At 39.5% G+C, this 55,512-nt stretch carries 69 protein-coding genes and 1 pseudogene (1 of these 70 only partly in view); 9 read left to right on the forward strand and 61 right to left on the reverse strand.

What is annotated here, in order from left to right; translation table 11 throughout:
* The 39 genes and pseudogenes from ADH90_RS02325 to ADH90_RS10740 all read right to left on the reverse strand — a co-directional run.
* The coding region (locus tag ADH90_RS02325; protein ID WP_049529785.1) for a phage tail spike protein at positions 1 to 4,716 on the reverse strand (4,716 nt) is incomplete at its 3' end.
* Positions 4,713 to 5,408: an adenylosuccinate synthetase gene (locus ADH90_RS02330; protein ID WP_049529786.1), complete on the reverse strand. Its 696-nt coding sequence runs from the start codon at positions 5,406 to 5,408 to the stop codon at positions 4,713 to 4,715. The genes ADH90_RS02330 and ADH90_RS02325, both read right to left, overlap by 4 nt.
* Positions 5,408 to 8,431, reverse strand: a complete 3,024-nt coding sequence (locus ADH90_RS02335) for a phage tail protein (RefSeq protein ID WP_049529787.1) — start codon at positions 8,429 to 8,431, stop codon at positions 5,408 to 5,410. The genes ADH90_RS02330 and ADH90_RS02335 overlap by 1 nt, the downstream gene beginning before the upstream one ends.
* On the reverse strand, positions 8,431 to 8,811 hold the full coding sequence (locus tag ADH90_RS02340) for a DUF5361 domain-containing protein (protein WP_049529788.1): 381 nt from the start codon (positions 8,809 to 8,811) through the stop codon (positions 8,431 to 8,433). Before ADH90_RS02340 ends, ADH90_RS02335 begins: the two co-directional genes overlap by 1 nt.
* Positions 8,812 to 8,825: 14 nt before the next feature.
* Entirely contained in the window at positions 8,826 to 9,137 is a 312-nt protein-coding gene (locus ADH90_RS02345) for a hypothetical protein (RefSeq protein WP_065427194.1), read from the reverse strand.
* A 2-nt stretch (positions 9,138 to 9,139) separates the two neighbouring features.
* Positions 9,140 to 9,691, reverse strand: a complete 552-nt coding sequence (locus ADH90_RS02350) for a hypothetical protein (protein WP_049529789.1) — start codon at positions 9,689 to 9,691, stop codon at positions 9,140 to 9,142.
* Positions 9,692 to 9,706: 15 nt separating this feature from the next.
* On the reverse strand, positions 9,707 to 10,042 hold the full coding sequence (locus ADH90_RS02355) for a hypothetical protein (RefSeq protein ID WP_049529790.1): 336 nt from the start codon (positions 10,040 to 10,042) through the stop codon (positions 9,707 to 9,709).
* A complete protein-coding gene (locus tag ADH90_RS02360) occupies positions 10,043 to 10,279 on the reverse strand; it encodes a hypothetical protein (protein WP_049529791.1) in 237 nt (78 codons plus the stop codon). It lies immediately after the preceding gene.
* Positions 10,272 to 10,610: a hypothetical protein gene (locus ADH90_RS02365; RefSeq protein WP_049529792.1), complete on the reverse strand. Its 339-nt coding sequence runs from the start codon at positions 10,608 to 10,610 to the stop codon at positions 10,272 to 10,274. The genes ADH90_RS02360 and ADH90_RS02365 overlap by 8 nt, the downstream gene beginning before the upstream one ends.
* Positions 10,597 to 10,992 carry a phage Gp19/Gp15/Gp42 family protein gene (locus ADH90_RS02370; RefSeq protein ID WP_049529793.1) on the reverse strand — a complete coding sequence of 132 codons (396 nt, stop codon included), beginning with the start codon at positions 10,990 to 10,992 and terminating at the stop codon, positions 10,597 to 10,599. The genes ADH90_RS02365 and ADH90_RS02370 overlap by 14 nt, the downstream gene beginning before the upstream one ends.
* Positions 10,993 to 11,012: 20 nt before the next feature.
* Positions 11,013 to 11,231, reverse strand: a complete 219-nt coding sequence (locus tag ADH90_RS02375) for a HeH/LEM domain-containing protein (RefSeq protein ID WP_049529794.1) — start codon at positions 11,229 to 11,231, stop codon at positions 11,013 to 11,015.
* 3 nt (positions 11,232 to 11,234) lie between these two features.
* Positions 11,235 to 12,131, reverse strand: a complete 897-nt coding sequence (locus ADH90_RS02380; protein WP_049529795.1) for a phage major capsid protein — start codon at positions 12,129 to 12,131, stop codon at positions 11,235 to 11,237.
* 14 nt (positions 12,132 to 12,145) lie between these two features.
* A complete protein-coding gene (locus ADH90_RS02385) occupies positions 12,146 to 12,607 on the reverse strand; it encodes a capsid assembly scaffolding protein Gp46 family protein (protein WP_049529796.1) in 462 nt (153 codons plus the stop codon).
* Between the two features lie 80 nt (positions 12,608 to 12,687).
* A complete protein-coding gene (locus tag ADH90_RS02390) occupies positions 12,688 to 14,100 on the reverse strand; it encodes a terminase (RefSeq protein WP_049529797.1) in 1,413 nt (470 codons plus the stop codon).
* A gap of 51 nt (positions 14,101 to 14,151) precedes the next feature.
* Positions 14,152 to 14,382: a hypothetical protein gene (locus ADH90_RS02395; RefSeq protein WP_049529798.1), complete on the reverse strand. Its 231-nt coding sequence runs from the start codon at positions 14,380 to 14,382 to the stop codon at positions 14,152 to 14,154.
* Between the two features lie 51 nt (positions 14,383 to 14,433).
* On the reverse strand, positions 14,434 to 14,625 hold the full coding sequence (locus tag ADH90_RS02400; protein WP_049529799.1) for a hypothetical protein: 192 nt from the start codon (positions 14,623 to 14,625) through the stop codon (positions 14,434 to 14,436).
* Positions 14,625 to 15,851 (reverse strand): polymorphic toxin type 50 domain-containing protein, encoded by a 1,227-nt coding sequence (locus ADH90_RS11425; protein ID WP_049529800.1) that lies wholly within the window; start codon positions 15,849 to 15,851, stop codon positions 14,625 to 14,627. Before ADH90_RS11425 ends, ADH90_RS02400 begins: the two co-directional genes overlap by 1 nt.
* Positions 15,841 to 17,109, reverse strand: a complete 1,269-nt coding sequence (locus tag ADH90_RS02410; protein ID WP_049529801.1) for a phage portal protein — start codon at positions 17,107 to 17,109, stop codon at positions 15,841 to 15,843. The genes ADH90_RS11425 and ADH90_RS02410 overlap by 11 nt, the downstream gene beginning before the upstream one ends.
* 208 nt (positions 17,110 to 17,317) lie before the next feature.
* Positions 17,318 to 17,662: an HNH endonuclease gene (locus ADH90_RS02415; protein WP_049529802.1), complete on the reverse strand. Its 345-nt coding sequence runs from the start codon at positions 17,660 to 17,662 to the stop codon at positions 17,318 to 17,320.
* A gap of 234 nt (positions 17,663 to 17,896) precedes the next feature.
* Entirely contained in the window at positions 17,897 to 18,463 is a 567-nt protein-coding gene (locus ADH90_RS02420; protein WP_049529803.1) for a site-specific integrase, read from the reverse strand.
* Positions 18,464 to 18,597: 134 nt separating this feature from the next.
* A complete protein-coding gene (locus ADH90_RS02425) occupies positions 18,598 to 19,023 on the reverse strand; it encodes an ArpU family phage packaging/lysis transcriptional regulator (protein WP_049529804.1) in 426 nt (141 codons plus the stop codon).
* A gap of 35 nt (positions 19,024 to 19,058) precedes the next feature.
* A complete protein-coding gene (locus ADH90_RS02430) occupies positions 19,059 to 19,382 on the reverse strand; it encodes a helix-turn-helix domain-containing protein (RefSeq protein WP_049529805.1) in 324 nt (107 codons plus the stop codon).
* Positions 19,373 to 19,624 carry a hypothetical protein gene (locus ADH90_RS02435; RefSeq protein WP_049529806.1) on the reverse strand — a complete coding sequence of 84 codons (252 nt, stop codon included), beginning with the start codon at positions 19,622 to 19,624 and terminating at the stop codon, positions 19,373 to 19,375. The genes ADH90_RS02430 and ADH90_RS02435 overlap by 10 nt, the downstream gene beginning before the upstream one ends.
* Positions 19,624 to 19,884, reverse strand: a complete 261-nt coding sequence (locus ADH90_RS02440; RefSeq protein WP_049529807.1) for a DUF1372 family protein — start codon at positions 19,882 to 19,884, stop codon at positions 19,624 to 19,626. Before ADH90_RS02440 ends, ADH90_RS02435 begins: the two co-directional genes overlap by 1 nt.
* Positions 19,881 to 20,108 (reverse strand): hypothetical protein, encoded by a 228-nt coding sequence (locus ADH90_RS02445; protein ID WP_049529808.1) that lies wholly within the window; start codon positions 20,106 to 20,108, stop codon positions 19,881 to 19,883. Before ADH90_RS02445 ends, ADH90_RS02440 begins: the two co-directional genes overlap by 4 nt.
* Positions 20,108 to 20,815, reverse strand: coding sequence for a DUF1642 domain-containing protein (locus ADH90_RS02450; RefSeq protein WP_049529809.1), 708 nt, complete (start codon positions 20,813 to 20,815; stop codon positions 20,108 to 20,110). Before ADH90_RS02450 ends, ADH90_RS02445 begins: the two co-directional genes overlap by 1 nt.
* Complete coding sequence (locus ADH90_RS11785) at positions 20,793 to 21,224, reverse strand: helix-turn-helix domain-containing protein (protein WP_053092367.1); 432 nt, start codon at positions 21,222 to 21,224, stop codon at positions 20,793 to 20,795. The genes ADH90_RS02450 and ADH90_RS11785 overlap by 23 nt, the downstream gene beginning before the upstream one ends.
* A gap of 13 nt (positions 21,225 to 21,237) precedes the next feature.
* Positions 21,238 to 21,654 carry a single-stranded DNA-binding protein gene (gene ssb, locus ADH90_RS02460; protein ID WP_049529810.1) on the reverse strand — a complete coding sequence of 139 codons (417 nt, stop codon included), beginning with the start codon at positions 21,652 to 21,654 and terminating at the stop codon, positions 21,238 to 21,240.
* Positions 21,644 to 21,844 (reverse strand): hypothetical protein, encoded by a 201-nt coding sequence (locus ADH90_RS11725; protein ID WP_342666702.1) that lies wholly within the window; start codon positions 21,842 to 21,844, stop codon positions 21,644 to 21,646. The genes ssb and ADH90_RS11725 overlap by 11 nt, the downstream gene beginning before the upstream one ends.
* Before the next feature lie 134 nt (positions 21,845 to 21,978).
* Complete coding sequence (locus ADH90_RS02470) at positions 21,979 to 22,257, reverse strand: hypothetical protein (protein ID WP_049529812.1); 279 nt, start codon at positions 22,255 to 22,257, stop codon at positions 21,979 to 21,981.
* Position 22,258: 1 nt separating this feature from the next.
* Positions 22,259 to 22,750, reverse strand: coding sequence for a MazG-like family protein (locus tag ADH90_RS02475; RefSeq protein WP_049529813.1), 492 nt, complete (start codon positions 22,748 to 22,750; stop codon positions 22,259 to 22,261).
* Position 22,751: 1 nt separating this feature from the next.
* Positions 22,752 to 22,973 (reverse strand): hypothetical protein, encoded by a 222-nt coding sequence (locus tag ADH90_RS02480; RefSeq protein WP_049529814.1) that lies wholly within the window; start codon positions 22,971 to 22,973, stop codon positions 22,752 to 22,754.
* Between the two features lie 9 nt (positions 22,974 to 22,982).
* Entirely contained in the window at positions 22,983 to 23,657 is a 675-nt protein-coding gene (locus ADH90_RS02485; protein WP_049529815.1) for a DNA-methyltransferase, read from the reverse strand.
* Complete coding sequence (locus tag ADH90_RS11730; protein WP_024056628.1) at positions 23,654 to 23,851, reverse strand: hypothetical protein; 198 nt, start codon at positions 23,849 to 23,851, stop codon at positions 23,654 to 23,656. The genes ADH90_RS02485 and ADH90_RS11730 overlap by 4 nt, the downstream gene beginning before the upstream one ends.
* A complete protein-coding gene (locus ADH90_RS02495) occupies positions 23,851 to 24,723 on the reverse strand; it encodes a phage replisome organizer N-terminal domain-containing protein (RefSeq protein WP_049529816.1) in 873 nt (290 codons plus the stop codon). The genes ADH90_RS11730 and ADH90_RS02495 overlap by 1 nt, the downstream gene beginning before the upstream one ends.
* Before the next feature lie 20 nt (positions 24,724 to 24,743).
* Positions 24,744 to 24,983: a glutamate--tRNA ligase gene (locus ADH90_RS02500; protein WP_049529817.1), complete on the reverse strand. Its 240-nt coding sequence runs from the start codon at positions 24,981 to 24,983 to the stop codon at positions 24,744 to 24,746.
* A 10-nt stretch (positions 24,984 to 24,993) separates the two neighbouring features.
* Entirely contained in the window at positions 24,994 to 25,284 is a 291-nt protein-coding gene (locus tag ADH90_RS02505) for a hypothetical protein (RefSeq protein ID WP_049529818.1), read from the reverse strand.
* Between the two features lie 96 nt (positions 25,285 to 25,380).
* Positions 25,381 to 25,566, reverse strand: a complete 186-nt coding sequence (locus ADH90_RS02510) for a helix-turn-helix domain-containing protein (RefSeq protein WP_049529819.1) — start codon at positions 25,564 to 25,566, stop codon at positions 25,381 to 25,383.
* Between the two features lie 289 nt (positions 25,567 to 25,855).
* Positions 25,856 to 26,023, reverse strand: a pseudogene (locus tag ADH90_RS10740) (Bro-N domain-containing protein); the annotation flags it as partial.
* A 52-nt stretch (positions 26,024 to 26,075) separates the two neighbouring features.
* Here ADH90_RS10740 and ADH90_RS02520 point away from each other — a divergent pair.
* Positions 26,076 to 26,759, forward strand: coding sequence for a DUF4145 domain-containing protein (locus tag ADH90_RS02520; RefSeq protein ID WP_049529821.1), 684 nt, complete (start codon positions 26,076 to 26,078; stop codon positions 26,757 to 26,759).
* Here ADH90_RS02520 and ADH90_RS11695 read toward each other — a convergent pair.
* The 3 genes from ADH90_RS11695 to ADH90_RS02535 form a co-directional block, all read right to left on the reverse strand.
* Positions 26,717 to 26,851 carry a hypothetical protein gene (locus ADH90_RS11695; protein WP_275043270.1) on the reverse strand — a complete coding sequence of 45 codons (135 nt, stop codon included), beginning with the start codon at positions 26,849 to 26,851 and terminating at the stop codon, positions 26,717 to 26,719. The two genes, ADH90_RS02520 and ADH90_RS11695, sit on opposite strands and share 43 nt — an antisense overlap.
* Positions 26,852 to 27,177: 326 nt before the next feature.
* Positions 27,178 to 27,888, reverse strand: a complete 711-nt coding sequence (locus tag ADH90_RS02530; RefSeq protein ID WP_049529823.1) for a phage antirepressor KilAC domain-containing protein — start codon at positions 27,886 to 27,888, stop codon at positions 27,178 to 27,180.
* Between the two features lie 28 nt (positions 27,889 to 27,916).
* The gene (locus ADH90_RS02535) at positions 27,917 to 28,108 is read right to left on the reverse strand and encodes a DNA-binding protein (RefSeq protein WP_001112860.1); all 192 of its coding nucleotides are present in this window, start codon (positions 28,106 to 28,108) and stop codon (positions 27,917 to 27,919) included.
* Positions 28,109 to 28,404: 296 nt separating this feature from the next.
* On the opposite strand from ADH90_RS02535, the gene ADH90_RS02540 reads away from it, so the two are divergent.
* The 5 genes from ADH90_RS02540 to ADH90_RS02560 all read left to right on the forward strand — a co-directional run bounded on the left by ADH90_RS02540 (position 28,405) and on the right by ADH90_RS02560 (position 32,567).
* Positions 28,405 to 28,755: a helix-turn-helix domain-containing protein gene (locus ADH90_RS02540; RefSeq protein ID WP_049529824.1), complete on the forward strand. Its 351-nt coding sequence runs from the start codon at positions 28,405 to 28,407 to the stop codon at positions 28,753 to 28,755.
* Positions 28,756 to 28,764: 9 nt separating this feature from the next.
* Positions 28,765 to 29,148 carry an ImmA/IrrE family metallo-endopeptidase gene (locus tag ADH90_RS02545; RefSeq protein ID WP_049529825.1) on the forward strand — a complete coding sequence of 128 codons (384 nt, stop codon included), beginning with the start codon at positions 28,765 to 28,767 and terminating at the stop codon, positions 29,146 to 29,148.
* A gap of 12 nt (positions 29,149 to 29,160) precedes the next feature.
* The gene (locus tag ADH90_RS02550) at positions 29,161 to 30,084 is read left to right on the forward strand and encodes an exonuclease domain-containing protein (RefSeq protein WP_049529826.1); all 924 of its coding nucleotides are present in this window, start codon (positions 29,161 to 29,163) and stop codon (positions 30,082 to 30,084) included.
* Between the two features lie 373 nt (positions 30,085 to 30,457).
* Entirely contained in the window at positions 30,458 to 31,603 is a 1,146-nt protein-coding gene (locus ADH90_RS02555; protein ID WP_049529827.1) for a site-specific integrase, read from the forward strand.
* A 106-nt stretch (positions 31,604 to 31,709) separates the two neighbouring features.
* Positions 31,710 to 32,567: a DUF975 family protein gene (locus tag ADH90_RS02560; protein WP_049529828.1), complete on the forward strand. Its 858-nt coding sequence runs from the start codon at positions 31,710 to 31,712 to the stop codon at positions 32,565 to 32,567.
* Positions 32,568 to 32,615: 48 nt separating this feature from the next.
* Here the strand turns inward: ADH90_RS02560 and ADH90_RS02565 are convergent, their stop codons facing one another.
* The 8 genes from ADH90_RS02565 to ADH90_RS02600 all read right to left on the reverse strand — a co-directional run bounded on the left by ADH90_RS02565 (position 32,616) and on the right by ADH90_RS02600 (position 40,643).
* On the reverse strand, positions 32,616 to 32,978 hold the full coding sequence (locus ADH90_RS02565; protein ID WP_049529829.1) for a DUF1304 domain-containing protein: 363 nt from the start codon (positions 32,976 to 32,978) through the stop codon (positions 32,616 to 32,618).
* Between the two features lie 10 nt (positions 32,979 to 32,988).
* Positions 32,989 to 33,414, reverse strand: a complete 426-nt coding sequence (locus tag ADH90_RS02570) for a MarR family winged helix-turn-helix transcriptional regulator (RefSeq protein ID WP_049529830.1) — start codon at positions 33,412 to 33,414, stop codon at positions 32,989 to 32,991.
* A gap of 158 nt (positions 33,415 to 33,572) precedes the next feature.
* Positions 33,573 to 34,436 carry a DUF2262 domain-containing protein gene (locus ADH90_RS02575; protein ID WP_049529831.1) on the reverse strand — a complete coding sequence of 288 codons (864 nt, stop codon included), beginning with the start codon at positions 34,434 to 34,436 and terminating at the stop codon, positions 33,573 to 33,575.
* Positions 34,437 to 34,585: 149 nt separating this feature from the next.
* Positions 34,586 to 35,671 carry a LysM peptidoglycan-binding domain-containing protein gene (locus ADH90_RS02580; protein ID WP_049529832.1) on the reverse strand — a complete coding sequence of 362 codons (1,086 nt, stop codon included), beginning with the start codon at positions 35,669 to 35,671 and terminating at the stop codon, positions 34,586 to 34,588.
* A 176-nt stretch (positions 35,672 to 35,847) separates the two neighbouring features.
* Positions 35,848 to 36,462, reverse strand: a complete 615-nt coding sequence (locus ADH90_RS02585) for an HAD-IA family hydrolase (RefSeq protein WP_049529833.1) — start codon at positions 36,460 to 36,462, stop codon at positions 35,848 to 35,850.
* 3 nt (positions 36,463 to 36,465) lie between these two features.
* On the reverse strand, positions 36,466 to 37,746 hold the full coding sequence (locus tag ADH90_RS02590; RefSeq protein WP_049529834.1) for an MATE family efflux transporter: 1,281 nt from the start codon (positions 37,744 to 37,746) through the stop codon (positions 36,466 to 36,468).
* 60 nt (positions 37,747 to 37,806) lie between these two features.
* A complete protein-coding gene (gene thrC / locus ADH90_RS02595) occupies positions 37,807 to 39,291 on the reverse strand; it encodes a threonine synthase (protein ID WP_049529835.1) in 1,485 nt (494 codons plus the stop codon).
* A gap of 74 nt (positions 39,292 to 39,365) precedes the next feature.
* On the reverse strand, positions 39,366 to 40,643 hold the full coding sequence (locus ADH90_RS02600; protein WP_049529836.1) for a glutamyl-tRNA synthetase: 1,278 nt from the start codon (positions 40,641 to 40,643) through the stop codon (positions 39,366 to 39,368).
* Positions 40,644 to 40,963: 320 nt separating this feature from the next.
* Here ADH90_RS02600 and ADH90_RS02605 point away from each other — a divergent pair, with 320 nt between their 5' ends.
* From ADH90_RS02605 to ADH90_RS02615, 3 genes are read left to right on the forward strand one after another with little or no spacing between them, the layout of a single operon-like run.
* Positions 40,964 to 41,953: a PTS sugar transporter subunit IIB gene (locus ADH90_RS02605; RefSeq protein WP_049502677.1), complete on the forward strand. Its 990-nt coding sequence runs from the start codon at positions 40,964 to 40,966 to the stop codon at positions 41,951 to 41,953.
* A 29-nt stretch (positions 41,954 to 41,982) separates the two neighbouring features.
* Positions 41,983 to 42,795, forward strand: coding sequence for a PTS mannose/fructose/sorbose transporter subunit IIC (locus ADH90_RS02610; RefSeq protein WP_001280315.1), 813 nt, complete (start codon positions 41,983 to 41,985; stop codon positions 42,793 to 42,795).
* A gap of 14 nt (positions 42,796 to 42,809) precedes the next feature.
* Positions 42,810 to 43,721 carry a PTS system mannose/fructose/sorbose family transporter subunit IID gene (locus ADH90_RS02615; protein ID WP_000818325.1) on the forward strand — a complete coding sequence of 304 codons (912 nt, stop codon included), beginning with the start codon at positions 42,810 to 42,812 and terminating at the stop codon, positions 43,719 to 43,721.
* A 234-nt stretch (positions 43,722 to 43,955) separates the two neighbouring features.
* Here the strand turns inward: ADH90_RS02615 and ADH90_RS02620 are convergent, their stop codons facing one another.
* The 11 genes from ADH90_RS02620 to secA2 all read right to left on the reverse strand — a co-directional run.
* The gene (locus ADH90_RS02620; protein WP_275043271.1) at positions 43,956 to 44,375 is read right to left on the reverse strand and encodes a leucine-rich repeat domain-containing protein; all 420 of its coding nucleotides are present in this window, start codon (positions 44,373 to 44,375) and stop codon (positions 43,956 to 43,958) included.
* Positions 44,376 to 44,693: 318 nt separating this feature from the next.
* Positions 44,694 to 44,954: a hypothetical protein gene (locus ADH90_RS02625; RefSeq protein WP_049529838.1), complete on the reverse strand. Its 261-nt coding sequence runs from the start codon at positions 44,952 to 44,954 to the stop codon at positions 44,694 to 44,696.
* A gap of 166 nt (positions 44,955 to 45,120) precedes the next feature.
* Entirely contained in the window at positions 45,121 to 45,729 is a 609-nt protein-coding gene (locus ADH90_RS02630; protein ID WP_049529839.1) for a DUF4230 domain-containing protein, read from the reverse strand.
* Between the two features lie 231 nt (positions 45,730 to 45,960).
* Entirely contained in the window at positions 45,961 to 47,277 is a 1,317-nt protein-coding gene (locus ADH90_RS02635) for an ISL3 family transposase (protein WP_049529840.1), read from the reverse strand.
* Between the two features lie 138 nt (positions 47,278 to 47,415).
* Positions 47,416 to 48,750: an aminopeptidase C gene (pepC, locus tag ADH90_RS02640; protein ID WP_049529841.1), complete on the reverse strand. Its 1,335-nt coding sequence runs from the start codon at positions 48,748 to 48,750 to the stop codon at positions 47,416 to 47,418.
* Between the two features lie 110 nt (positions 48,751 to 48,860).
* The gene (locus ADH90_RS02650) at positions 48,861 to 49,583 is read right to left on the reverse strand and encodes a pseudouridine synthase (RefSeq protein ID WP_049529842.1); all 723 of its coding nucleotides are present in this window, start codon (positions 49,581 to 49,583) and stop codon (positions 48,861 to 48,863) included.
* 347 nt (positions 49,584 to 49,930) lie between these two features.
* Entirely contained in the window at positions 49,931 to 50,155 is a 225-nt protein-coding gene (gene asp5 / locus ADH90_RS02655) for an accessory Sec system protein Asp5 (RefSeq protein WP_049529843.1), read from the reverse strand.
* 4 nt (positions 50,156 to 50,159) lie between these two features.
* Positions 50,160 to 50,339: an accessory Sec system protein Asp4 gene (gene asp4 / locus ADH90_RS02660; RefSeq protein ID WP_049529844.1), complete on the reverse strand. Its 180-nt coding sequence runs from the start codon at positions 50,337 to 50,339 to the stop codon at positions 50,160 to 50,162.
* Positions 50,332 to 51,678, reverse strand: a complete 1,347-nt coding sequence (gene gtfB, locus ADH90_RS02665) for an accessory Sec system glycosylation chaperone GtfB (protein ID WP_049529845.1) — start codon at positions 51,676 to 51,678, stop codon at positions 50,332 to 50,334. Before gtfB ends, asp4 begins: the two co-directional genes overlap by 8 nt.
* Positions 51,662 to 53,182 (reverse strand): accessory Sec system glycosyltransferase GtfA, encoded by a 1,521-nt coding sequence (gtfA, locus tag ADH90_RS02670; RefSeq protein WP_049529846.1) that lies wholly within the window; start codon positions 53,180 to 53,182, stop codon positions 51,662 to 51,664. The genes gtfB and gtfA overlap by 17 nt, the downstream gene beginning before the upstream one ends.
* A 12-nt stretch (positions 53,183 to 53,194) precedes the next feature.
* Positions 53,195 to 55,512: the 3' portion of an accessory Sec system translocase SecA2 gene (gene secA2, locus ADH90_RS02675; protein WP_049529847.1), read on the reverse strand. It continues 61 nt past the right edge of the window; only the last 2,318 of its 2,379 coding nucleotides appear in the window; the start codon falls outside the window, past its right edge — the gene reads right to left on this strand; its stop codon occupies positions 53,195 to 53,197.

Below are 55,512 nucleotides of genomic sequence, written 5' to 3' on the forward strand. Positions count from 1 at the left end.
CTCCAATCTGTGTGTAAGTTTTTGATTTTCAAGAGCAAGCTCCTGAATTGCTTTAAGTGCGATATTGGTCAATCTGAGATTATCCAAGTTCAGCGTGTCGCCGTTTTCGTAAACAAGTGTAGGATCCACTGCTTGAACCTCTTGAGCGATCAATCCAATCTTCGTGTGTGCTTGTTGTGGTCTATCCTCTTGCTTTCTCCAATCGTATTCCTTGAATCGGAATTGCTGGATATAATCAAGAGCCTTGTGCTCGCAAGCAACAATATTGTCCTTCAGACGTCTGTCTGAGAAATGCTGATTGACTACTGACCATAGGCTGTATGCTGTGCCATTGTAACTATAGTAGATATCATTCCCTGATCCACCAAAGCTCAAAGATACATTGTCTGAGTTCCAGAGTCCAATAGTACCTGTTGTTTTACCATTGACACTGCCTTTCCCTGTCTTTAACCAGCCAATCCCCTTCGCATTGATGTAGCCTTCAACCGTTAAAAGAAAATCATCACTTGTTTCTGCAGTCCCACCTACTGTAAAATCTGCATCTTTGTAGATAAAAAGACCGTAAGGGACATTTTCTCCACGACCGTAAGAGCCGATAAATTGAACTCCCAAGCCATCTTTGGCATTAACAGTACGAGGCACATTAATTTGAATACCTCCGTTCACCGTATCAAAAGAACCGTATGTCCCTAACTGAATTTGAGTGTGACCAATTAGGGTTCCTCCATAGATGTTGGCCCCTCGAATCGTTCCACCATAGATTCGGTCACCGCTTAAAATACCTGACCGAACCTGACTTGCATCGATTGCAACACTCTGAACTCGGTTGATAAATGCTTGCTTGGCAAATAGTTGACTCAAGTAAGCTTCGTTTGCGACAAGTTTGTTAAAGAAGGCCTGGTCAACTTTCAGCTTCTCAGCTGTGACCGCTTCAGCATCTAAGATAACAGTGGTCACTGATCCTGCTTCAAAATTGGCTGTTTTCAGCTTGTCAACCATAGCCGACTTGATAACAGCATTATCAATCAGGGTCTCGCCAGTGATATGAGTCAGTTTACCGTCAAATCGGTTATACCCATTAGCGCCAAGATTGATTCCAGAAATCAAATCACCTTCGCTGTTGATGTTCTGAACGGCCCACGAGCCAGCGATCTGTCTTTGAACTGTTTTTAGACCTTCATTCTTAGATACCTCAATCTGAAACAGCTGATTGGTCATAGCCATGCGAGCAACATTATCGGCAATTCCATTATCTGTATTTCCCAGAATACGCTCGTAGAGTTGGCTTGTCTCTTTGACTTTCTGGAAGTCAGTAATCTCTACTTTTTGTGCTAGTTGATTGGTTACATTCACAAATTGGCTATCAGCATTTGCTTTGTTGTCAGAGATTTGAGTAGTTAAATTTGAAATCTGAGTAGTAGTTTCTTGCTCATTGCTTGTAATTCTATTTGATAGACCGCTGATTTGATCGCCCAAATCTTGCTTATAAGTAGTTATCTGACTTGAAATATCCGTGAATTTACCATCAACAGATTGACGATAGCTAGCGATTTGGCTAGATATTTCTTTGTTCGCACTAGTTTTAACAGCTTCAATCCTCTGATTGATGCCCTTCACATCTTCCTGATAAGTCGCTTTGCCTACATAGTCCCTTGTTACCAGCTCACGTACAGCCGTCGCTTGTTTCGCACTCTCCTCGCGAGTATAACGCTGCAATGCTTCTTGTCGCTGACCGTCTTTGTTGACATATTCTTGAATAGCTGACAAGTCAGTTCGCAATCCCTGAGCCGTTCGCTCAAAGATAGCTTTAGCTTCAGTGATAAGTCCATCAGTATCTTCAGGCGCAGGACTCCAGTCTGTCGCTACATTGCCTTTCTCAATCTTCACATCCCAGACGCTCTTGGTTGCTTCTTTGTGATAAGTGTTAACTCGTAGATGATAAATCCCTGTCGGCTTATTCCAAGTGATTTTCGTTCCTGTGGTACCTGTCTTGAGGTCCGATACAATTTGATAATTTCTGACATCCTTGTCCATAATCCAAAGAACTACGTTATCGGATTCCTTATTCCCGTCGTGATGAGCTGTAAAGGTCCCGTCTGTTTTAGCAGAAATAATGTATTCCTGTCCTTGCTCCATGTAAATAGACGTATTTCCTGCATACAGAATAGCGTTATCAAAATTAGCTGGCTTCCGATCTGGAAGAAAAGGTCCTTTTGAGCCTTTCAACAAGTTAGTTCCACCAACCCGTAAGTTTGAAAATTCTTCTCGCAATTTCCCCGCTTCAGTCATGACCAGAGTCTTATCTGCCTTATCCTTAGTTGCGTTCAGGATTTCCTGATGAATCGAGCCAGCCCGCACCTCAAATTCAGTCATGCTCAATTTCTGATCCAGCTTGTTCTGCGTGCTTGTTTCCAAACTCTTCACAGATTGCCGGATATTCTCAGCAGTCACATTTAGTGAGCTGATATCCGCTTTAGTTCTGAGACCTTCAGTCAGACTTCTCACCCCAGCATCGAGTGCATCAGCGCGCTGTCTGAAGTTGGATTCAACTGTCGAAATCTGACCTTCTATATCTTCAGGAGCTTCTGAATAAGAAGTATCTACATCGCTTATTTCAAATTTCGGCATCCAAATCCAAACGGTTCCTTCTTGGTTGAAATTGAACAACCATTCATTTGTTGTGAATTTAGACTCGTTCGTCCAACCTTTTGGAATATGGACAACATATCGTTTAATTTCTGTCGACAATGCCACATTTCCAGTTTTATAATTGATATTCCCTAATCGAGATTTTAGCATTATTCCATTTTTACTTGCCTTGGCATAAAAACTAATTGTCACATCTTGATTAGTCATGCTCCCAGGAACATTCTTCCCATACTGTCCCAATGCTGGATAAGTAATCTTAGGATTACCGCCATCTCGGCCAGATGGATTCTGACCAACAATTTTTAAGGCATTATGACCTAAATACTTATCAGTGCTATCAATAGTAGCCTCGTAAGTACTCGTCGTCCAAATGCCTGTTTTTGAAATGTCCTGCTTGAAAAGCGAATTCAAGAATAGATTTCGGCCAGATGCCTGCACACTAGCCAGCTTACTAGCTAGCTCCTCGGCTGTCTGTGTGAGTTCTGACTTGCTTGCCTTACCATTGGCCAAGTTGGTCAGCTCTGATAATCTGCGAGTCGTTGTCTCTTCATAGGTCACTTGTGCTGATTTCACACCAGACAATTCTTTTTTTGTCTGGAATAGTGCTTCAATTTGCTTGGCAATCTCAGCTTCAGCCTGCGCCTGTTTCGGTCGAATATCGTTCGCGATAGTCTGTTTCAAGGCATCTATAGCGCCTGACAAATTCGTCTGAGCGCTCGTAGCCTGTGTCTTAAACGCTTCAAGTTTAGCGATCGAATCCAGACCAATGCGCTTGGCTTCCTGAGCGAGTAAGCTACTTGCCCCAGCGTTTCGCAAGGCTTCTTCAGCCCTGCGCTTGATTTCTTGTAGAGGGCCATTGTTGAAACTACTGAATCGCTGGTCAATAGTGTCAGACAGTTCTTGCTTGACTTCTTCAGCTCTTGCTCTGGTAGCGTTGAGACCATCTGTGAATTGGTTGACCAACTCTTCTTTCTGTCTGTCAAAAGCAAGGTCAGCATTCTTGATTTCTCTTGCTAACTGTCGTTCAAAATTGCCTTGAAGTTGTTGAGCTTCGCCCTTGACAGCATCACTCACTGCGTTACCAATTGCATTCGCAAGGCCAGACTGAAACTGACCGAAACCGATAGATTTTAACTTTTTGGCCATCGGTGAGTAAGTGTATTTAGTAATCTTCTTGCGAACATCAAGATTGTAACGCTCATGGAAGATGCTCACTACATCGAACATCTGAACAGGAACGTCACTCTGTCCGACAACCTCAATCTCAAGGCTATCTTCCATCATGTCACAAAGCGATGTTCGATAATACTGCTCACCATACTTGCGAAGACTCGCTTCATCCTTCACATCCTGGTCATTAACCTCAATCACATCTTCGTAGATTTGACTGTACTTGTTAATGAGTGGACTATCAATAGTAACCGTGAAGGTTCGATCAGGCGCTTTCTCTCCTTCACCTTTGACTGTCGCGATGAAAGTAATTCGAGTCTTCAAAGACTTAGTAGACGTCTTGTGCTGATAGCTAGACAGATTTTTCTTGTACATAAAAAGCGATTCATTCTCTGAACCGCCTTTTTTCAAAAGTCTAACCTGGTAACCATGACGAACAAGGTCGCCACCCCATTGGCCGATGATCGAGTGCTTATCTTTCGCGAATGCCTCCATAGCATTCTTGGAGCCAATATTAAAGGTGTGTCTATCTTCAATATCAGAGAAGAACGAGAACGGATTGTCACGAGTGATACTTCCAGCGAAGCGACTCAAGGCAGTCGAACCAGTCTGCCTGTCCAATGAGATAGGATTGACCACATAGTTATTCAAGAGGGTGAATACTTGGTTGGCATAGACTTGAATATAGCCATGCTTCTTCTCGACCTCAAAGATGACGAAATCCTGCTCACCGTGTAGGTCATCAGCAGTTAGAAAAGTCTCCTCTTTCAGCTTCTCCCATAAGGAATCAGATGTCGGAAATCGGAAGCTCAATTGATAGGTGCTGTTGTCCTCTTGAACGATTTCATCAGCATAAGCAGCATTCAGAGGCATATTCCCATTTGTTAAATAAATCAAATCTTATACCTCCAATTCGGTCGAATAGTAATCTTACGGACGGTTCCAGTGAATGAAATACCAACCTTACCAGTCGGAATTTCTAAGAAACCTCCACGTTTCCGAAGCGTGTTCTGAACTGCACCAGTTGCATTGTAGATGTTTTGTTTGCCCTGCCTGCAATCAATCGTAGCCTTGGTCTTAATTGCAAGATACATGGTCTTCCGACCAATTGTAAGGGAGATGTCGCCATCCCCCTCAACCTCGATAATTGGTTCCGAATAAATCGTCCCAAGATTATTGATTGTACCAGATGCAGTAAGAACAACAGGATCTACAGTTTTTTGATAACGGAAGGGTTGCATGTCAAGTTTAATCTCTAACTTCCAAGCGTGATTCCCAAAAGGTTCAAAACTAGCAGTCACAAAGTTAGCATAGAACAAAGAGCCAAGCTGATAGCTAAACTCCAAAACATTATCATTCGATTGAAATTTATCAAGAATACTTGAAATCTCAACCATTTTTTTAACGTGAAGAATGAAGGTCCTTTCGTAACTGTCGAAAGAACCGTCTAACACACGATAACTGCCATTGACTCCATAAAGGTCAGTCTTCTCTCCCTTCGGCTTAGCAGCCTCCACCTTCCCAAAATCTGTCACAACACATCCAGGAAGGCTTGATGTATTAAAACCGTTGATGATCATATAATCCATTAAATTCCTCCCCTCGCATAAATAGCACCGTGTTGTTCGTAGGTTTTGAGTGAGATAATGTCATTGTCTAGATAGACATCTGACGATTTCTCAAGGATAGCAGTAAGGATCTTCTCCATACTTGCTCTCAGAATCGCTATCTCAGACACGGTTTTATTTTCATGTGCTTCAAATTGAGCTGACGGCATAGCCAACTGTGCCTCAAGACTTTTAGTCACGGACGCAGAGGAATTCAGATCAAGACCGTCTCCTGAAAATACATCTGAAATTTCATCAGCCATACCTCCAACAGTTTGCTTCACACCCTTAAAACGTTCTTTTAATCCTTGGTCTAAACTTTGCATGATTGCAGTACCTGCAGGGATCAACAATTTCCGGTCATATTCGATAGGACCTTTGTGGTCACGAATCCAACTAGCAATACCACCAACAAAATTTGTAACAGAGGACCACATAGACTGCAAACCATTCAAGAAACCTTGCAAGATTGCTTGGCCTGCACCATACAAATCAATATTCCACAATTGATTGAAAAATCCAGTTACATTACTTATTAGATTAGATACCGCATTAGACATGCTGTTCCAGGCATTTTGCGCCCCGGATACAAGACCATTGATAATACTTAGAACGCTAGATGCCAGAGAACTCCAAGCATTACTTGCCGTTGACTTGATGCCTTCCCACAAGCTAGAGAGAAAGTTCATGAAGCCGTCCCAGATACTTTGAGCTCCCTGCACCAAACCTGTGATTAGACTTGTTACAGTAGATTTTATCCATTCCCAAGTCGCTGAAGCAGCCGACTTGATAAACTCCCAAATCGAACTAAGAACAGCAGAAAAGTTTTCAAAAACAGCAATACCATAACCAACAATAGCATCTACAACTCCAGAGAAATATGTTTTAATCCCCTCCCAAATCATGGAGACGCCATTTTGAATTCCTTCCCAAATTAGAGAAAGATCAGCTCCCAGCTGGTTGAAATTCCCTGTCACAAGGTCGATGATGATGAGAATAGCACCCAAGAAAATAGACTTGATGAATTCCCAAGCGCCTTGGAAAATCATCTTAATCCCTTCCCAAATTTGAGTAAGACCATCTGAAATATTGTTCCAAATATTCATGAATCCATCAATGAACGGTTGAACAATAGCCATCACTGCTGTTGTGATAGCTGTCCATGCCACAGATGCAGCTTCTTGAATACTTACCCATAAATCAGAAAAGAATGTTACAACAGCACTCCACAGCGCCTTTAAAGACTCAACATAAGCATTCCATGTTGTAACAACTCCATCCCACAATGTGCTAGCACCCTCAGAGATACCAGACCAAAGAGAGACAAAGAAATCAGCAATCCCCTGCCAAGCCTGCTTGATCCAATCCACAAAAGATGACCAAATTTGCTGACCAGTTTCTGTTTGCGTAAAGAACCATACAAGACCAGCTGTCAATGCTGCCACTGCCGCTACAATTAACCCAATTGGATTGGCAGACAACACAGCATTAAAAATACCGAACGCTCCACTCGCTCCCATAGTAGCAGCCGCATTCGCCGCTTCTGCGGTAGTGAGTGCACCGGTTCTTACGAACTGAGCCAGCATAAGACCATTCGTAATAGCCAGAGTTGCATTCCTGATTGTTTCAATTCCTTTTGTTAGCGTTAAAACAGCTTTATAGCCCGCCCATGCACTCGTAATGCTAACAACAGCCAATTTTAAAGCATCTAACGCAAGAGGCGAATCTTTCAACCAAGATGTAAATTTGCTAAGACTTTCAGAGGCTTCTCTGATAAAGCCTGAGATCCCTTCAAATGCAAAACCTAACAGGTTCACTCCCTGCTCTCCGTCTTTGATCCCTAACAGATCTCCGACAAAATCAACAACAATGCTTGCAACATTGCCAGCAACGACCCCAATATTCTCAAAAGTAACTCGGATATTGTCTGCAATATTGACAATTTGAGTTGCAGCTTCCTCACTAAAACCAATTGTATTCAGAATATCAATGTTATCTTGCTTGCTTAATGATCCAAAGATCATATCAAAAAAGGTCTCAAAGATTCCTGTTACACGAGATAGTTGATCAAAGACTGCACTTCCAAAAGCATCCCCAAAAAGCTGAGAAGCAATCTGGCTAATCCCTTCAGTCAAAACTAAGCCAAGGCCAGAAAAAATATTTCCAACCATTGGTAAAAAATTATCAAAGAGAAAGGTAGATGTTGTTTTAAGCAAAGCATGTAGAGAAGGTAGGATATTCTCTCCTAGCGCTAACTTTCCAAGTACATTCTGAGCAGCTGCTTTCATGGATTCAAAAGACCCACTGAAAGTGGATGCCGCCTCTTTGGCAGTTGTACCAGTGATGTCGAGATTCTCTTGAATAGCATGGATAGCATTATAAACATCTGAAAGGTTGTTAATGTCATACTTGACACCAGTCAACTTCTGGGCGTCATTCAAAAGACGCTCCATTTCTTGCTTTGTACCACCATAACCAAGCTTCAGGTTGTCCAACATGGTGTAGTTCTGCTTAGCGAACCCTTGATATGCCATCTGAATGCTCTCCATAGATGTCCCCATCTTATTCGCATTGTCTGACATATCAATCATGGCCATGTTGGCTGTTTCAGCAGCCTTGTTCGTGTCACCGCCCAAAGACTGTAAGAGACTAGCTGAGAAGCCTGTCACGTTTTCCATATAGGCATTAGCTGACAAGCCTGTTGTCTTATAGGCTTCATTAGCATATCCCTTGACCTTGTCAGCAGAACCTTTGAAAAGAGTTTCAATACCTCCAAGCGATTGCTGAAGCGCTGCACCTTCACTGATAGCAGCTGAAAAGGCCTTGCCAATCCCTGCTGCTGCAATAACCTTTGTCATAACGCTAACAAGACTAGAACCTAATGACTGCCCAGCACTTTGTCCTGCTGCGCTAGCTTCAGGATTGAGAAGTGATTGGATTTTACCAGTAATACCTCTGGCTGATGGTATCAATTGTACATAAGCTTGTGCTATTTCTGTCGCCACTAATCCTCACCTCCTATCTTTTCTAGAATTTGCTGACGATATTCTTCAAAGTCCTCACCAGAATCGAAGATCATCTCCTTACTTTCTTTAGCTTTAGTTTTACCTGTCAGCTCCTCTGCAACCATTAATGGTTTGTTGATTCCTTTCTGACCGTCTGTTGTTTTAAACCAAACAAGAGCAGAAAGTCTATCTAGCACGCCCGCAAGCAAAAAAGTTTCAAAAGGAACCTTGCTATTTGTCATTGCTAGTTTGATCCGTGAATCATCTCTCAGACCAAAAGCAAAGACAGCTACCTGGTCAGCAGGTAACTGTCTGTAGTCAAAAATTCCATAGGTTTCAGCTAAATCACAGATAAGAGCATCTTCGTCTGTTTGAATCATTCTAGCAAGGAGTGCTATTTTTTTAACTGGTTCTTACTTGTAAAGATTTCCCGAATTTCATTCCCAATCTTGTCCAAAGGAACAATTCCATCCGCAGTTCGTACATGATTTTTCAAATCTTCCGATTTGTTACCAAGCATGAGTTTGACCACTTTTGGTAAAACTGCCGGATTTGTATCTACTTCAACGATGGCTTCAAGTAACTCATAGTTTTCCAAGCGCTCTTTTGTAATTTCAAAAGCAAATCCAGTCGAAGTAACACCACGAATTGTTTTAATCTGTGGGGTTGCTCCGTTATTTTTTTTCTTATGATTTCGTCTTGACATGATTAAGCTCCTTTGATGTATTCATAGTGTGTGTCGTCAGCAGCGTTAGGGAAGGCAGTGACTGTCGTACCATATCCGAGAACACTTCCATCGTTATAAGTGATTTCATCGATGGCAGTTACTTTTCCTGAAGGGATAACAATACGTTTAAGTACACCACCTTTTAGAACCGTTTCAATTACAAGGCAATGATGTGGCAATTCTTTTGAATTTGCCTTAATCTTAATCCCTGTTGACAAATCCCCAGATACATTATCTGAACCATAAACTTCCTTCAAAACATCCACATTCAACGCCTCAATCAGCATATATTTGAACGTATCCACCTTCTCCTTTTGAACTGAACTTACAACGACACCACCCCAAGCTTTGATATTTTCAGATTCTGGAGAGTTGCTATTAGTCATACCATCTTCTGAAATATATCCCAGTGATTTAAACGCAACATCTAGTTTTGTTGTTGCATCTGTAGGCAATGGAGTCCCGATCGGAGCGGAAAAAACCGCACCGCCGATTTTAGGTTTTGCAGTCGTTACATTTGCTTCTGTTGCCATTTATTTTCTCCTTTTTTAAAAATAATTAATATCAAATACAGCTTGATATCGATATTGTTTTGTCTCAGTGTCCGTAAAGTTGTAATCGCTGTTTAGGTGGACACCACAGATTGAATCTAATTCAACCAACCCTTTCACAGCACTTTTCACTTTCACATTAAGCTCCGCAGCTTTCTGCATAGTTGGGCCATAACTTTGAAAAGCAAAGGTTGCACTACCAGAATGATTCCGCTCCTTACCACCAGTTTTTTGAATAATGACAAAGCTATCGGGAGCTTCAGCTTCATGCTCAAAAAATGACGGTACATCTAAATGACCGTCAAGATATTTCTTGATAATAATTTCAATCATCTAATGCACCGCCTTCAACAATGTGTTATTTTTCAAATTATCCCTTTTCGCTTTTTGCGTAGCTGGATAAATCATAGCATTGGCTCTTGTCTTACCAACGTGGCTATCTTGTTCATAGCCAGGACCACATCTTTTTTTAATGACCGTTGCTTCTTTGTTCAGAATATCCTGAACCTCTTTTGATTTCAAAAGAGCTCCTACACCCGCACCGATAAGCTTGACTTTGAAATTACTCATACACTTCAACCATCACTTTCTTATTCCATTCCAAAGGCATCATGGCTTCAATGCCTTCTAACGGAATGCCAATCGTGCGCCATTTGCGCCCAAAGAAATGAACCTCACGGTCTTTCCACTCGTTTTGGTCACTTTTTGGGATACCTAGCGTATAAATAGCCTTCTTTCCAGTCAAATTAAGCTGATTAGTTACATCTTCTGTTGAAGCTGGAACAACCAGAACATTATCTACTTGAATTTCAGTATTCTCATAGATGGGATGCCCAAAGTCATCCTTTCCCGTCTTGGTTTTTCCAATCAATGTTACAGTAATTCCTTTAATCCGTCCCATAGATATCAATCACCCCATATCTTTGTTTTTTGAGACCGAGACGTTTCAATTCTGAATCCTTGATAAAGAGACCACCGCCAGGAACTAGATAAGAACCACTGAAGGAATAACCTAAAGCGGACTCAGCCACCTGAGTCATTGGCTCTTGGTCAGTTGAGGTCATCAATGTGCGAGCTACCACATCAACTGTGACGGACTTAACGACCATGGAAAAAGATGGATCAGTAGCCACCAACCCATCTAAATCCTTGCCAACTTTTTTAGCTTCAACACGAAGAGAATGAGAAACAACTTCCAACAGCGCCTCGGCTCGTTTTTCCTCATCGAATTTTAACGCCCGCCACAATTTTTTCAGATCATCTACTGTTGCAAAGTTTTCCATTTCTACCTCCAGTCAAGCGGCTACTGAGCTTCAGTGTCAGCTTGTTCAATCAGTGAAATCAATTCAGGTTTTGTGGCGCGATTATCATAAGTAATCCCTTTTTCATCAAGGATTTCTTTCAACGCTGCGTTAGTCAATGAGTCCAAGGGCTTATATTCTTCAATTGGAACCCAATCACCTCCACTAATTGCATTTTCAGTAACGATAGTAGTCCCTGTTTTTACATTAATGTACTCCATATACTACCCCGCTTTCACAACACGAGCAAAGCTGTTTTTGTCCAAAATTCCCCATCCGAGATAGATTTCTGCACGAAGATAGACTTGGTTATAACCTTTCAAGTCTTTTCCAGAATTATCTGGATCACCATATCGAATAACTTCGAGTGGAATCTGCTTAGCATATCCCCATTTAACCATGTTAGCAAAGTCACCAACAATAGCAACATCCTTATTGGTTCCAACATTAAGACCAACTGTAGTATTCACATCTACAGGTAGACCATTAATAGCCCCCGGATTTGCTCCCCATGCTAATTCAGGGTATAGGCGCTCATTAGCTGAGTTCTTCATGCTAGCTAGTGCACTTGCAAATGTAGTATCAATAGCCATACCGCTAACGATATTATCAGCTCCTTGAATCATTTTAACTGCATCTTCGACATTAGTATCTGGATCGCTTGTTGTAAAGTTCACTGTCTGAGTGACCGCCTTGTCAAAACAGTTATCCCCAATAACAGCGGATTCTTGTTTAGTACGTGGATTTACGCCATGGAAGGACATGATATCAATACCACGAGCTACTTTATTAGCAAACCCTTCATTGAATGACTTCAAAATATCGATTTTAGCCTCTTCTGATGCAAAAATGAACTCATCAGATACACGAGCACCATACTCAATTTTGATAGGTACAATAGTTACAGGTTCTAGACTTGCACCACCATGCGTTTTCTTCCCGTTTTCTGCAACGATGTCTACATCAGCATCTAACGAGAAGGTGAATTCTTTCAACCCATTGAAAGGAATCGCTTGTTGATTAGACAATTTAGCCAGTGAGCTGTGACCCTTAACTTTGTTGATAAGGTCTGTCACAAGCATTGGGTCAAATAATGTTCCTCTTGATAGTTGATCTGTCATATATTTTTACTCCTTTAATCTTCAAAAACTAAACCTTGTACTAGGTTTTTATAAGATGTATTTTCAGTTTTTTCTAGAGTAGGCTCTAGATTTCGCATTGGTGCGAAATGTTCAGTAGGTTTTACGAAAGATGCCAAGCGCTCTGCATCTGCTTTGAAGCTTTCTTCATCAGTTCCCTGCAAACGGTCTGCAAGGTCGTAAGGCAATCCGTACTGCAAAGCCACACGAGTTCGCAGACTAGCCGTCTCATAACCAGCGATTTGACTCTGCAACTCTTCAAGTTGCTTGTCAGTATCTGCCTTGCTTTGATTAGTAGCTTCGATTGTTGACTTCAAGCCAACATTTTCTTCTTCCAATTCTGCAACACGAGACTTGAGCTGGTCATAGTCGCCATACTTCTCTTTCTCTCGAGATAAGCGCCCCTTAATAGCAGCATCAAATTCTTCTTGTGTAGTGATTGGTTTAAATTCTGACATTCTCATGTCTCCTTTCTCCTGCTTCCCCGGCAGTTCGGTAATTTTGGGCATCAAAAAAAGCAGTCGCAAGACCGCTTATTTTAATAACTGATTTTTTGCTTTTTCTTAGGCTTGGTCGTAGCACAAGCCCAGTGCGCAAGCAAAGCACTATCCATCAAAGAAATATCCATATCGTCAAAGTGCGATCGATAACCAAAGCCACCATTTGAGCCAATATTCCGCTTGTCGCAGTTAGTAGCTACTTTTGATAGCGATGGTTGGCCAGCGTGACAGATGGTCTTCTGGTAAATCCCCTGCTCCCAAAGAGCATTGGCCACGATGATTTCTTTCACCGTTGGTAGAATCACGTTCTTGATTCTGTAGTCCTTCAACTCTTCGTCCAGGATCTTTTGACCACTTGCGCCATCAATGACAATTTGAGCCACGTCGGCTTGACGCAAGAAAGCAACCATCCACTCATTCCCATTACGAACAGACTGACAATCGACTGTCTCGATAAAGAAACGGCCATCCTTGGTCCGTGCAGCAATACTCAATGCCACGTTCGTTCCGTCTTGGCCATACTTGATACCAACAGACAACTTGCCAGATAATTCTGGGACATCATCCACCTTGAGCTCGTTCCACTCAGTTTCAGAAATAGCAGATTTCTGGTTGTAGGTTGGCCAGAATCCCAAACGTTGGATATTATGGTCCAACTTATCCTCACCAAGCTCTGCTTCAATTTTCCGCTCATTTAAGTGGTATCCCATGGATGGATTAGAATTATACCAGGCTTCCACATCGTCAATTTCCTTTTCATCAGAAACCGACCACTCAGCCCAGCCAGAATACTTCCCTTTCCCAAAGAGACAAGTCTCACGATACTTAGTAAAAACCGTTCCACTTGATACAGGTGTCGGAGGTGTCCCACACATGATTGTGATAGGATTTTCACTATCAGTAACCGTGTATTTCAAAGCAGATTCCTGTTCAGTAGTATATTCCTGAGCCTCGTCAATGATCAGCATGTCAAACCCTTCACCAAGACCACCATTTGATGTTCTGGTACGGAATTGGACAACACCACCCGTTGAATAAAGTTCGATTCTCTCTTGCCCTTTGGCTCGAATAGAATTAAAATCCTCACCATCCACATACCCCATTTTCTCAAGATATCGTTTCACCTTCTCGAAAGAGGCATGAGATGTGGAAATTCTGTGGGCAGTATGTAGGATATTTAATCCTTCATGTAGCCCCCAAATTTCACCAATATATAGGATTTCAGATTTACCATTACGACGAGGGATAGAGTAGCCAAACTTCTGATGCACCCAAAGACCGTTCTTGTCAACAGCCATCATAGGCAGTAAGAGATTTTTCTGCCAGGCATAGCAAGAAAGACCAGTCCGTTCGTAAAGCTCAATCGCTTCTCTAGCTCTTGAATTTTTCTTGACATATTTTAAAATCACCGATTGAGTAGGATTCTGATTGCCAAGTTTCTTCCTCGCCATTCTAATTTCCTTTCAATCGTCATCGCATGATAACCCTATCGCTGGGATAATTTAATTGATCACGTTCAAAATATAATTTTTAGCAACATCCAGCATTCCCAATGCCTGCAAACTACTTTCCCAGCTATAGCCAAGATTTATCTCACCATCTTTATCTAAAGAAACCACCAGCACCGAAGTGTAGCCATGGCTAGCCTCAAGATTTTCTTCCAAAATTTCTTTCACGGAAGCACCGCGCTCAAGACTAGACTTTTTCTCTGAAAAATCAATTGTGTTTCCCATCGTTACTCCTTCCAAAGCATAATAAAAGCACCCTGACCACTGTCAACGTGCTTATGCTATAATTTTAACTTCCTTGATTTCGTCCTCAAAGAGTTTTGTCCACCGGGTTCCTGACTTAACGGACAACCCATCATATTCTTCATCATAGACATCCTTGTCCTCATAAAGACAGAGGCCTTCGAAGGTCTGGTTGTCAATATCGGTGATTCTGACAACCTTGTTATTAAATTTTCTAAGTTCCATCAGTCTCCCCTTTCGTAGTATGTCGGTATTAAGTGTGCGCCAGTTTTGCTATATTTGATTGTCATAGCATTTACTGGCTTACCAGTATAAACATCAATTCCTAACGGACTATCTTCAAATAAATCAACCTTTTCATTGCTGGTTTTAGCGCCTTTTCTACTAGTTTCTAAAAAACCAGTCATCTTGTACTTATCGTACAAAGCATTTACATCTACATGATCATAAAAATAGCTCTTTCCAGAAAGTGATGTTGACTGAATATGCTTAGCTTGTTTCTCTGGATTGATTTTATCCAACCAAGTGCCATTTTTGAAGTTTTCCTGGATATAAACTACATCTTTTAAGTGTTCATATCCCTCACCACCATTATACTTCAAATCCTGAAACTTTGCTAGTGAAATAGGAGCATTTTGAACTCCTAAAACATCAACCATTTTCTTGTATTCCTGAATATCTGCTTTGCGATTATTATCACGCACATCAATATTCATTCTCTTGCGATTTTCTAATTCATCAGAACTCTCATTTCTGATTTTTTTAGTCCAAGAATTTTGAACCTTACCATTTTTAGGATGATAGTCAATTACACAAGTGCAATGCTGATGCCTTCTGTAGAAATTATTTGGCTCTTCACCGTATATATAATTTCCTACCAAGCTATCACACCATTTGCAACAACGTCTAGTAGAGTGTCTACTGATCGTCGGTACCAATCCAGTTTTAGCATGAAACTCCGCATTCTTCCTGATTGTATCATCGATAATGGACTGAGTGAAATTCACAATAGGTTCACCGAGCAACCAACTGACATCCTCAAAATTCTCCTCAGACGAAAAGCGATTGACAATACCAGCGATTCGATCCTGATTCAACTCAGGAACTTGCACTTTGAGACCGATTTTTGCTTCATCATTCAAATTTTTCTGAACATCGCTAGCATAGCCACTAACAAGCTCGTGATTTCGTCCTAGCACGTCCGTCAGCAAACGCTGAGCGATATTGTAATACATTTTACCATCTGGTAATTTATCGGCGCTCAGAGACGCTCCTAGAGCCTTAGAAAGAATCTCTCCAATTTCAATCGCAAACTCATTTGCAGTTTTGTAAGTGGCTTTTTTTGCTTTTAATGTAGCAAAAGCATTTCTGACAATCTCACTCTTACCGAAATCTCTCTCAAACCTCTCCTGAACCTCTTGCAAGATACCAGGTAAAACATCATTCTCCATTTGAACCACCCTCGCTTACCACTGGTTTAGCTGACATATCTCCAGCGATACCAGTAAGATCACGAATTGTCTCCGCATTGATGTAGCCAGGTAAGGCCTGATTCAATTTCACAACACCATCACCAATCATGGTCATCGTATTCGCATCCGCTTCAAACAATGGCTCCCATTTGACTGTAGTTCTTACGAATTGACTTCTCGCATAATGAAAATCATCTCTCAAGCAAGCAGCAACATAAGCCACATTGAGCAAACCTGCTCCCAGAGACCTCTGAGCCTTCCGACCAGCCAAGCGCAAATTCTCATGGCTAGCCTTGATAGCTTCCACAGATGATGGATTGTCAGACACAAAGCCCAAATCATCCAAAGTCAATCCCATTTCACCAGCAAATCCAGCAGCAGCAGTTCTCAGCTGTTCAGTAAACGGTGACATGCTAGCGGTAGTAAACTGTCCAACGCTCGGCTTCTCGCCTTTATCACTAGAAGAAATCGTCAACAAGCTTGATACAGTAGCTTTCCATTTCTCCATAGGCTCTGCATCAGGATCAAGCCCAAGAATATATTTCTGTGGCCATGAGTAGAACTCAGCAGTGATATCAGCCCGTTCCAAGGTACGCTTAGCGTATTTCTGATAATACATACCAGCTCTGGTTATACGACTCCGACCAAAAGGACGAACCGCATCAGGACGATGAATGACAGGAACCAGCAGAGGAATACCAGTTTCATTCGTAACCGAGTAAGGCTCCCCATCTTTCGGAACGAAGTGAGTAGCATTAGGCTCAAAGTAGGCTTCAAGTGTTGGATGATTGTAATCATCACGAGCCAACACCGCATAACCTTCCACAAGCAAGCCAGTTATAGGATCAATGACACCAGTTGCATTACTTGATTCAATGACTTGCAACCTCACCTCATCATCTTCACCCTTCGAAATGTAGACGAAACTACACGAACCAATCAGCGCAGCTAAAATAGCACTATCAAAGAAGATATCAGGATTATTACGATCAAAAATTTCTGTAACATTAAAATCATCATTAGCAAATGCCCTGAAAATCAAACGATCTGCAAGACTATCAACTCCCTTTGCAGCCCAACCAAGAACAGCTTGATACTTTACCCTGATATGTGCAGGAATTGTGATTCCTGTCGGCGCTTCATAGTGTTGCATCGCATAATGCTTGTACCTCAGATTGACTCTGCTCTGATAGAGAGTCAACTTTCTCCTAAGATACTCAATTCCTCTTAATTCCAAACCGTTCTCCTTCCATTGTAGTGATTTGGCGCGAGAAAAAATGTACAGTGACGGCGTGAAGCCCTCGAGCGCCTAGTGGGAGGGGGATACCCCCCTATCCTCTGCTAGGACTTACTTCACACATATCTGTTATTTTTTCAAATTCTAAGCATTCATTATTATTTTTGATATTTTTAAAAAATAATATAATTTTTCTTTTTTGGCTTCTTCAAGCTCTGTACTTTGTCCAATCTCTTGACTGTGGCAGGTTGCGATTGCCTACAACAGTAGCATTGGCTGACCTATCGTCAGCATATAACTTATCAGACTTCTGTCTGTTGCATTGCCAGTGCGCTAGCTGTAGGTTGTTGATGTCTGATGGATGACCGTTTCGATTGATTGGAATAATGTGATCGATAACTGGTGACAAAGGATGTGGATACTTCAATGACTTATCCACTGGTAGTCCACAAATCCCACAAGTATTTCTGGTCTTTAGAATAATCTTTTTATTCTTTTCAAAAGCGACTCTGTGAGGACCACTCCGGTCCGGTCTATCCTGGGGGGTATTCATCTAGGGAGGGGGTCCTTTCTTCTTAGGGGAGGGGGATTGGTATTCTCAAATATACCCCCTCGGTATTTTTCAAAACAGGGGTGTTTTTAGTGCACCCACCCCCTCTTGTATTTAACATATCTTATATTCTGTTAAATAAAACTAACATTCTTAAAAGTCAACTGTAGCAAGTGCTTACATCTGTTTCATTAAAAACTGATTTACTTTTTCTCAATATGTAAAATAAATAGTCATTTAATAGCTAAAATTCATCATTGAATCATCCAATTCATCCTGCTTAATACCTATATAATCAAGTGTGATATCTGGAGATGAATGATTAAATAATTCCATCAAGATCGCTACATTTTGATTTTTTCTGTAATGATGATAACCAAATGATTTTCTCATTGAGTGAGTCCCAATGTTTTTAAGGCCAACATGTTCAGCTGCTTGCTTTAATATTTGATAAGCTGCAACTCTTCCAATATGAACGATTCTTACTCCGTCTGTCCTAACTTTTTTCTTACTTGGAAATAGGTAATCATAACCTTTAAGGTCATTTGTTTTAATGTAGTGACTTAAAGCTTTTCTTAATTCAGGGTTGATAGCAAATCGCTTGACCTTACCAGTTTTCTTTTCAGTAACCTCGATTCTATCACCTGTCACTTGTTTCACTTGGAGAGGTATGATATCGCTGATGCGCATTCCAGAATACAGACCGCACATGATTAGGACATAGTTTCGCTCACTCTTTGATTTTAAAAAGTCTTTCATCCGTTCAATGTCATCAAGTTCACGAATAGGTTCTACTTTTTTCACGATATCACCTCCAAACTCAAATAAAAAGACAGTGTGTGCCTGCCTTTACAATTATTTCATAATATAATTTTAGCACATAAAATCATATATCCACTCCGAACTTACTCCGAATTTACTCCAAAAAAACTCCGAATTTACTCCAAAATCTCAACCTGTTCACCATTGCGGTATAACTCTGCAAATGCCATCAAAGCTTTCTCCAAAATATCATAGTATGAACTTTCTGAAATTGATAAATCCCGAGAAATTACTTCATCTTTCTTGCAATCCCACTGAAGATACTTTTCAAAAAGTATCCTACGATATAGAGGATCGTGTAAGTTACTAACTGCTTGTTCAATTGCATCCAGCTCAAGTTCTGCATCAACTTTCCGTATAGCTAACTTCTCAACTTGACTATTTCTTCCACTTGACTGGTTTCTAGGCATGAATGAGTAGGTTGTCGTTACTCTCTGACCTTCAGTGTCATTGGCCACACGACGCCATCGAGGATATCCCTTTAAAATTTTCTTGGCATTTTCTTTTGTTTTAGCTTTATTTATATCAGGAAAGAAGGGCATTGCTCACCTCGTTTCTATCTCAAGTAATTCTTCCGTCAAAATCTTCGTGATTTCTTCCACTTGATAATCTTACCATCGTTATTATTATTGAAATAATCTGGCAATCTTGCTGTTGGACTTTCTTTGTAGACCACTTTTTCAAAAACCTGGATTCCAGGCATCATTTCATCATCTATCCATCCAACTAGCCAAGCAGGATTTACATCATAGGTTTTAGCAATCATTTCAATTTGCTTAATGGACGGATATCCACCTCGCTCGTACAAATGGATTGTATTTTGTGAAACACCTGTCTCTTTCGCCATCTGTCCTACAGATAAACACAGGTCCTCTCTAAGTTCTTTCAATCTTAGCTGCATCTTGCTCTCCACTTTCTAGTATTAGCTTTTATGAACTCAGCCTGCTCCTGCATCTGCTTCCATTCATAATCCATGATGATATCAAGCTGGTTGTTACAAAGACCTTTTAAGAAATCATTTTGAGCTTCTAGCTTCTCAATATCCTTATAGGCCCTTTCATACAGTTCATCTTCCAGAAATCTAATGCGCTCTGCCATTGCTTCCTGAATGATGATGTAAGTTGGTTTCTTGTACTTTATCATTACAATATTACCTCATCTCCTATTTTTAGAGATTCATAGTTTGTTTGAGTAACTACGAATACTCCGTAATTTTGTACTGTGATAGTGTACATGTCGCCAATCTTCTCCTTTTGTGAGACTCTACCTTTGATTTCTGCACCTTGATTATCAGCTTTATAGACGACAATCGGACGCTTTGCTTCTAGTTTTTTTATGTGGATACTCTGCCAAATATTTAATACAGCAGACAATAAAATCCAGATTGCGATAAATCGTTTCACTTCGCCCCTCCTAAAAAATTGTTTGCAAAACTAGTTTGTTCTGTATTAATTATTTTGTGTTTATAATTCAATATCGGAGCCATAACATCATTTGTCAATGCAGGCTTCAAAATGATTTCATTTGTTTCCAAAAATCTTTTACCGTTGATTTTGATTTTGATATCATAACCGTTAGCGATATGTTCAAGGTCATCTTTAGACAGGGAGATTTCAAATTTACTCATTATTCCACCTCCTCAACTTCCACACCTTCGCAATCAAACACCCAGCCAAATCCAGCTTTTTCTAGCTCTTTTCGGGTGTGTTTTGTTTCATAAAGTGAGTTTTCTTCACGGTCTGAGAATAGCCATTTGTTTGAATGTTTCTCACGGTTCAAAGTTTCGTGCTTTCCACAAATCCCTTTTATCTTCACAAAATACCTCTTCTCTTTCTCGACCTCGTAGCCGAATAGCCAAGCACGAGCGACTTTGTTGTAAGCATCCTGTTCATTCATCAACCACTCATTGTATTGTTTGTTGAAGTTTTTTTCTCTAAGCGCATCATATAATGTAGCGTTCTGTCCCTTGTAATACTCGATAATTTCCGCCACAAACTGCGGAATCACTGGTTTATTCAATTCTTGTCGAATCTTATCAGCATCCTTCAATTGTTGGCCAACCCATGCTCCCTCAAGTTTGCCTTGCTCGTAACCACTGCGATATTTCATTGAACCGCAGTCGTCCCCTAATTCTTTAAGGATATCATTAAGCCATCTAGTCTGTGTCGTCGGATCAAACCCTCTGATTCGACGAACGATATCTTTTAACTTGAACGGCAACGGTTCTGGTTCATCTAAAGACCGTAAGTCTTTCAAAACCAAATCAACCGAGGCCAATTTTTTCTTGCTAGCTTTAAATTTTTCATATCGTTCAATTAGTTCCTGAATGTTCATTATTAACCTCCTCATTTTCTTCAAAGTCTTCAACAAAAAAATAATTGACACTCTTAGGGTTGACAGACAAATTTCTAATCCTCATCAAATTTCCATTGTTGAACTGACTAGTAATCTTCGTAAGTTCTTTTTCTGTAAAATTTCTTACTAGAAAACTAAGTTCTTCACCATCAGAGAAGCAAATTTTTATTTTTTGATAATTGCTAACTTGCTCACTTTCAGGTTCATAACCAAGCAAGTATCCTACGCTTACTCCAAAATAATCTGCTAACTCATCTGCTCTATTCGTTTTGATTTGGCTTTCTCCATTTTCCCAACGTTGAATACTCCGAGCTGGTGCAGCTATTGCTTCAGATAATTCCTGCTGAGTCAACCCCTTTTCTTTTCTCAATTGTTTCAGTCTGTTCATCCTTCACGCCTCCTTAAAATGGCAATCCATCATCTGGAATATCCATCGGATCACTGGCTCCGAAGCTTGGTGGCATCTGATTTTCCACGCTCGAATGGTCCGCAGTCTTATCTCGCTTTTCCAAAAGCTGAAAGCCTTCAGCTACAACTTCCGTCACATAGACACGTTGTCCTTGCTGATTATCATAGTTACGAGTTTGGATGCGACCAACTACAGCAACCAAGGCGCCCTTTTTTGCCCAATTTGCAAAATTCTCAGCCTGTTGACGCCACATGATGCAACTGATAAAATCAGCTTCACGATCACCTGCCTGATTCTTAAAATTGCGATTCACTGCCAAACTGAAAGTCGCAACAGCCACATTTGACGGTGTGTATCGTAACTCAGGATCACGAGTCAAGCGACCTACCAAAACAACATTATTGATCATTTTCTTCTCCTTCTTCATTTTCTAAAACGGCATCTTTTATAAAAGTATTGCCAATTTTATAGTATTTGTATTCCTCGGCTGTCACTTCAAATGTTTCTTCAACGTGCTTATTTCCTACTTGTCCTGAAACGACTAGGATATATCTTCTTTTGGTTCTGGTTGGTACCAGTACCGAGCTTTTACCATTCATAACAGGTATGAACGTTGTGTGAGGTTCATCAATGTACTTATCTACCACTGTCCCACTCGAAATCTGGTGACATGCCACGAGGAATGATGCGAGTAAAACAACACATAGGATTTTTAAATTTTTCATGAATACCCTCACAAGAACAAACTAGCTAACCATATCAAGAATGCACATGTAATGATTTTCGAAATACTGCTTTTTACAGCATATGAATAATCCTCTTCAGATTCTTTTTTGCTAGATAGCACAGGCCAGATGAAAGATAGTAGTGCATCCATCCCTAATGCTTGCCAAACTGTAATTTTACCAACTGGAACAATTGTTGTGATAATCTCATTCCAACCATACTGAACCACAAATGGCGATACAACGATTACAAATACAGCACCTAAAACAATCCCTAGTCTTTTCATTTTATAAATCCTCCTCTTTGACAAACACCCCGTCGATCATCTTTCCTTTGCGGTCCTTGATAACTTCATAAGCTTCTTCTAAACAACTTTCAGCTGTAGTGCCATTGCAAAATGAAACCGTACTGATCACGCTGTCAAGAAACATCAAATCTGTTTTGATTAAAGGAATTTGTGTTTCATTGTGACAGACATGAGCGTATAGCTTCTGAGCTATATTGCCCAAGCTGGAAACCATCAGCAGCAATTCAAGTTCCTGTTGATTGGCTGAAATCTGAGCACCATTCTTAATCTGTTGATCAAGTCCAATCAAAACTACCTGGATGTCTCCGAGCGCATCGTAAATCAGTTCAGATTTATCCTTTGCAATGCCCTCAAACAATTCACCAGACTCTTCCATCAGCTTCAAGAACTGCTTGACCGGATTTGCTTCATGTAAATTTCGGTCAACAAACCACTGTTGAACCTTTTCTTCCAAATTCATTTTTGTATTCATCTTACTTTTCCTCTCTTTTCTTCGTAATCAAGTAGTAGCAGTCAGTTGCTCCGTAATCAATCCTGATGTTTTCTTCACTCATGCTTTTCCGAAAACGTGGATGACTTATAGCTGAGTAACTAGCTTGATGTTTCTTTAATTCATTGATTGCGCTATGTATGTGGCCAAAACTCCCAATGAGTATCTTGCGGTGTCCGTTGTAAATGAAATAGAGTTCAATCATCAATGCCTCCTAAAATAACTTCAACTGCTTCTCGTAAGCATCAAGTCTCTGTTTAGCAAGATTAAAGATGTCTCTATCTAACTCGCAACCTACATACTCAAAACCTAACTCCTGACAAGCAATTAAACTACTTGCTGAACCAACATGAGTATCAAGAATCTTGTCTCCGTCTTTTGCGTAGTTTCGCAATAACCAAAGGTAAAGGTTGACTGGTTTTTGAGTCGGATGAATTCTAACCTCATTCAATGCCTTATTTCCTTGCTGAATATGACCTTCAGATATTGACTTGCCTTGCATCATACCATTCCACATATAGCGAAACAGACGTGTACTATCATGTAAGCTGCAGTATGCTATCTCACAATCTGAAAAACTTGAATGACCATTAACTTTGTCCCAAACGATACGACCAGAACCAAAAGAATAATCGAAGTAGTTCACACCAAAAATAATTTGATTTTTAGATACTCTGAAAAGTTCATCAAAATAATCTTTGTTTGGAATTTGCCACTCTGAGGTTTCGCCATAGAGTCTGCTGACACCTATTGGACTGATTTTCCGTCCGTAAAATTTCCTTTTTTCCGGTCCAGAAAAATATGGCGGATCGACAATAGCTAGGTCAAAGTAATCATCAGGATATTGTTTCATGATATCCATACAGTCACCGTTTAAGAATTTTATCATCCCTCCACCTCCACTGGATAGAAATTTCCAAAGGATACTCTCAATGCCTTGCCTACCTGCAACGCAACTGCACGAGAAATGAACCTCATAGCTTTCCGTTCGTCAGAATACGAAACATCAATTCCAGTCACACTAATAGCTACAGACATCAAGAACGGTTTGTCTTCTCTTGACCCATGTTTCAAGATAAACATCAGCCACCTCCATTTTCAAGCCTTTCAAGTAGTTCACGTTTACGCTCTTCGAGTTCCTTCTTAGTCTCATCACTGGTATTGTTGACATAGTTAGGCTGTGACCATTCAGGAACATTTGATTTTTGATTCCCTGACTGACCCTTGATTTTACTTTCCTTGTAAGCTCGCTCACGTTCCTCGACTGCTGCAATCGTCAAAACTCCATCGTTCTTCCAATTGGTCAAAATCGCTCTGATATAACTAAAATTCCTTTTACCATTATCAGCAGCAAGACCAATTGCTTTCAGGACAACCTTCGCTTCCATGCCATCTAATGTGATGAACTCTTTCAAGAGTTCAAATTGAGTTCCATCCAACGGAGCGATACGAGATTGATATTCTTCAACGATGAGTGCGACTGGATTTTCATCTACATCTTTCTCTATATCTGTATCTATATCTTTCTCTATATCTATATCTCCGTTACGCTTTGTTACATCGTTGTTACATTGTAACGCCAATTGATTTTCTCGAAACTTGCGAACCCTTCTGGCGCTTGCGGTTTCACTACCTACCATCTCAGGAACTTGCTCTAAGAAATAATCTCTGTCATTTTTTCTAGTCAGCAAACCTTTGCTTTCTAAAAAAAGCAAAGTAATTTTGATGTCTTCAACATTCTCATCAATCATAAGAGCGATTTCTTCAGCAAGATTATCAGCAAGTCCATCGTAGTAGATGCACCCTCCATCTTCCAAACTAATCAACATCATTTTGAGATAGATGATAGTGTGCGTATCCCCACCAGCGATCTTCCGAAGCAATTTCATTTCTTTTGATTTGAAAAAATCCTGAGTGAGTTGAATCCAGTAGTATCGCTTATTTTTAACTACCATTGATACCCTCCGTTTCACTACTAATCGACATCAGCTTCTACCACGATATCTAGACGCTTCATCGCTTCATCTACTGACTTTCCGTCTAAAATATCCTTGATCATGTGGCTTATGTCATGCATCGTTTGAGCTTTTGCCTTACCTTTTTCGGTTTCTGGAACCAAGCCTAGCTCTTGCATAGTTAGAAAAGTAAGGCTGAATGCCTGCATTTCTTTCTGAAGTTGTTTGATTTTTTTGATTGTGCGAATTGCTTTAAACATTTTGTTCTCCTTATGCTCTCAATTTTCGTACTTCTTTTTCTAATTCCAAAATCTCATAAACATCATTGACATCATACATAGTATCTTTCCCTTGCTTACGAAATCTTAATCCTTTGCGCTCTAGCATCTTAACATAACTATGAGTAAAGCCGAACTTCTTCATCAAAGCTTGTTGATTGATTGGCATGCGATCATTCTCTAACTGTTCCTTGACTTGCTTTTTAGCAAAAGCCAATAATTGATTCGTGAACAATTCAGCACTTTCGCCGTCCAATCGTAATTGTAACGTGATACCTTCCATTTTCTACATCCTCTCAACTATGCGGGCAAGCATTTTTGTGATATAATGGTTTAAATTATTTAAGTATGCGCCTGATTACCGTCAGGTGCTTTTTTGTTATCTAAATTCATCCAAGCTGACTTCCAGTGCGTCAGCAATTTTGCACATATTCGTCCACGACATTTCTTTTAATCTCCCAGCCTTTAGGTTTGAAAAATTAGATGGATGGACATTTGATTCTTTGGCTAATCTGTACATTGACCAACCTTTTGACTTTAATTGTTGCTCAATCTTACTCCACATTCAAACTACCATATGTTGTGTTTCTCGAACACATAACATCCTTTCTTACACTATATATTGACAAATAAAAATATTTGAATTATAATATATTTTGACTGAGACCTCTCACCGTTTTAGTCAAAATTTCAATAGAAAGGAGGAGAATCTATGGACACTAATCAAATTTTGATAACTTTTTTAACTTCATGCGTCCCTGCGTTTCTTGTTTATCTCGCAAATAAACATCAAACTGATTCCAAAATAAAAGAATTAAAGGCACAATCTGAAAGTGAATTGCAGAGGCTTGAATAGGGATGCCCTGTTTTAGGGCGTCCTCTTCATCAACGTGAAGAGCAATCGCATTCCTAGCCTTACTATATCCTAGGATGTCTGCAACATCTTTCCCGACGAACCACGGCTCGTCATCAATTGTCAAAGTACGGACTTCCTGTCCGTGAAAATTAAAAATTTCGTTCATAGTATTCCTTTCTAAATTTGGTATAATAAAATAAAAACGATTGGAGAGTTTTATGAAAATAGATGTGCCTATTGAATATAGAGATTGTCGAAGAACTACCACAATTAATACTCCTTCGAAATGCCCTCACTGCGGTAGAACCATGTCTCCTCTACACGTTGGACAAAGTACAAGCTCTGAAACAACCAGTATTTCAGAAGAAGGGAGATTTTCCGTTATTTTTCGATGTTCCTTTGAAGATTGTTTAAAATATTTTGTGATAGAATATATCAATGATAATTATGAAAATGCATCAACGGTAAATTATACCTACCGCCCTCCAATCAAGGTTAAACTCCCTGAAAACATAGAAAAAGTTTCTCCTGTTTTTGTCGAAATCTATTCTCAAGCAACCGTTGCCGAATCTGAGGCATTAAATCAAATTGCAGGCGTCGGCTATCGTAAAGCGGCAGAATTTCTCATAAAAGATTACGCAATATCTAAAAATAAAGACGACGAAGGAAAAATCAAATCAATTATGCTTGGTCAAGTAATCGCTGACTACTTAAATGATTTTCCCAAAATTCAAGCTTTAGCAAAATCTGTTGCTTGGATTGGCAATGATGAAACTCATTATGTTCGCAAGCATGACGACAAAGATATCCAAGATTTGAAGAAATTCATTCTCTCAACAGCTCAATTTATCGCAGCAGATTATGACGCTGATGAAGCATTGTCTTTCACTTCTTCCAATTGAGAAACCTTAATATCCAACTCATCCAACTTCTCAGCAATATATGTCACGGTCCTCAATACTTCATTGAGGGCTGTTCTTTCTAGTTCGTTCATATTTTTTCTACTCCTCTAGGGAAGAATTTTTTGGAAGTCTGCTTATGATATCTTCGGCAAATTTCTTAACACTTGATGTTTCGAAATCAATATATTTTTTGTACAGTTCATTTACTTTATAAATGTGGTAATGCATCATAGTATATGTCACAATTAAAGATGTCAGAACTGATATAATGAATGTTTCCATTTCCACTCCTTACAATTTGGTTGCTAGTAAACTCTCAAGATAACTAGTTTTTCTTAAAATTTTTTCAACTAACTCATTGTCTGCCTTTACAAAGGTAGACTTTTTTTCCCACTATACGGATACCGTTTTGGTCTCATCATCCTGCCTCCTCATTCAAAAACTTATTGATAAAATACTGCTGCCCCTTGCCAGTGACCTTGACGGTCTTGCTGACAGAGATATGACCGTCAGGATGTGTGATGGTTGACTCCTTGATTTCAAAGAGTTTCATTTCCATGCTTCGTTGTGTTGGCATGTTCCAGTCAGAGCCTTTTCGCTTGATCAAGTAGCCATTTTCACGCAACCAGACAAAAAGACGATTGCCTCCGATTTTGTAGCCGTTTTGACTGATGAGCTTAGCAAGGTCTCCGACCAAGATAGACGTGTGACTTGCGCTGACTGCGTCCGCAAAGAGTACCTTCGGTTTGTCCGCCTCTATCTGAGCTTCCAGCTTGTTGACTTTCTGATCAGCCATGAGCAAGGCTCTTGCCATAATCTTCTCAGGGCTGTTAAAGTCCTTTTCTACCTGAATAAAGTACTGTCGGACTTGCTTACCTCTCTCTGTCCGCTGGATCATGGCAATTTCTTTGGCCATGTCTAACTTGATGATGTGGTCAGTCGCTCTGCGTCCTCCTGTACTTTCCGACAAAAATGTCGAAAAGTCTTCGTTTTCTGTAAATCCATATTCAGTCATGCGTGGGAACCATTTATCATATGGTGTTTTAACTCCCAATGCCTCATGCAACTGACGACCAGATACAATCGGCTCGTGATTATCATTCACAGTCACTTTAATAACTTCGTTCATGTTTTCCCTCCAACTCCTCAAATCTTTCCTACTCAATCCCATAATCTTCAATCACTTGGAGAATGAAGCTGTTCGCTCGTGGTCCTTTAGTCGTACCACTTAGAATGTTTGTTACTTCTTGTCGTTTAAAGCCATAAGCAACCGCTAGAGTTGCTTTTTTAATGCCTTTCTCCTTTAAGAAAGCATTAACTCTTTCGCGACCGTTTGCGATATCTGGCATATATACCCCTCCTCTTTACTAATTTGTAAATAAGAAACAACTAAAATTTTAACTATTTTTCTGCATTACGCTTGACAACTAACACCAAATCGGCTAAAATGAAAGCATAATAAAAACACTAATAAATCTATAAATACCGTTCGCCAAAACATTTTTTATAATTTATTTCTTAGTTGTTTTTTTAGTTGTAACTTACTTACAAAAAATATTTTACACCTTTTAGGATAATTAGTCAACCTTTTTACACCAAATTTGTTAAATATTTTTTGTGATGTCTTAGAAAGGTTTATTTAACAATGTTTGAGACATTTGAAAAAATAAAAGAATTGGCAAAAAAGCGTGGAAAATCTCTTGGACAAGTCGAAGAAGACTTAGGTTATGGCAGAAATACACTGTATAAGATAAAAAACTCTACTCCAAATGCTGAACGTATAGCAGAAATTGCTAACTACTTCAACGTGTCCACCGACTACCTGCTTGGTCGTACAGATAACCCTGCTATTGCTGGAGTAAAAACTACAAAAACAGAAATAGATCTCAAAAAAGACGCAGTAGAAAGCTTCTTTTACGATGGACACGAACTAAACAACGAGGATTTAGACCTCATCTCCTCGCTACTAGAAGCTCGTATGAGAAATAGAAAGTAATACTTGCCTATGACAACACCCGAACAAGTCTGTTCTGAACAAGGTATTGATCTAGTTTATTTTGACGGAAGAGGTTCCCACAATAAAGGACTTTACAACCAACCCCACAATCTCATAGCGGTAGACACTTACCTAAATGATATAGAGAAAAAGAAAGTCATCTATCACGAGATAGGGCACAAAGACCACAACCCGGAGCAGTATAAACGAAGACGAGAAGAATACGAACTCCAAGCAGATAGAAACATGATCCACTACCTGCTAAAAGAAGAACTAGAAACGATGGATGACATCACTAATTTCAACTACCTCCACTTCATGGATAAATACAACCTCAAAACCATGACAAATGAAATCATGGTAAAAGAGGAATATTTAGCATTGGTCGAATGAAAGGAGACTCACATGTCTTACTCGTATGTTGCTTTAGATATTGAAACTGCGAATGACTTTCGCGGTAGCATTTGTTCTATCGGATTAGTAAAATTTAAAGATGGAAATATTGTTGATGCTTTTTACACTTTAATCAATCCAGAAGAAGAGTTTGATGATTTCAATATTTTCATCCATGGCATTACACCTGAAGATGTTCTTGATTCACCTACATTCCCAGAGGTGAGAAAGACGATTGTTGATTTTATTGGTTCTGATATAGTTGTAGCCCACTTTGCACAGTTTGATATGGGTGCTCTTAAAGATGTATACCAAAAATACGAGCTGGATTTTGATAATATAGAATATATTTGTTCGTATCGATTAGCCAAAGTCGCTCTCCCTGGACAATTGAATTACAAACTAAAAAGACTAGCTAAAAATTTGAATATTGAGCTAGACCACCACAACGCTTTATCAGATGCACGAGCAAGCGGATTGATTTTAGAATACTTACTATCTACAAATTCATTTTCCGACCTCAACGCTTTTTTAAAAGAATATAGATACAATAAAACCGGCTTACTTGGTCAGTATGGATTTAAAAGAAAAAAAGGTTATCAATACAAGGAAAACCTTATCTATCAGCCAACAGAAGAAGAAAAAGCAGCAATGAACCCAGACCATTATTTTTACGGTTTATACTTTTGCTTTACTGGAAAACTCGAGCGAATGACTAGAAAAGAAGCTAACAAAGCTGCTGCGTTAGTTGGTGGTATTCCTGAAAAAGGAGTGACCAAACACACTAATATCTTAGTTGTAGGGGAGCAAGATTGGAGAGTTGTCGGCACAGATGGGTTAAGTAGTAAAATGAAAAAAGCACAAACCTTGTTAGAAAAAGGTCAAGATATTGAAATCATGACAGAAAATGATTTTATAAGATTGCTTGAGGAATAGTAAACAAGAAATAAAAAAGCCCCACACTCTCCAACAGCAATCTTTGAATATAAGGATTCAACTTTCCATTTTTGACAAAATGAAATATATTTGATAATATATAGTTACCAACCTAGGAGAAATCCTAGTGCAAATAATCTGGTTGGCACAAGCTGCCACGCAGAAACGGTAACTATAAATTTAGTTACCGTTTTTTGTTGAATTAAAAAACAAAAAAGCCCCACGCTCTCCGACGGCCATCTTTGAGTGTGAGGATTCAACCTTCCATCTAGCAAGCAATGGAAAAGATGATAAAAAAATACAGTTATAGTTTATCATAAATTCTACACCTTTTCAACTATGCGGGCAAGCAATCGAAAAGAAAGGACATTTTATGATAAAAAAATACATTACAAAAAAAGGAGAGACTAGATATCTCTTTCAAACATACCTGGGCATAGACCCTGCAACTGGAAAAGAAAAACGTACAACACGCCGTGGTTTTAAAACCATTAAAGAGGCTAAGGTTGCCGAACGTGATCTTCTCTTAGATGTTGAAGAGAATGGTTTTTCAAACAATGAGGATTTCCAGAACCCTACTTTCGCTGAAGTTGCTGAGTTATGGCTTGATAGCTTTAAAAGTACTGTAAAACCAACAACCTATCAGAACGTTAAGAAAAAACTTAATGTTATGATTGACTCATATTTCACAGATATAAAGATTAAGCAGATCAGTGTCGCTTATTGTCAGAAGGTGGCTATAAAGTTAAGCAATCGCTATATCCTATATTCCAATTACTACTCTGTCATTAGCCGTATTTTCAAGTATGCCACTTCTATTGACATCATTAAGTCAAATCCCTTAGACAAGATTATCAAGCCTAAAAATAAACCCTTAAAAGGCAAAGAAAACTACTATACAAAACAGGAACTAACCGAGTTCCTTAAAGTTTACAAAGCAAATTGTAAGCCAGTAGACTATACCTTTTTTCACTTACTCGCTTTTTCTGGCTTGAGAACTGGAGAAGCTATCGGACTCATGTGGTCAGATGTTGACTTTGAAAATAAACGATTAAGCATTTCTCGCACGGCTGTCGTGATTGACAAAAAACAAACTGTGCAGGATCCTAAAACCAAAAGGAGTAAGAGGGTTATCACCCTAGATGATGAAACTCTGAATGTTTTGAAACTCTGGAAACGACAGCAAATAAAAGAATATTTTCAGGCTGGTGTGCCTTACAAACATGATTTGAATTATATTTTTACGAATGACATAGGGGGATGGCTTTTAGCTGCAACTATGAAAGTGAAGCTTAGCAGATTCTTTTGTAAACACAAAGAACTTAAAAAAATTTCACCTCACGGATTTAGACACACACATGCTTCTCTCCTATTTGAAGCTGGTGTTACAGCGAAAATCATTTCAGATAGACTTGGTCACAATAATGTTCAAATCACCCTTGATATGTATACCCACATCAATGATAATCAACGTGTTGAAGTCGTTGACCAGTTCATGGATTTCATCCGCTCCAGCTAAAAGTAAAGTCGTATTCAATCTCGTATTCACTTTCACTTAACACGCTAGAAGTCCACTAGTTTCAAAGGATTAGCAAGCTGTGTACTATTTATGGTATAATGAAAGAATGAAATACCAAAAAATTGATTTAAAAGAAGTTCGTCAACAAGCTAAACAGTTTCAAGCTGAACATCCACGTTTATTGCTTGTCTTTTTATTACCAAGCATTTTCCTGATTCTATCCAGCTTCATAAGTCCGTTATCCCTACTTGATGAGGGAATTCTTGAGCAATCCTTCTTTACTTTTTTGATGAGCTTGATCCAGTCCTCACTCTTTCCTCTAGCAGTTGGATTCACAAGTTCTATTATCCTAGCTGGTGCTCTGTTTACAACCATTAATCTTTATAGAATTTCCGAGATAGAGCTTTCTTTTAAAGATAGCCTGTCCTTACTTGACAATCGCTTCTTCACCCAGACCTTTCTGACTCTCTTGCTCAAGCGTTTCTATCTCTTTTTGTGGAGCATCCCTAATATTTTTGGAGTCTACTTGCTCTTTTACAGCAGTGCTATGGCTCGTAAATTTGTAGAACTTCACCCTGAATTTCCAGCTGTCGACGTGACAAATCCAGATATCGAACACTTCCTGCTTACTTTCGCTCTCTACTTCTTTGGTAGTGTCCTTGTAATGATTTTAGGAACCATTCTCTATCTTCCGCAATACTACGCTTATTCCCAAGTTGAGCTACTCCTATGTGACACCCTTGCAATTGGAATTGCTAAACCAAGTCGTGTGCTACATACCAGCCGCTTTCTCATGAAAGGCTATAAGTTTCAACGCTTCGTCCTTGATTTACAGCTACTTCCATGGTATCTCCTTATCTGGATAAGCTTTGGAATTGCAAGTATTTCTATCTTCCCTTATATCTACAGTAGCCAAATCTTCTTCTATCAAAGGTTACTTGAAATCAAGCGGAGAAAAGTTTAAGATCAGTTATTAAAAACCAGCACCTTCTATGGATAGTGCTGGTTGTTTTTATTTTAATAAGAGGATGCTCAAAAGAGTTAAGATTGCTGGACCACCTTGCTTGAGAATGATTTTTTTATCTGCAGTTAAGGCACCATAGGTCGCTGCTCCTATGACAAATAAAACAAAGATTGTTACGATTTCTAAGCTATGTGAGAAATAAATTCCGTAAATAAGAAACACCCCAATCAAGGCATTATAAATTCCTTGGTTTTTAAACAGTGAGGTGACAGATGGTCGTGCTAATTCTTCCTTGTTCATATTAAAGACACGGCTGGTTGCGTCTGATTGGGTTGCGATACTTTCCAAATAAAAAATATAAAAATGCTCGAGGGCAACGATAGTTGCTAGGATAGTAGTAATGATTGACATCGTTTTCTCCTTAAAATTCTATTTTTTCTAAACCTGAGACTAGTTTTGTTAGTAAAGTTATCAGCTCTCTCTGCTCAGTTGTCGATAAAATGCTCTCCATCTGTTCCTTCACTCGCAAGTGATGTTTAGGCGGATTGACCAAGAGTTGATTCTTGGCTTCTTGGGTTAATTCAACTAAGACTTCTCGCTGATTGGCCGGATTACGCTTGCGACTGACATAGCCCTCTGACTCTAAAACCTTAAAATGACGGGTCAAAGCTGCCTGGTCAATCTGTAACTTCTCCTGAACGGCAATCTGGTTGCAGGGTGACTGCTGCAGTAAAAACTGCAGGATTTGATAGCGGGTCAAACTAATTCCCAATTGTTTCTCAAAAAGTTGAGTGATCATCTGATCTGTTAAATGGAGCTGGTACAGTAAGTCGTTAATTTTTTTCATTTCTACCTCCCTGCGTAAACTTGATTTGTCAACTATTGACTTATCAAGTATATTACAGAAAGATTAAAAACGCAACTATTTTGCTTACTCACGAAAAATAGCCTCTTGGTTTCAATCCCAAAAGGCTATTATTTCTATATTCTAGATAAAATCCAGCACTAGCCTACCAAGTCCACTCGAAGGATTTCTCCCTCTTTATCGATGACAACTTCGATGGCATGGCCCGCAAAAATTTCCTCGCTATCATCATAGTAGAGGGTCAATTCTCCGTCTTCGTTGATCGATAGTTCACTCAAGGAAAGTGAGTTGGTAAAATACTCTTCTGTTAACTCCACATCATTTTCATCTGAATCAATCCAGTCTTGAGCTGTTTCCCAGAGTTCTTTGACAATATAGTTTTTAATCTGATCATCATGGACTTGGAAAGTTCCCATAAATTTCTTTAGAGTATCGAAAGAACTTGGAGGAAGACTTTCATCTGCACTCGCAGCAAAGATAGCATGAATCTTACCACCCTCGTAAGTGATAAATCCTTCAAACCAAGAATAGGCTCTGTTTAAGGTAAATTCTCCAATAGCGTCTTGAATGATGACCGGTTTTTGATAGGTTTCAATCAAGGTCTCTAACCTAGAGTCTGTGGATTGGTCATCTAGGTATTCCAGCAAGTGGTAGCAGTTATTAGCTACTTCTGACATATATGGCTCTAACTCCATGAAGGGGCGTTTTTGGCATTTGATATGATGAATTTTGTAGGGTTCAAAACTAAAGCCCCATCTCTTTTCTTCAAATTCCTCAGGAGTCAATCCCCATTCCAAACGTCCCTCACGTTCAGAGAAGTCCTGAGTTTCAACATTGACACTAGCTTTAAAATGAACGGACGGCATTTTACAACCATCTTTTAAAGAAGCAGCCCCATTTACATTTTGGAGGGTAAAAATCAAGAGCTCAACAATTTCTCCAGTAAATTCCTGTTCAAAATCATCTCTTGTTTTCTCAAATGGAGTTTTTAATCGATTTGTCATTCACTTCATCCTTTCTCTCTATGCTTAAAAGCGTTAGTATAACTTTGTATTCGCTTACATTTTAACATGTTTTAGATTTTATTTCACTTATCAATACTATTTTACACAAAAAGAAGCTAGACTTTTAAATGTATAGCTTCTTATTATTCTTAATTCATAGATACGTGAACGTGGTCATAGTGGTTTTCTGTGATACTACCACGGTCTGGGATTGGATTCCAAGTGTAAGCCGGTCCATATTTACTTGGGTATGGTGCGTAGAAACGTTGTTTCCAGATGATGTAGCTAATGCCACGGCTAGCCATATTTTGGATAGCATAATCTGCAATTTGGTCTCCAAGAGCAGAGCTTACTGGAACCATAAAGTCAATGGCAAGGCCTTTTCCGTGGTCTCCGCTATCTCCAGGACGGTAGCCGCTAAATGATGTGATACCAAATAAGTTAGCAATTTCTTCTTTAAAGGCAGCCGTTTGTGGTTGTAGACCTGCATTTTCTGATTTTGAAGCTGCAATACTTGCATAATCAGGAGCTGCTGGGGCTGCATAAGTGTTTGAAGAGTGCTGACTTGGTTCTGCTTGATAGGTAACGTCTTCTGTATCAGATGCGCTTGTAGCCGTCTCTACAGCTGTTTCCTCCACTACTGGAGTTGAGTTCTCTACTACTGGGCTCGCAACTTCTGCTACAGTTTCAGTAGTAGCCTCTGCTACCGGCTCTTCTGCTGGTGTTACAACTTCTGTAGTAACCTCTGCTACTGCTTCTTCAGTCGCTTGTGGTGCTACTGCTTCAACTTGAGACTCTGTTTCTTCAACTGGTTGAGTTAAATCTTCAACCTGTACAGTTTGGTCATCTACAGTGACTTGGTTGGTTGTCAAATCTGCTCTTGCAGTTGTGCTTTCACCTGCCTGAGCTGTGTCAGGGGTTTGGATTTCAACTTCCGTCACTTCTTCCTCATCATTAACAGTTGTAGTAAGCACTGTCTCAGGGAAAATCAGATCAATATTGCTGATCTTGTTCAAGTTAGCAAGAACGGTCACATCCACTCCCAAAGCTTCGGCAATGGTACTTAGAGTATCTCCATACTGAATCGTATAGCTTGTTTTATTCTCATTCTTAGTAACATCGTTTTGAATTTGCTCAACACTGCGCGCTGTCCATACTAGTTCTTCTGCTTGAGTTGCCAATACAGGGGCAAAGGACAAGGCTACTGTTGATGCTAAAATAATTCTTTTCTTCATACTATCAAACTCCTTTTCATATGTAGTACCTGTCTATCATAACACAAAGAAAAGAGAAAAAAAGCCCTTTTGGGGCTATTTAACAGAACTGTACATTCGTTGTAACAAATCACATTACTTGAAATAGTTTGTTAGTTTCTTGTCATCAGGCTGACACATTCTTCTTAAAGAAAGTTCTAGAAAGAAAGTGAACTAATATCTTCTAAACGCTCTATCTGTTGATTACAAGTTGCAGGTGAGGCAAGAAAATTGATACTCTGAATCCCACTATTTTGAGCAAATTCTATATCCAAAGTCCGATCGCCGATATAATAAGTCTGCTGAGGACTTAATCCATACTTATCTAAAAGATAAATCGCAGCTTCTGGACTAGGCTTCCGAGCAAAACCACTTTGATTGGTTAAAATTTCTGTGAAATAGTGGGCCAAACCCAAATTCTCTAAAATTGTAAAAGCATTGTCCCCTTTATGGGTATAAACAAACTGCTCAATTCCTTGCTGGTCTGCCCAAGCTAAGATTTCACGCGCCCCAGGCATCAGAACCACTTGAGCATTCTTCTCAGCCAAGCTCTGAGCACGAACCTGATTGAGCATGTCTGCATCCAAGCTTCTTTCTTCTCCCACCTTTTCCAACAGATCTTGAACGGAAGTTTGTAGAATAAAGGCACGAACCTCAGCCTTATCATAAGGAATGTCAAACTGGGCAAAAGTCTCTTCGATTCCTGCTAAAATAGCCTCATAAGAGTCCAACAAGGTCCCATCTAAATCCCAGATAAATCCAATTTTTTTCATATGTCATCCTTTCAAAGAGATATATTGCTTATAACGATAGCGTAGGAAGAACCAACGGAAACCATTATCCAAAAGCGTTCCTGCCCAGATGCCAGGCAAACCCCATCCAAGAACAATTCCCATCAGGTAACCAGTCCCAATACGGATGCACCACATTCCAATACTTGTCGCATAAAAGGGGAGGCGTGCGTTTCCCAAACCCTGCCAGACAGCTGTATAAATAACTGTTCCCGTCGTCATAGGAGTCCCTAGTAGAGAGAACAGAGTCACTAGAACACTAGCTTCAATAGCCACAGGATCACTAGTGTAGAGGTGACTTAGGGGCGTTCCGAGAGCATAGATACTGAGTGTTAAGGGCAACATAAGAAAGAGGGATAACCAAAAAGTTTGCTTACTTAAGTTGTCTACCCTTGCCCAATCATCTTCTCCAACTGCTCGAGCTACCTGCATGACTGTTGCTGTAGCGACACCAAAGGCTGGCATATAGTTAAACTGAGTCAATACTTCACCGATTGCATTTCCTGCGACTGCCTCAGTTCCGAAAGAAACAACCAAGGCAATAATGACCACATCTCCAGCTCGCATCATGAGACGTTCTCCCGCTGCAGGTAAAGCCAAGGTCAGCAGGTCTTTATCCAGTCCAAAATTTGGTCTCGTATATGGAAGTTTTAATTGCGACCACAAAATCACAACCCCGACCAAACGAGACAAAATAGTCCCCCAAGCTACACCAGTTATCCCCATATCAAGGATAAAAATGGCGATACTTGAAAAAAGGATGTTTAAAGCATTGGATAAAAAACTCACATAAAGGGGAAGGCGCGGATTATGGGTGGCGCGAATCAAGGCTCCTAGACTAGTCATCAAGCCCAAGAGGACGATTGTCCCTCCAACTAAAGCTAGGTATAGTCCTCCACTCTCAGCCACAGCCGCTTCTGTCCCCAAAAGGACAATCATCTCTCGTCCTGCAAAGATGGATAAGACACCTAAAACTAAACTCAGTAGCAAAGTAATCTTAAGTGCTTCTGTCACATGATAGGCTAGTCTAGATTGATCTTTCTGTCCCAAACTTTTGGAAATGACACTGGAAATAGCCGCTCCCAAAGCAATAAAAATCGCTTGGTAAATGGTTATAATATTGCCCGCTACAGACACACCCGAAATGGCGATTAAGCCCAAATGTGCCACCAGATAGCTATCGACCATCCCCATGAGCATCTGCAAGAAATTTTCACCCATGGCTGGCAGGGCTATGTTGAGAATGTCTTTATTTTTCTTAAACAATCCTTCCTCCTGATGAAAAGAAACTCAGTTAGTTGCCCAACCGAGTTTACTTCCTCTGTCTTAAAGTCCTAGATAAGATTCTACTGCAGCCTGCATCTCTGCTGCTGCAACAGTTGTCTTGTGACGAACTGGAGCTGTTTCGAGGCCATCAACTGCAGGTGGCACTGCTACTCCTGAAATTTCATGTAGTTGAGCCAAGGCTTCAAAATCGCTCAAACCTGATTGCCCAGTTACAGCTTCTACTGCAACCACTGGGAATTTATAAGGACTAGCTGTTGAAGCAATCACGGTCTTAGTCACATCACCTGTCGCCGCTTGGTATTTTTTATAAACAGCTGAGGCAACCGCTGTATGTGGATCCTCAATGTAGGCATCTGTTTGATAAACACGCTTGATTTCTGCTGCTGTTTCCGCTTCAGTCGCATACTCTGCTGCAAAAAGGTCAAGAATCTCTGCATCAAAATCTGTCAATTCATACTGGCCTTGGTTATTCAAAGCATTCATAAGTTCAGCTGTCTTAACCGCATCATTACCCAAAAGGTGGAAAATCAAGCGCTCCAAGTTTGAAGAGACCAAGATATCCATCGATGGGCTAGTTGTTACCTTAAACTCACGTTTCTTGTCATAGACACGAGTTTTGAAGAAGTCTGTCAAAACATTGTTGTCATTTGAAGCACAGATTAGCTTGCCGACTGGTAGGCCGATTTGTTTAGCGTAAAAGGCAGCCAAGATATTCCCAAAGTTCCCTGTCGGTACGGTGAAGTTAACCTTGTCACCAGCCTTAATCTCACCAGTTTTAACAAGCTGAGCGTAGGCATACACATAATAGACAATCTGTGGTACCAAACGACCGATATTCATAGAGTTAGCAGATGAGAACTGGAGCTCGTTAGCAGCCAATTTTTCACGAAGCTCCACATCGTTGAACATGTGCTTAACGTTGGTTTGAGCATCGTCAAAGTTTCCATCGATGGCGATAACATGAGTATTGTCCCCAGTTTGAGTAGTCATTTGTAACTCTTGTACCTTGCTGACACCGTCTTTTGGATAAAAGACGATGATTTCAGTTCCAGGAACATCCGCAAATCCTGCCATGGCAGCTTTACCAGTATCTCCAGACGTCGCTGTCAAGATGACAATCTTGTTTTCCAAGCCATGTTTTTTGGCAGCTGTTGTCATAAAGTATGGCAAGATAGACAAGGCCATATCCTTAAAGGCAATGGTTGAACCGTGGAAAAGTTCCAAGTTGTATTGGCCATCTAGTTTCACAAGAGGAGCAATGGCTGGCGTATCAAACTTGCTGTCGTAGGCGTTGGTGATACAGTAGTCCAACTCTTCTGCTGTAAAGTCATCCAAGAAAGCTGACAAGACAAGCTTAGCTACTTCTTGGTAAGAAGCGTCCTTTAATGTTTCAAAATCCAAATCAACCTTTGGATAGCTAACTGGAGTAAATAAGCCTCCATCTGTTGCCAAACCTTGCAAAATCGCTTGGCTGGCTGTTACTGTATTTTTCGCATCACGCGTTGATTGATAAACTAATGTCATAAATCTCTATCCTTTATCTATAGTCTCATCCATTATAACATGATTTTTCAGAAAATTCTCCCTTTATAAGAAAATTATAGAGTCAATTTTTCTTTCAAAGGCTCTAAATAGGTCATTTCTTGCTGACCTCTTATCTTAAGACCTTGCTCTGCTATCGCTAGCAAGTCTTTTGAGAATTGAACAATTCCAGCTGTCTCCTCATCTGAAAGCTGTTTCTTAGAAAACTGGCGTCTCAAAGATTTGTAGTCACGACCAAATTTCTCAAAGAAAGGTGCTGTTTCTAGGTAAATTTCAAGCTTGTCTAGATTCACCAGCAAGCCTAAATGAAAGGCTGTCGAAGAAAAGGTTCGATCTAGTGGCTGTGTACAAACACTACGAAATTCGACCGTTCCTCGAGTTGTTAAGTCTTGGAATTGGTAACTACGGTGCGTTTGGAAATCCTTCTCTTGAGGAACAAGCAGAGTTTCTTTTCCATTTAGAGTATAGGCAGTAATCTCATCAGTATCTAAGTAATCTCTAGTCCGAATTGGAGAAAAATAGTAGGTTTCCCCATCACGTTCTGCTGTAAAAATCGCAGAGTGGTCTAGATAATCAAAGAAATCATCCTCTCCTTTGAAGAGTTTTGAATTGACACCGACATTCTCTGGATAAATTCCATGCATGGAATCTTCCCAAAAAATATCTCGTGAAATCAAAGTATCCCATTCTGCTCCCGAAAACTGAGAATTGGCAAACAGGTAAGCTTTGGCTGCCTCAAGCTGAGTGAAAGCATTGATGACACGTAGGTAGTTAGCAGTCGATACATCCAACTGAACTTGACTCCCACAGATAAAGGCTCCATATTGTGGAAAGTCATGCAAATCAGCTCTCTTTTGACGACTTCCCATATTCAGATAAGCCATCAACATTTGGTAACGTGGATAAGCCACAGGTCGATTGTCATTTTGATTCCAGTTTGGATGAATCCCCCACCCCTGGATAGCATGATCCTTTTCTCCAAGCTTTTCCTGAATGACCTTCATATAGGCTTCAAAGCGTTTTTCGACCTCTTGGATATTCTGAGCTCTACCAAAGGCAAACTCCAAGGTCGTGTAGGAAACCTCAAACAGAATTCGATCCTGACTCATCGGTTCTACAAGTTGAATCGGGTTGCCATCCTGATCCTCCTTTTCAACTTCTAGACTGAGAGCATCCACCAAAAAGCGCATCAAGTCCTTACTGACTTCAATATCTGTAGGTTTCCCTTTCGTATGTACGATAGGAAACTCCAACTCAATACCGATGTATAGATCTGGATTTTCTTTGATATTTTTTAGATAACGATTTTTCAATAACTGGATAGAAGGGGACATAGATACCTCTCACTCTAAATTCTCTTACTAGAAAGATCAATTGCTTTCTATATTATACCAAAAATCGGAGACAAGCTTGTCGAAAAAAACTTTCCAAAAAATGATGGTAGATTTGGATTTTATACTAAATTTTGCAGATTTTCTTTCACAACCTTCTTTAAAAAAGCTTATATGTTAATATTTAAAAAGATGAAAATTTGAGCATTTTCTTAATCTTTATTATAATTAGTTGCTTTTTTTCTGAAATCGATTTATACTTAAGGAGTCTTAAAGTTTTCTTAAACTACAAGTCAAACATTTTATAAGGAGGAATGACAATAATGAGTATCGGAATCATTATTGCGAGCCACGGTGAATTTGCCGCTGGTATTCATCAGTCAGGATCTATGATCTTTGGTGAACAAGAAAAGGTTCAAGTTGTAACCTTTATGCCAAACGAAGGTCCAGATGATTTATACGCCAAGTTCAACAATGCTGTGGCTGCATTTGACGCAGAAGATGAGGTCCTAGTCTTGGCTGACCTTTGGAGTGGTTCTCCATTTAACCAAGCTAGCCGCGTAATGGGAGAAAATCCTGAGCGTAAATTTGCCATCATCACAGGACTTAACTTGCCGATGTTAATCCAAGCCTACACCGAGCGCCTGATGGACGCTAATGCTGGAGTGGATAAAGTCGCTGCGAACATCATTAAAGAAGCCAAAGATGGCATCAAGGCGCTTCCAGAAGAGCTCAATCCAGCTGAGGAAGTTGCAACTGCTGCAGCTGCTCCAGTTGCCCAAGCTGCTATTCCAGAAGGAACTGTTATCGGAGACGGTAAATTGAAAATCAACCTTGCACGTCTTGACACACGTCTCCTTCACGGGCAAGTCGCAACTGCTTGGACACCAGATTCAAAAGCTAACCGTATCATCGTTGCTTCAGATAACGTAGCTAACGACGACCTTCGTAAAGAATTGATCAAACAAGCGGCTCCTAACGGAGTGAAGGCTAACGTTGTTCCAATCAAAAAATTGATTGAGGTTGCTAAAGATCCTCGCTTTGGTGAAACACATGCCCTTATCTTATTTGAAACACCTCAAGATGCCCTTCGTGCTATCGAAGGCGGTGTGCCAATCAAGACTCTTAACGTTGGTTCAATGGCTCACTCAACTGGTAAAACAATGGTCAATAACGTATTGTCAATGGACAAAGACGACGTTGCTACATTTGAAAAAATGCGCGACCTTGGCGTTGAATTTGATGTACGTAAAGTACCAAACGACACGAAAAAAGATTTGTTTGACTTGATTAGCAAAGCTAACGTTCAATAATTTACATTAAATAGAAAAGGAATAAAACCATGTCAGATATTTCAATCATTTCTGCTATCTTGGTTGTAGTTGTTGCCTTCTTCGCAGGTCTTGAAGGTATCCTCGACCAATTCCAATTCCATCAACCAATCGTCGCATGTACCCTCATCGGTCTTGTTACTGGTAACCTCGAAGCAGGGGTTATGCTTGGTGGATCACTTCAAATGATCGCTCTTGGTTGGGCAAACATCGGAGCTGCCGTAGCTCCTGACGCTGCTCTTGCCTCTGTTGCTGCTGCAATCATCATGATTAAGGGTGGTAACTTTACTACTGAAGGTATCGCAGTCGCAACTGCAACTGCAATCCCTCTTGCCGTAGCTGGACTTTTCTTGACTATGATTGTACGTACAATCTCAGTTGGTTTGGTTCACACTGCAGACGCTGCTGCTAAAGAAGGTAACATTGCAGCTGTTGAGCGTGCTCACTACTTTGCCCTTATTCTTCAAGGTCTTCGTATCGCTATTCCTGCAGCCTTCCTTATTGCTATCCCAGCTTCTGCTGTTCAAGACGCTCTTGGTTTAATGCCAGACTGGTTGAACGGTGGTATGGCTGTCGGTGGTGCTATGGTCGTTGCCGTTGGTTACGCTTTGGTTATCAACATGATGGCTACTCGTGAAGTATGGCCATTCTTCGCTATCGGTTTTGCTCTTGCAGCAATTTCTCAATTGACTTTGATTGCCCTTGGTGTCATCGGTGTTGCCCTTGCCTTCATCTACCTCAACCTTTCTAAACAAGGTGGAAACGGTGGCGGAGGAGCTGCAACTTCTAACGATCCAATCGGTGATATCCTAGAAGACTACTAGAAAGGGGAACAATCATGGCTGAAAAAATTCAATTATCAAAATCAGATCGCCAAAAAGTTTGGTGGCGTTCACAATTCCTTCAAGGTTCATGGAACTACGAACGTATGCAAAACTTGGGTTGGGCTTACTCATTGATCCCAGCTATCAAGAAACTTTACACTACTAAAGAAGACCAAGCTGCTGCTCTTGAGCGTCACCTTGAGTTCTTCAACACTCACCCATACGTAGCTGCTCCAATCATGGGGGTTACTCTTGCACTTGAAGAAGAACGCGCAAACGGTACTGATATCGATGACGCTGCTATCCAAGGTGTTAAGATCGGTATGATGGGACCTCTTGCTGGTATCGGTGACCCAGTCTTCTGGTTTACAGTTCGTCCTATCCTTGGTGCCCTTGGTGCATCACTTGCTGCAACTGGTAACATCGTTGGGCCACTTCTCTTCTTCTTTGGATGGAATGCAATCCGAATGTCTTTCCTATGGTACACACAAGAATTTGGTTACAAGGCTGGATCTGAAATCACTAAAGACATGTCAGGTGGTATCTTGAAAGACATCACTAAAGGAGCTTCTATCCTTGGTATGTTCATCCTTGCTGTCCTTGTACAACGTTGGGTTTCTATCAACTTCACTGTCAATCTTCCAGGTAAACAATTGGCAGAAGGTGCTTACATCAACTTCCCAGAAGGTGCTGTTACAGGCGGAGAATTGAAGGGTATTCTTGGTCAAGCACTTAGTGGTTTAAGCTTGGATAGCGTTCAACCACAAACGCTTCAAGGTCAGTTGAACTCATTGATCCCAGGATTGATGGGACTTCTCCTTACTTTCCTTTGCATGTGGTTGCTTAAGAAAAAAGTATCTCCAATCACAATCATCCTTGCCCTCTTTGCAGTTGGTATCGCAGCTCGTTTCTTCGGTATCATGTAATCTCGGTGAGAATGTACAAACAAAAAAAGAATCAGGTTCATCACCTGATTCTTTTGGCTCTTTGTCAAATAGTGTTGATGAAGAACCTAATGAAAAAAGAATCCAACAAAAATTGGACTACCTGTCTCCGGTTGAATTCCGAAGACGGTAGCCCTAGGGTGTTTTTATTAAATTCTCACTTTTTGGGGTCAGTCCCTAAGCCTGATAGTAATTTTTTGTTCATACTATTCCCCTTTAGTCATTTACTACTTTAAGTTTCATTGCTTTAGCCACTTCTTCTGCCTTTGATCCCTTAGGTGTATGAATTTCTACATCTGGATTACAGTTTTTCACAAAATAGAAGTATTCTGTAATTTCTGTTACACTTGCTGGAATTGTAATGGATTTAATTGATGATGTACCCCAGAATACTAATGTTCCAATACTCTTTGTGCCTTCTGGGAAAGTTACTTCTTCAAGAGAACTACATCCATTGAAGATATCATCTTCTACTGTTTCTATTGACTTACCTAAGTAGACATACTTTAGAGCTTCATCAATCGCAAATGCAGTTTTTCCAAGATACCGTACTGTATCTGGTAAAACGATTGCCTCACAATGTTCCAAGTTCGCAAGACCACGTTCTCCTATTGCGATAACAGGTTTACCCTTAATTTCCTGATGTAGATATTGTTGCTAATATCAAATATTTCTATTTAATCTTCTCATAAATATATACATGTTAATATGTTGAAGTCTTTAAGTATTTATAACTTTTATAACTATAGTTCCTTAATTTTTCCAGTAAAAAAACGAAAGGCACCACAAGTTATTTATGTATTTTCTTTAAACGATTCATGTACTTCTGTCGCAACTTCTCGCCCGCCTTTAATTGCGGTTGCGATAGATTGAGGACCTAAATATGCATCACCTGTTATTATTTATTTCTATTGTTTTCTGATGTTGACCGAAAGTCAAATTTTTACCTTTCATCTAGAACACTAAAGTATACTTTTGTTCAATTGCTGCAACGACAAGGTCACATGGAATAATATGTTCACTACCTGCCACTTCATGCGTTGATCTTCTTCCACTTTCATCTGATTCACCAAGTTCCATTGTAATAACCTTTACACCAGTTACTTTCCCACTCTCATCACGCAATACTTCTTTAATATTCTCTAAGAAATGGAATGTAACACCTTCATTGTGTGCATCTTTGATTTGTAGTGTAGCTTCTAGTATATTGTTCATATGGTCATCATTCTTTTGTTTTAGGTTTAGGCGCTTTTAATATAATGGATGTTGGCCTTTTTGTATACACTAAAATAGGGTTGGTGGAAAATTTCCATCAACCCTAAAAATTATAGAACCACACAAAACCCTGACCAGAGATGGTCAGGGTTTTGTATTTCAAAAATTATTCTGTAAATTCTATAGTTACTTTTACTTCAGAATCCATTGAAGAAAATATTGTTTTATAATAATTGATTGCAGATTCTTTAATTTCACTCTTAAATTTATCTAAATACTCTACTTGTTTATCACTAGAAAGTTGGTTTGTGACCAATTTCCCAGTATCAACATCTTCTGTAGTCCCACTTAATAACTCTCCATGACTATCATATAAATCATAAGGATCATCTTTTGAAAGTTCAACACCAATTACTTCCAATTTTGGAACAATAACCTTATATTCTTTTTCGCTTATTTGTTCAACCTTTACACTACTTTTAATTCCAAATTTAGCGTTATAATTTAAAATTACTAATGCTGCTTTTTTAGAGAACGGCACATCAAAGCCAAAAACTTGAGTTGTTTTTGTTTCAGAAATAATTTCATTAATTCCCGCATTCAAAAATACAACTTCATTCACTTTTTCAATACTTTCGATATTAATTGACGATTTGACTTCTGATTTATGTTCCTTAGGTAAGAAAAATAGCACTCCAATAGCTATAATAGCTATTAATACCAGATTCAATAGAACACTAAACTTATTAAATTTCTTCTTTAATATAGACAACATAAAAAAACCTCACTTTAAATAATCTATCTAAATTTTACACATTCTAAAGAAAACAGTCAATATTTTTTCGTACTATCTTCTAAAATTAATTGTGCCTATTAAAAATGAAATTAGTTTGTTGCATTTGATTATATTTTTTGAACACCAAATCCATTTAAAATTGAGTGCTATTTTGAGCACTAAAAAAGGGCTCTTTGTCAAATAGTGTTGATGAAGAAATTTAGGAAGGGATTAAGCAACTAATTGTTGCTTAATTCCTTTTTGTTTTGGGCCAAACATTTTTGTTATTAAAATAATCCTATTTCTAAAATGGTAATAGTTTCTAAAGCCGTAGGCATTTCTTTTAAGCACTTTTATTTTATTGTTTATTCCTTCAATAGGGCCATTTGTTCTAGTTGGATACTCACAAGTATTTTGAATATATGGCAAGTAAGTCATAAGAGTCTTTAATACTCTTTTTAAACCAGGAGATAGGTCTAATTGCGTAGCTGCTTCAATCGTTTCCTTGAATTCTATATAATCTCTATCCTGTGTACATTCACGAAGTGAATGTACAACCTCATAATCATTTTTTAGAGATGGATTGTTTTCTAAGATATAATCTACGATTCCTTTACTTGTTATGAAGCTTTCAAAAAGCTTATAACGATTATATTTATAGTTCTGAAGTTCATTAGGGTTCTTTAAAATTAACTTCCAATAATGTTTTAACTTTCGATATAATTTAGGATTTTTATAACGATGCTGATTCATGATACGTACCCGAGTTCGATTTAATTCTCTATTCAAGGCTTGTACAATGTGAAAAGGATCAATGATAATTTTTGCGTTAAGAAACATTTCTTTTATTAATTGAATGTATGGCAAGTACATATCGATGGAGATAGTTTTCACCTTTAATCTAGTCTTAGGCTCAAAACGATAAAAATATTGTTTCAAACTGTAAGATTTTCTATCTCGTACAACATCGACCAACTTGTGTGTAGTGCTATCACAAATAATGAAGCTCATATTACTATCGGAAGATTTAACAGATTTAAATTCATCAAAACACAAATGCTCGGGTAAATCATGTAATGGTTTAATCGTTAATAATCGTGCTGTATCATCTATGATACGTCTAACGGTATGAATTGAAACATTTGTTTCTTTGGCAATATATGTTTCAGATACTGTTTCACTTATTTTTGCCTTAATTTCATTTTTTAATCGTTTCGAGATATGACAGTATTTTTCTACAATTCGACTAGTATCTGCAGTAAATGAAGAACCACATTCTCTACAGAGAAATCTCTGATTTCGTAGATTTAAGTAGGCTGGAAGGCCTGAAACAGAACAGAGAGTGATACGAGAAGTTTTCGTCCCGTTTTTAACTATATTGTTATTTTGGCTAACGCACCCACAAACGGCACAAAATTCTGGTTTATGCGTATATGTAGCTGAATAAAATAAAGATTTTCTATTTTTTAATATCTTCTCTTGAACATTATTATCCCAAATAATGTTTTTATCTTTGATTTGTAGTGTAGCTTCTAGTATATTGTTCATATGGTCATCATCCTTTTGTTTTAGGTTTAGGCGCTTTTAATATAATGGATGTTGGCCTTTTTGTATACACTAAAATAGGGTTGGTGGAAAATTTCCATCAACCCTAAAAATTATAGAACCGTTCTTTTTATATCTCATTTATTCTGCCAAGGCACCCATTGGATCCCATGGTGCAAGAACGATTGGTTCTGCTTCGTAAGCAGCTCGTTCTTCTGCTGTCAGTAATTCTTTGCGAACAACGATTTGGTAAGTGTATTCATCCATCCAAGCATCTGAGGCAACAAAGTATCCATCTGTACCGACCTTGTCTCCCCAAGAGTTTTCAACTTTCCACTTGACTGATTTACCGTTTTCGTCCAAATCAACACCTGTCAAGACCATAGCGTGGGTCATTAAGCTTTCGCTGTAGTCCAAACGTCCAGCCTTGTCTTGAGTGAGTTGAATGTCCATACTTGATTCAAAGTCATAAACATCTGTCGCAAGGATTCCTGCTTTACGGTTGCTGAGCTGACCGACATCTGAACCAAACCAAACAGTTTCTCCTGTTTGCATTTGGGCAATCGCCAATTCTTTCAAGCGCTCCATAGGTACGTTAATGTAACGAACTGCACGGCTACCAACGACATTTCCCAACATCTCAACTGTATAAGATTTGCCATAAGGCTTGTCAGCAGTTGGAGCATTGATCACAGAAACATAATCTTCTAAAGGCAGATTGACATATTTCTTGTAAAACTCTTGTGGAGTAATACCCTTTTCACTTTGGTAGTTGTTATCCTTGTCACGATAAGCAAAGTCAAATTTGCGCGGTGGGAGGCCTAGTGACATTGCAAGGAAGTTGAAGATTTCTTGCAAGAGGTCTTCTTTCTTAGCCTGAACAGTCGTTTGATCAGCACCTGAAGCCAAGAGGTCACGCAAGATTTGAGCATCTTGACGAAGTAATTTATTAAGAATGGCATTAAGCTCACGACTGCTACTAGATGAAACAGACTCTGGATAAACAGACTTAGGAACAACACCGTATTTCTCAAAGAGAGAAACCACCATATCCCACTGACCACCATCTTGTTGTGGGGTTTGGAGTAGGAAGCTAACCTTACGGCTCGTCAATTCTTGGTCAGCAGTTGCAATCACTTGCTCCAAGAACCAGTTAGATTTTTCATACTTGTCCCAGAAGAAGGTGTGGGCTTGTGACAATTCAAAGTTTTCAAGTTTGTATTGAGAGATGAGTTTGTGGCGGAAAGTGTTGAGGGCCGCAAACATCCAGCATCTACCAGAAGCTTTCTGGTTAGTAACCTTATCCTTTGTCAAATCAAGTGAGAAAACTGGTGTGTTGTCGACATGGCTTTGACGACGCTCAAGGGCTGCAAAAATTCCATTATGGCTAGCAGCATTTTCGATAGCTTGGTATTTGACATTTGCTTCATAATTAGCAAATAATTTATCTGTAAATGATTCTTGAATAGCGTTCATAAAATCCTCCTTTTATTCTACAGTCTATTATAACTCTTTTCACAAAGGAAGCAACCAAAAACTGAAAAAGGCAAGGATATTTTCCTCACCTTTTTCAAAGATTCCACAGTTTACCCAACACTTTCGCGCAAGCCTTCCACTTCCTCTTTGGTTAAGCGACGCCATTCCCCACGCTTCAGATTTTCATTCAAGGTCAAAGTTCCCATGGTCAGACGTTGCAAGTCCACCACTTCCTTGCCACAGTAGGCTACCATCCGTTTAACCTGGTGGAATTTCCCTTCTACAATGGTCACACGAACCAGACTTTGATTTTTTTCTCTATCAAGAGCCACAAGCTCCAGCTTAGCAGGCTGACAGGTAAAGTCTTTGAGCGGAATCCCCTGAGCAAATTTCTCTACATCCTCTTGGGTCATGATTCCATCGACCAGCGCCAGATAAATCTTATCCACATGGCGTTTTGGTGAAAGAAGAGCATGAGCCAACTGGCCATCATTGGTCAAGAGCAAGAGTCCATGCGTATCGATATCCAAACGTCCTACTGGGAAAACTTCCTTTGAACGAGCTAAGTCATCCAACAAATCCAACACAGTCTTATGTTTTGGATCTTCAGTTGCTGAAATAACACCCTGGGGTTTGTTCAGCATATAGTAAACAAACTCCTCGTAGGTTAGCTTTTGCCCGTCAAAACAAATCTCGTCTGTCTCTTCATTGATTTGTAGCTTGGCAGATTTTTCCTTTTTACCATTGACCGTCACGCGCCCAGCCTTGAGAAAGTTTTTAACCTCTGTCCGACTTCCTACGGTGCAGGCAACCAAATATTTATCTAATCTCATAGTACTATTATACCATGAACAAGCTTAATCTTATACTCTTCGAAAATCAAATTCAAACCACGTCATCGTCCCCTTGCCGTACTCAAGTACAGCCTGCGGCTAGCTTCCTAGTTTGCTCTTTGATTTTCATTGAGTATTAGTACAAAAATAAGCCGCCTGATTGGGCGACTTTATTTTATAGGGAGATTATTATGAAAAATTTTTAGGAGTTAAAGTTAAGTTCTTCTTAACTTATACTTATAGTATAAGCTAGATTCCTAAAAGTTTTCTTAAAATTTTCTCCTCAAACTTAAATTTCTTTAAATCTTCACTGTTAAAATCAAACGTTCTAGCAATACAGATAACGATTAGTTAAAAGTTAAAACCATAAAGAGGAGCAATAACACAAATAGTGATAAGCTAACAAGCAAGGTTAAGACTTTAACAAGCGTATTGCTTTGCCAATAGCTGGGCTTTCCGATATTACTAGTAGCATCCATAGAAAAAATTTGAGTTTGTCTTGGTTGAATGGTCACAAGGATGATTAAGGAAATAGCTAGTATAATGGTCAAAATTATCAATAATTCAGTCATTTTACTACCTCAAAAGTCCTATCAAAGTAAATAATAAACCAATCAAGATAACTAAACCCAACAAGAAAGAGAAAGTTTTACTAATCTTTTCCCCACGTGTTGCTTTTTCTTTTTTAACGGGCTGTTGTTTCATCTCTTCCATACGACCTTCAACATTCTCATAAAATAAATCTTTTTTAGTCATAGCTTTCTCCTAAAATGGTTTCCATCCGCTCCTGATACATAATTGGATCCACATAATTGGCATGGTACCCTTGGTCTCCAAGAGCTCGACCCATCTCTTTGACATGAGAAAGGGCTAACTCAATAGTTTGAATCATCTCGTCAACTGCTTCCTTAGCAAAAATATGATTAGGAGCTGTATAGCGGCGATTATGGGCAGTTTCTTCAAAAGCTAGGACCAGTTGATTGTGTTCAAAAGCCTGTCGAACAGCCTGAAGCAATTCATTCCCATAGTTGATATCCAAGTAAATATCTGATAACTGATAAAGGTCCTGAATCTTTTGGGGACTGGCATTTTGATAGAGTACGACATTGGGATAGCGGAGCATATCCAACAACTTGGATGACATTTCTGTCACTGCTGCGATTCGGAAAGTAACCTTTGGCAAACTTTCTACCAGTTTTTCGATTTGCTCTAGTTGGTCCGAATTGGTCACTATCAAGGCATCAGAACGAACAAAATTATCGCGCTTAAAGTGATAATGATAGCCTAGATGACTAAACTTATGATGGAATTTTTCATCGGTCAATTGCAGAGCGCGTTCATAAGTCGCATAGTCTGGAATGATAATGGTCTTAGCACGAAGTTGGTCATTCTCCAAAATCAATTGCATATTTCCTGGAATATGATCTTGCAATGGTTCTTGCCAAACTAGAATATCCTGACCTGATTTTTCTGGGAAATGGAAGGAAGTCAAAAACGATGTAGATAGGGTATTAAAGAGAATGTGGCCGAGATTCACTTTCAAACCTTTTAAGAAGTCTATAATAAAGGCCACTCGACCAGAAAAATGACGCAATCCTTGACCTTCCAAGGTCAAAAGAATATCACCTGTGACATGATTTTCCAAAATAACTTCCTTTTGATCTACGTTCCGATAGGAAGTCATGATAGCTTGACCAGAAGCATCAAAGGTGGTCTTAGCAAAGCAAGCTCCAAAACGATTGTAGTGATCTACTTGAAAGATCCGACCCGCTGGTGTTTTCCATTCGACTTTTTTTACCAAACGAGCCTGTAAGCCATCTGCAAAATGAATCACTGCTCGTTCTTGATTAAGGTCATTGATGGTCCCAAATTGATTATTACCAGCAATCTCCCAAAAATCTGGGACAGGAACTTGGTTAAAGTACAAGGGTTTACCACTGTCATAACCCAAATAATAGGTGAAGGGTGAGATAACTCCATCTGGTAAAAATCCATCTGGTTCAATAACCACAGTCAAATCAGACAGTCCTGCTTCAGTCATACTATAGTGCAAATCTTGGCTTTCTTGATTATATACATCAAATAACTGAATCATCCACTACCTCCTTGATTGTTTTTTCCCATGTATTCAGAATCTCTTTAGTCAAGAACTTCTCAGCTATCTGGTAGGATTTTTCTCTCATACTTTCCAAACGATTTTCCGAATACAGTTGGCAAATTTTTTCTGCATAAGCTTTCTTGATTTCATCTTCGACATGGTCAGATGAGCTTGGAATCAAGTAACCATTTTCGCCATCTTCGATGAAGGTTTGATTTCCATACGGAACATCAAAACCAATCAATGGCAAGCCAGAACCAATTGCTTCCATGAGTGTCAAACCAAAGCCTTCACTTGTAGAAGCAGTTAGATAAACTTCATATTGAGAGTAAATACGAGACAAATCTGCATGGCCCTTGAGTTTAATATACTCTTCTGCCTGACCTGCAGCGATAATCTCATGTAGACGTCCTTCTTCGCCACCACTACCGTAGATATCAAAGATTAATTCTGGCAATTCCTTATGAGCCTCAATCACAGCCTTGACAAGCCAATCAATGTGTTTTTCCTTGGCTAGACGCGAAGCTGTAATGAGAGAAAATGGCTTACGACTCTCTTGTGGTTTTGTTAATTGGTCAACACTTCCAACTGGAATGGTCACAATCTTAGGAGAGTGCGAGGTATAGCAAGCAAACTGTTGCTCTAAAACTTCCTTTTGACGATCCGTTGAAACGATAAAAAGATCGACCTTATCTGCATTGGTAAATTGATAGTCATAATAGTTGTTCCACAAGATATAGTCATCATTGGTCGCATTTTCACTATAGTGCTCCGCATGAACGACAACAGCAAGGTGAGCAGCACGCGCTTCTTCAAAGACCACCTGACCAATCCCTGTCTCACGATCCAAAATCACTAAATCTGATTTACTTAACCCAAGTGTCTTCATGAAATAACGGATCAAGGCAGGCTTCCCGTATAAGATTCGATCTTTGAAACGGTAGACTTCCTCGGTCCCTTGATTCATGAACATCTCATAAGCTGGAGTCCCATCTTCATTGTAGAAGGTTCTTTGGTAGAGTGTCGCTACATTGTCTTTAGGAGCAAAATACTCTGTGCAGTAGCGTGTGTATGAGAAGTAATCCTTGCGGATCAATTTACCAGCATACACATACTCTACATGTTGGACAAAATCTTTTTCCTCATCTACCAAATAACAAGTGATAAACTTGTCTTCATCTGAGAAGAAGATTCGTTCAATTTTCCCATTTCTTTCACGACGGCTTTCTACACCTTCAAAATAAGCCAGAACATCAGCTACCGTCACACTGGTCGGTGCAATTCTGATATCCGTAAAATAATTATATAGCCAAATAACTTCCTCATCATTAAATCCAATATTAACTGTCAAATGCTGGATATTATCAGCTAAAATCATATCTGTAAAGATAAACTTCGACGGTAGATTCAGACTGCGAAAAATACCCGCACGATAAGCTTGGGCATATTCAACACCACTGCTGGCCCAACCAATTCCTAAATTTATATTGTAAATTGTCATACTGTCCCCTTTTTATGGAAAATAAGTTATAATTTCCCCATCAGGCGAAATGTCTACTCGACTCAATAGAAGATTTCGAACCATATCCTTCTTGACCTGCTTTTTCATCTCTTCAAAGCCATTGTAAGCTTCTTGATAATACTCAACGATAGGATTCTTTTGAGCAGCTGATTGGCCACCAATCGCTAGACTCAATTGTTGAAGGTAGTCTACCTGCTCTACCCAGTTATCATCTATTGCTTTTAGCAATGCTAAGCGCTGAAAATGAGAAAAGAGATCAAGTGTTTCTAGAAGTGTTCGTTTCTCTTGTAGACTCTTTTGAACTATTGTCTCCAAAACTAGCTTAATTGCATCCTTATCCATCATATCTAACTCTCGCGGAACTGCATGGTAAAGAAAACTGATATTTTTAACGATAAAATGATAGAGTTCTTCTCTACTTTCAAAGGATTCTTCTGACAGGCTTTTTTTTATGAACTCATCTAGTACATCTACCACAAAACCGTCTAGATCCTCAGTCCCATCAATCAAGCGGTTTCTTTGACTATAGACCATCTCTCTTTGGATATTCATGCTCTCAGCATACTCTAAGGTTTGCCTTCTTGATGATCTAGCAGCGCTATCGCTTGCCTTTTGCGCTTTTTCTACTAATTTTCGATAGCGTCTTCCTTCTAGGGGTTCAGGGCTTATCTGTTGGTTTACTGTATAATCCTTATACATCTTATGCACCCAAGGAGGACCAAACTTCTTGATAACATCGTCTTCCAGAGATACAAAAAATTTTGATAAACCAGGATCTCCCTGTCGACCAGAACGTCCTCTAATCTGTAAATCAATGCGTTTACTCTCCATCCGTTCGGTACCAATGACAACTAGTCCACCAAGTTCAGCAACTCCTGGACCAAGCTTAATATCAGTTCCACGACCAGCCATAGATGTCGCAACTGTCACCGCTCCCATGCGACCCGACTCTGCAATCATCTGAGCTTCACGCGCCGCATTATGGGCATTTAAAACGTTATGAGCAATTCCTTCCCGTAACAATAGGGAGGAGTAGAGTTCAGACATTTCTACAGATCCAACAAAAATCAATAAAGGATTACCCTTTTCATGATAATATTTAATCTCAGCAAGTGAAGCATACACTTTTTCAGGTAGGGTAACATAGAGATTGTCTGGATAATCAATTCGCTGATTCTTACGATTAGTAGGAATTCGAATGACTGACATACCATAAGTTTCTAGAAACTCTTTCTCTGCAACCTTTCCCGTTCCAGTCATCCCAGAAATTTTTTTAAACTTCTTGAATAAGCTTTGGTAGGTAATCGAAGCCATTGCCCGAGTTTCTTCTGACAAGGGAACATGTTCCTTTTCTTCAATGGCTTGGTGCAAGCCCCCCTGAAGCTTGGTCATTTCTAATAAACGACCCGTGCTTTGATCTACTAAAACAAGTTCCTCACCTTTTTCACCATTACGAATGATGTAGTCTTTATCCCTTTTAAATAAGGTATGGGCTCGTAAAGCAAATGTCAAATGTCTTGCTAATACACTATGTTCTTCTGAATATAGATTATCAATTCCGAGAAAACTCTCTGCTGTTTTAGCTCCCTTTGTAGTGAGCCATACTTCTTTTTTTTCTTCTTTAAATATATAATCTTCGCCCTCGACCAGAGTCGTCATCAAGGTATCAATAATTCCATAAAAATTAGATTGTACCCTAGGTGATCCTGAAATAACAAGTGGTATTTGAGCGCTATCTAGCAAGACTGCATCAACTTCATCTATGATGACAAAGTTAAATTCTGGCATATATTTTTTATCCTCACTAGAAGCTAGATTATCAAGCAAATAGTCAAAACCAAGACCACTGTTGGTGGTATAAACCACATCTGCACTATAAACTTCCCTCTTATCCTCAGCTGTTAACTCTTCATCATCGTCTTCAGAAAAAGGAATACGGATTGTTAGTCCTAAGAACTTGTAGACTTGCCCCATCTCTTCTGCATCGCGCTTGGCAAGATAATCGTTGGTCGTCACCAACATAACACCCTGACCCGTTAAGGCATTAAGATAAATCGGCATCGTAGCTGTCAGAGTTTTACCTTCACCTGTATTCATCTCAGCAACATTCCCTTGGTGGATGACAATCCCACCCATGACTTGTACATCATAGGGGAACATCCCCAAGATTCGTTTATCAGCCTCTCTGACAACTGCAAAAGCCTCTACTAGAATATCATCTAAGCTTTCTCCAGCAGTTAATCTCTCTTTAAATTCTTGTGTTTTACCTGCTAATTCATCATCTGTTAGCGAGGCCATCTCTTCTTTTT

The organism is Streptococcus pseudopneumoniae (assembly GCF_001073085.1).
Lineage (GTDB): Bacteria > Bacillota > Bacilli > Lactobacillales > Streptococcaceae > Streptococcus > Streptococcus pseudopneumoniae_M.

Bases quoted from the DNA above. Each gene is read 5' to 3' on its own strand.
- ADH90_RS02330 (WP_049529786.1), bottom strand. From the start codon at position 5,408: ATGGATTATATGATCATCAACGGTTTTAATACATCAAGCCTTCCTGGA.
- ADH90_RS02340 (WP_049529788.1), bottom strand. From the start codon at position 8,811: ATGATTCAAACAGACGAAGATGCTCTTATCTGTGATTTAGCTGAAACC.
- ADH90_RS02345 (WP_065427194.1), bottom strand. From the start codon at position 9,137: ATGTCAAGACGAAATCATAAGAAAAAAAATAACGGAGCAACCCCACAG.
- ADH90_RS02350 (WP_049529789.1), bottom strand. From the start codon at position 9,691: ATGGCAACAGAAGCAAATGTAACGACTGCAAAACCTAAAATCGGCGGT.
- ADH90_RS02355 (WP_049529790.1), bottom strand. From the start codon at position 10,042: ATGATTGAAATTATTATCAAGAAATATCTTGACGGTCATTTAGATGTA.
- ADH90_RS02360 (WP_049529791.1), bottom strand. From the start codon at position 10,279: ATGAGTAATTTCAAAGTCAAGCTTATCGGTGCGGGTGTAGGAGCTCTT.
- ADH90_RS02365 (WP_049529792.1), bottom strand. From the start codon at position 10,610: ATGGGACGGATTAAAGGAATTACTGTAACATTGATTGGAAAAACCAAG.
- ADH90_RS02370 (WP_049529793.1), bottom strand. From the start codon at position 10,992: ATGGAAAACTTTGCAACAGTAGATGATCTGAAAAAATTGTGGCGGGCG.
- ADH90_RS02375 (WP_049529794.1), bottom strand. From the start codon at position 11,231: ATGGAGTACATTAATGTAAAAACAGGGACTACTATCGTTACTGAAAAT.
- ADH90_RS02380 (WP_049529795.1), bottom strand. From the start codon at position 12,131: ATGACAGATCAACTATCAAGAGGAACATTATTTGACCCAATGCTTGTG.
- ADH90_RS02385 (WP_049529796.1), bottom strand. From the start codon at position 12,607: ATGTCAGAATTTAAACCAATCACTACACAAGAAGAATTTGATGCTGCT.
- ADH90_RS02390 (WP_049529797.1), bottom strand. From the start codon at position 14,100: ATGGCGAGGAAGAAACTTGGCAATCAGAATCCTACTCAATCGGTGATT.
- ADH90_RS02395 (WP_049529798.1), bottom strand. From the start codon at position 14,382: ATGGGAAACACAATTGATTTTTCAGAGAAAAAGTCTAGTCTTGAGCGC.
- ADH90_RS02400 (WP_049529799.1), bottom strand. From the start codon at position 14,625: ATGGAACTTAGAAAATTTAATAACAAGGTTGTCAGAATCACCGATATT.
- ADH90_RS11425 (WP_049529800.1), bottom strand. From the start codon at position 15,851: ATGGAGAATGATGTTTTACCTGGTATCTTGCAAGAGGTTCAGGAGAGG.
- ADH90_RS02415 (WP_049529802.1), bottom strand. From the start codon at position 17,662: ATGAATACCCCCCAGGATAGACCGGACCGGAGTGGTCCTCACAGAGTC.
- ADH90_RS02425 (WP_049529804.1), bottom strand. From the start codon at position 19,023: ATGCCCTTCTTTCCTGATATAAATAAAGCTAAAACAAAAGAAAATGCC.
- ADH90_RS02430 (WP_049529805.1), bottom strand. From the start codon at position 19,382: ATGCAGCTAAGATTGAAAGAACTTAGAGAGGACCTGTGTTTATCTGTA.
- ADH90_RS02435 (WP_049529806.1), bottom strand. From the start codon at position 19,624: ATGATAAAGTACAAGAAACCAACTTACATCATCATTCAGGAAGCAATG.
- ADH90_RS02445 (WP_049529808.1), bottom strand. From the start codon at position 20,108: ATGAGTAAATTTGAAATCTCCCTGTCTAAAGATGACCTTGAACATATC.
- ADH90_RS02450 (WP_049529809.1), bottom strand. From the start codon at position 20,815: ATGAACATTCAGGAACTAATTGAACGATATGAAAAATTTAAAGCTAGC.
- ADH90_RS11785 (WP_053092367.1), bottom strand. From the start codon at position 21,224: ATGAACAGACTGAAACAATTGAGAAAAGAAAAGGGGTTGACTCAGCAG.
- ssb (WP_049529810.1), bottom strand. From the start codon at position 21,654: ATGATCAATAATGTTGTTTTGGTAGGTCGCTTGACTCGTGATCCTGAG.
- ADH90_RS11725 (WP_342666702.1), bottom strand. From the start codon at position 21,844: ATGAATGGTAAAAGCTCGGTACTGGTACCAACCAGAACCAAAAGAAGA.
- ADH90_RS02470 (WP_049529812.1), bottom strand. From the start codon at position 22,257: ATGAAAAGACTAGGGATTGTTTTAGGTGCTGTATTTGTAATCGTTGTA.
- ADH90_RS02475 (WP_049529813.1), bottom strand. From the start codon at position 22,750: ATGAATACAAAAATGAATTTGGAAGAAAAGGTTCAACAGTGGTTTGTT.
- ADH90_RS02480 (WP_049529814.1), bottom strand. From the start codon at position 22,973: ATGATTGAACTCTATTTCATTTACAACGGACACCGCAAGATACTCATT.
- ADH90_RS02485 (WP_049529815.1), bottom strand. From the start codon at position 23,657: ATGATAAAATTCTTAAACGGTGACTGTATGGATATCATGAAACAATAT.
- ADH90_RS11730 (WP_024056628.1), bottom strand. From the start codon at position 23,851: ATGTTTATCTTGAAACATGGGTCAAGAGAAGACAAACCGTTCTTGATG.
- ADH90_RS02495 (WP_049529816.1), bottom strand. From the start codon at position 24,723: ATGGTAGTTAAAAATAAGCGATACTACTGGATTCAACTCACTCAGGAT.
- ADH90_RS02500 (WP_049529817.1), bottom strand. From the start codon at position 24,983: ATGTTTAAAGCAATTCGCACAATCAAAAAAATCAAACAACTTCAGAAA.
- ADH90_RS02505 (WP_049529818.1), bottom strand. From the start codon at position 25,284: ATGGAAGGTATCACGTTACAATTACGATTGGACGGCGAAAGTGCTGAA.
- ADH90_RS02510 (WP_049529819.1), bottom strand. From the start codon at position 25,566: ATGTGGAGTAAGATTGAGCAACAATTAAAGTCAAAAGGTTGGTCAATG.
- ADH90_RS02520 (WP_049529821.1), top strand. From the start codon at position 26,076: ATGAAAATAGATGTGCCTATTGAATATAGAGATTGTCGAAGAACTACC.
- ADH90_RS11695 (WP_275043270.1), bottom strand. From the start codon at position 26,851: ATGAACGAACTAGAAAGAACAGCCCTCAATGAAGTATTGAGGACCGTG.
- ADH90_RS02530 (WP_049529823.1), bottom strand. From the start codon at position 27,888: ATGAACGAAGTTATTAAAGTGACTGTGAATGATAATCACGAGCCGATT.
- ADH90_RS02535 (WP_001112860.1), bottom strand. From the start codon at position 28,108: ATGCCAGATATCGCAAACGGTCGCGAAAGAGTTAATGCTTTCTTAAAG.
- ADH90_RS02540 (WP_049529824.1), top strand. From the start codon at position 28,405: ATGTTTGAGACATTTGAAAAAATAAAAGAATTGGCAAAAAAGCGTGGA.
- ADH90_RS02545 (WP_049529825.1), top strand. From the start codon at position 28,765: ATGACAACACCCGAACAAGTCTGTTCTGAACAAGGTATTGATCTAGTT.
- ADH90_RS02550 (WP_049529826.1), top strand. From the start codon at position 29,161: ATGTCTTACTCGTATGTTGCTTTAGATATTGAAACTGCGAATGACTTT.
- ADH90_RS02555 (WP_049529827.1), top strand. From the start codon at position 30,458: ATGATAAAAAAATACATTACAAAAAAAGGAGAGACTAGATATCTCTTT.
- ADH90_RS02560 (WP_049529828.1), top strand. From the start codon at position 31,710: ATGAAATACCAAAAAATTGATTTAAAAGAAGTTCGTCAACAAGCTAAA.
- ADH90_RS02565 (WP_049529829.1), bottom strand. From the start codon at position 32,978: ATGTCAATCATTACTACTATCCTAGCAACTATCGTTGCCCTCGAGCAT.
- ADH90_RS02570 (WP_049529830.1), bottom strand. From the start codon at position 33,414: ATGAAAAAAATTAACGACTTACTGTACCAGCTCCATTTAACAGATCAG.
- ADH90_RS02575 (WP_049529831.1), bottom strand. From the start codon at position 34,436: ATGACAAATCGATTAAAAACTCCATTTGAGAAAACAAGAGATGATTTT.
- ADH90_RS02580 (WP_049529832.1), bottom strand. From the start codon at position 35,671: ATGAAGAAAAGAATTATTTTAGCATCAACAGTAGCCTTGTCCTTTGCC.
- ADH90_RS02585 (WP_049529833.1), bottom strand. From the start codon at position 36,462: ATGAAAAAAATTGGATTTATCTGGGATTTAGATGGGACCTTGTTGGAC.
- thrC (WP_049529835.1), bottom strand. From the start codon at position 39,291: ATGACATTAGTTTATCAATCAACGCGTGATGCGAAAAATACAGTAACA.
- ADH90_RS02600 (WP_049529836.1), bottom strand. From the start codon at position 40,643: ATGTCCCCTTCTATCCAGTTATTGAAAAATCGTTATCTAAAAAATATC.
- ADH90_RS02605 (WP_049502677.1), top strand. From the start codon at position 40,964: ATGAGTATCGGAATCATTATTGCGAGCCACGGTGAATTTGCCGCTGGT.
- ADH90_RS02610 (WP_001280315.1), top strand. From the start codon at position 41,983: ATGTCAGATATTTCAATCATTTCTGCTATCTTGGTTGTAGTTGTTGCC.
- ADH90_RS02615 (WP_000818325.1), top strand. From the start codon at position 42,810: ATGGCTGAAAAAATTCAATTATCAAAATCAGATCGCCAAAAAGTTTGG.
- ADH90_RS02625 (WP_049529838.1), bottom strand. From the start codon at position 44,954: ATGAACAATATACTAGAAGCTACACTACAAATCAAAGATGCACACAAT.
- ADH90_RS02630 (WP_049529839.1), bottom strand. From the start codon at position 45,729: ATGTTGTCTATATTAAAGAAGAAATTTAATAAGTTTAGTGTTCTATTG.
- ADH90_RS02635 (WP_049529840.1), bottom strand. From the start codon at position 47,277: ATGAACAATATACTAGAAGCTACACTACAAATCAAAGATAAAAACATT.
- pepC (WP_049529841.1), bottom strand. From the start codon at position 48,750: ATGAACGCTATTCAAGAATCATTTACAGATAAATTATTTGCTAATTAT.
- ADH90_RS02650 (WP_049529842.1), bottom strand. From the start codon at position 49,583: ATGAGATTAGATAAATATTTGGTTGCCTGCACCGTAGGAAGTCGGACA.
- asp5 (WP_049529843.1), bottom strand. From the start codon at position 50,155: ATGACTGAATTATTGATAATTTTGACCATTATACTAGCTATTTCCTTA.
- asp4 (WP_049529844.1), bottom strand. From the start codon at position 50,339: ATGACTAAAAAAGATTTATTTTATGAGAATGTTGAAGGTCGTATGGAA.
- gtfB (WP_049529845.1), bottom strand. From the start codon at position 51,678: ATGATTCAGTTATTTGATGTATATAATCAAGAAAGCCAAGATTTGCAC.
- gtfA (WP_049529846.1), bottom strand. From the start codon at position 53,182: ATGACAATTTACAATATAAATTTAGGAATTGGTTGGGCCAGCAGTGGT.